61 protein-coding genes and 1 pseudogene (1 of these 62 running past the window's edge) are annotated in these 55,140 nt (G+C 65.5%); 28 read left to right on the forward strand and 34 right to left on the reverse strand.

Annotation, left to right across the window (positions count from 1 at the left end; genetic code table 11):
• Positions 1-484: 484 nt before the first annotated feature.
• On the reverse strand, positions 485-1,708 hold the full coding sequence (locus Atro_RS12735; RefSeq protein ID WP_497922771.1) for a CaiB/BaiF CoA transferase family protein: 1,224 nt from the start codon (positions 1,706-1,708) through the stop codon (positions 485-487).
• A gap of 368 nt (positions 1,709-2,076) precedes the next feature.
• Between Atro_RS12735 and Atro_RS12740 the strand changes: the two genes are divergently transcribed.
• The 12 genes and pseudogenes from Atro_RS12740 to Atro_RS12795 all read left to right on the forward strand — a co-directional run bounded on the left by Atro_RS12740 (position 2,077) and on the right by Atro_RS12795 (position 13,784).
• Positions 2,077-3,249, forward strand: coding sequence for a Re/Si-specific NAD(P)(+) transhydrogenase subunit alpha (locus Atro_RS12740; protein ID WP_497922773.1), 1,173 nt, complete (start codon positions 2,077-2,079; stop codon positions 3,247-3,249).
• A gap of 10 nt (positions 3,250-3,259) precedes the next feature.
• Positions 3,260-3,568, forward strand: a complete 309-nt coding sequence (locus tag Atro_RS12745) for an NAD(P) transhydrogenase subunit alpha part 2 (protein WP_039800922.1) — start codon at positions 3,260-3,262, stop codon at positions 3,566-3,568.
• Between the two features lies 1 nt (position 3,569).
• Positions 3,570-5,002, forward strand: a pseudogene (locus Atro_RS12750) (NAD(P)(+) transhydrogenase (Re/Si-specific) subunit beta).
• A gap of 233 nt (positions 5,003-5,235) precedes the next feature.
• A complete protein-coding gene (locus Atro_RS12755) occupies positions 5,236-5,556 on the forward strand; it encodes a DUF2388 domain-containing protein (protein WP_497922775.1) in 321 nt (106 codons plus the stop codon).
• Between the two features lie 255 nt (positions 5,557-5,811).
• On the forward strand, positions 5,812-6,126 hold the full coding sequence (locus Atro_RS12760; RefSeq protein ID WP_497922777.1) for a DUF2388 domain-containing protein: 315 nt from the start codon (positions 5,812-5,814) through the stop codon (positions 6,124-6,126).
• Positions 6,123-8,117: a DUF7844 domain-containing protein gene (locus tag Atro_RS12765; RefSeq protein WP_497922778.1), complete on the forward strand. Its 1,995-nt coding sequence runs from the start codon at positions 6,123-6,125 to the stop codon at positions 8,115-8,117. Before Atro_RS12760 ends, Atro_RS12765 begins: the two co-directional genes overlap by 4 nt.
• Before the next feature lie 30 nt (positions 8,118-8,147).
• Complete coding sequence (locus Atro_RS12770; protein ID WP_497922779.1) at positions 8,148-8,573, forward strand: OsmC family protein; 426 nt, start codon at positions 8,148-8,150, stop codon at positions 8,571-8,573.
• A gap of 176 nt (positions 8,574-8,749) precedes the next feature.
• Positions 8,750-9,652 carry an AEC family transporter gene (locus Atro_RS12775; protein WP_497922780.1) on the forward strand — a complete coding sequence of 301 codons (903 nt, stop codon included), beginning with the start codon at positions 8,750-8,752 and terminating at the stop codon, positions 9,650-9,652.
• Between the two features lie 181 nt (positions 9,653-9,833).
• Positions 9,834-11,546, forward strand: coding sequence for a Na/Pi cotransporter family protein (locus Atro_RS12780; protein ID WP_497922781.1), 1,713 nt, complete (start codon positions 9,834-9,836; stop codon positions 11,544-11,546).
• Between the two features lie 88 nt (positions 11,547-11,634).
• Positions 11,635-12,657, forward strand: a complete 1,023-nt coding sequence (locus Atro_RS12785) for a DUF5924 family protein (protein ID WP_497927677.1) — start codon at positions 11,635-11,637, stop codon at positions 12,655-12,657.
• A 148-nt stretch (positions 12,658-12,805) separates the two neighbouring features.
• Positions 12,806-13,291, forward strand: coding sequence for an acyl-CoA thioesterase (locus Atro_RS12790; protein ID WP_497922783.1), 486 nt, complete (start codon positions 12,806-12,808; stop codon positions 13,289-13,291).
• A gap of 79 nt (positions 13,292-13,370) precedes the next feature.
• Positions 13,371-13,784 (forward strand): DUF3301 domain-containing protein, encoded by a 414-nt coding sequence (locus Atro_RS12795; RefSeq protein ID WP_497922785.1) that lies wholly within the window; start codon positions 13,371-13,373, stop codon positions 13,782-13,784.
• A gap of 57 nt (positions 13,785-13,841) precedes the next feature.
• On the opposite strand, the gene Atro_RS12800 is transcribed toward Atro_RS12795, so the two are convergent.
• Together Atro_RS12800 and Atro_RS12805 are read right to left on the reverse strand one after the other, a co-directional pair.
• A complete protein-coding gene (locus Atro_RS12800) occupies positions 13,842-14,723 on the reverse strand; it encodes an alpha/beta fold hydrolase (RefSeq protein WP_497922787.1) in 882 nt (293 codons plus the stop codon).
• Between the two features lie 71 nt (positions 14,724-14,794).
• A complete protein-coding gene (locus Atro_RS12805) occupies positions 14,795-15,769 on the reverse strand; it encodes a CobW family GTP-binding protein (RefSeq protein WP_497922789.1) in 975 nt (324 codons plus the stop codon).
• 111 nt (positions 15,770-15,880) lie between these two features.
• Between Atro_RS12805 and Atro_RS12810 the strand changes: the two genes are divergently transcribed.
• From Atro_RS12810 to Atro_RS12820, 3 genes are all read left to right on the forward strand, one after another.
• Entirely contained in the window at positions 15,881-16,234 is a 354-nt protein-coding gene (locus Atro_RS12810; RefSeq protein WP_497922791.1) for an NADH:ubiquinone oxidoreductase, read from the forward strand.
• Positions 16,235-16,455: 221 nt separating this feature from the next.
• A complete protein-coding gene (locus Atro_RS12815; RefSeq protein WP_497922793.1) occupies positions 16,456-16,809 on the forward strand; it encodes a hypothetical protein in 354 nt (117 codons plus the stop codon).
• Positions 16,810-17,287: 478 nt separating this feature from the next.
• Positions 17,288-17,668, forward strand: a complete 381-nt coding sequence (locus Atro_RS12820) for a hypothetical protein (RefSeq protein WP_497922795.1) — start codon at positions 17,288-17,290, stop codon at positions 17,666-17,668.
• 335 nt (positions 17,669-18,003) lie between these two features.
• Here the strand turns inward: Atro_RS12820 and Atro_RS12825 are convergent, their stop codons facing one another.
• From Atro_RS12825 to Atro_RS12880, 12 genes are all read right to left on the reverse strand, one after another.
• Entirely contained in the window at positions 18,004-18,546 is a 543-nt protein-coding gene (locus Atro_RS12825; RefSeq protein WP_497922797.1) for a flavodoxin, read from the reverse strand.
• 233 nt (positions 18,547-18,779) lie between these two features.
• The gene (gene clpX / locus Atro_RS12830; RefSeq protein WP_497922799.1) at positions 18,780-20,102 is read right to left on the reverse strand and encodes an ATP-dependent Clp protease ATP-binding subunit ClpX; all 1,323 of its coding nucleotides are present in this window, start codon (positions 20,100-20,102) and stop codon (positions 18,780-18,782) included.
• Positions 20,095-20,970, reverse strand: a complete 876-nt coding sequence (gene nifM, locus Atro_RS12835; RefSeq protein ID WP_497922801.1) for a nitrogen fixation protein NifM — start codon at positions 20,968-20,970, stop codon at positions 20,095-20,097. Before nifM ends, clpX begins: the two co-directional genes overlap by 8 nt.
• Positions 20,960-21,436 (reverse strand): nitrogen fixation protein NifZ, encoded by a 477-nt coding sequence (locus Atro_RS12840; RefSeq protein WP_497922803.1) that lies wholly within the window; start codon positions 21,434-21,436, stop codon positions 20,960-20,962. Before Atro_RS12840 ends, nifM begins: the two co-directional genes overlap by 11 nt.
• Before the next feature lie 19 nt (positions 21,437-21,455).
• Positions 21,456-21,803, reverse strand: a complete 348-nt coding sequence (nifW, locus tag Atro_RS12845; RefSeq protein WP_497922805.1) for a nitrogenase-stabilizing/protective protein NifW — start codon at positions 21,801-21,803, stop codon at positions 21,456-21,458.
• Positions 21,800-22,339, reverse strand: coding sequence for a hypothetical protein (locus Atro_RS12850; protein ID WP_497922807.1), 540 nt, complete (start codon positions 22,337-22,339; stop codon positions 21,800-21,802). The genes nifW and Atro_RS12850 overlap by 4 nt, the downstream gene beginning before the upstream one ends.
• A gap of 28 nt (positions 22,340-22,367) precedes the next feature.
• On the reverse strand, positions 22,368-23,162 hold the full coding sequence (gene cysE, locus Atro_RS12855; RefSeq protein WP_497922808.1) for a serine O-acetyltransferase: 795 nt from the start codon (positions 23,160-23,162) through the stop codon (positions 22,368-22,370).
• The gene (gene nifV / locus Atro_RS12860; protein ID WP_497922810.1) at positions 23,159-24,313 is read right to left on the reverse strand and encodes a homocitrate synthase; all 1,155 of its coding nucleotides are present in this window, start codon (positions 24,311-24,313) and stop codon (positions 23,159-23,161) included. The genes cysE and nifV overlap by 4 nt, the downstream gene beginning before the upstream one ends.
• A gap of 67 nt (positions 24,314-24,380) precedes the next feature.
• Positions 24,381-25,589 (reverse strand): cysteine desulfurase NifS, encoded by a 1,209-nt coding sequence (nifS, locus tag Atro_RS12865; RefSeq protein ID WP_497922812.1) that lies wholly within the window; start codon positions 25,587-25,589, stop codon positions 24,381-24,383.
• Between the two features lies 1 nt (position 25,590).
• On the reverse strand, positions 25,591-26,532 hold the full coding sequence (nifU, locus tag Atro_RS12870; protein ID WP_497922814.1) for a Fe-S cluster assembly protein NifU: 942 nt from the start codon (positions 26,530-26,532) through the stop codon (positions 25,591-25,593).
• Positions 26,533-26,596: 64 nt separating this feature from the next.
• The gene (locus tag Atro_RS12875) at positions 26,597-26,920 is read right to left on the reverse strand and encodes a HesB/IscA family protein (protein WP_039800873.1); all 324 of its coding nucleotides are present in this window, start codon (positions 26,918-26,920) and stop codon (positions 26,597-26,599) included.
• A gap of 241 nt (positions 26,921-27,161) precedes the next feature.
• Positions 27,162-27,923 carry a hypothetical protein gene (locus Atro_RS12880; RefSeq protein ID WP_497922816.1) on the reverse strand — a complete coding sequence of 254 codons (762 nt, stop codon included), beginning with the start codon at positions 27,921-27,923 and terminating at the stop codon, positions 27,162-27,164.
• Positions 27,924-28,289: 366 nt separating this feature from the next.
• Here Atro_RS12880 and modC point away from each other — a divergent pair, with 366 nt between their 5' ends.
• Both modC and Atro_RS12890 read left to right on the forward strand, forming a co-directional pair.
• On the forward strand, positions 28,290-29,366 hold the full coding sequence (modC, locus tag Atro_RS12885) for a molybdenum ABC transporter ATP-binding protein (RefSeq protein ID WP_497922818.1): 1,077 nt from the start codon (positions 28,290-28,292) through the stop codon (positions 29,364-29,366).
• Between the two features lie 179 nt (positions 29,367-29,545).
• Complete coding sequence (locus Atro_RS12890) at positions 29,546-29,764, forward strand: Nif11-like leader peptide family natural product precursor (protein ID WP_497922820.1); 219 nt, start codon at positions 29,546-29,548, stop codon at positions 29,762-29,764.
• A gap of 48 nt (positions 29,765-29,812) precedes the next feature.
• On the opposite strand, the gene Atro_RS12895 is transcribed toward Atro_RS12890, so the two are convergent.
• The 18 genes from Atro_RS12895 to nifH form a co-directional block, all read right to left on the reverse strand.
• Positions 29,813-30,247 (reverse strand): hypothetical protein, encoded by a 435-nt coding sequence (locus Atro_RS12895; RefSeq protein ID WP_497922822.1) that lies wholly within the window; start codon positions 30,245-30,247, stop codon positions 29,813-29,815.
• Entirely contained in the window at positions 30,244-31,002 is a 759-nt protein-coding gene (locus Atro_RS12900) for a Rossmann-like domain-containing protein (RefSeq protein ID WP_497922824.1), read from the reverse strand. The genes Atro_RS12895 and Atro_RS12900 overlap by 4 nt, the downstream gene beginning before the upstream one ends.
• Positions 30,999-31,373 (reverse strand): hypothetical protein, encoded by a 375-nt coding sequence (locus Atro_RS12905; RefSeq protein ID WP_497922826.1) that lies wholly within the window; start codon positions 31,371-31,373, stop codon positions 30,999-31,001. The genes Atro_RS12900 and Atro_RS12905 overlap by 4 nt, the downstream gene beginning before the upstream one ends.
• Positions 31,373-31,873 carry a hypothetical protein gene (locus tag Atro_RS12910; RefSeq protein WP_497922828.1) on the reverse strand — a complete coding sequence of 167 codons (501 nt, stop codon included), beginning with the start codon at positions 31,871-31,873 and terminating at the stop codon, positions 31,373-31,375. Before Atro_RS12910 ends, Atro_RS12905 begins: the two co-directional genes overlap by 1 nt.
• Positions 31,874-31,878: 5 nt before the next feature.
• On the reverse strand, positions 31,879-32,202 hold the full coding sequence (locus Atro_RS12915) for a 2Fe-2S ferredoxin (protein WP_349572204.1): 324 nt from the start codon (positions 32,200-32,202) through the stop codon (positions 31,879-31,881).
• Between the two features lie 12 nt (positions 32,203-32,214).
• Positions 32,215-32,505: a ferredoxin III, nif-specific gene (gene fdxB / locus Atro_RS12920; RefSeq protein ID WP_131339942.1), complete on the reverse strand. Its 291-nt coding sequence runs from the start codon at positions 32,503-32,505 to the stop codon at positions 32,215-32,217.
• A 261-nt stretch (positions 32,506-32,766) separates the two neighbouring features.
• Positions 32,767-32,976 (reverse strand): CCE_0567 family metalloprotein, encoded by a 210-nt coding sequence (locus Atro_RS12925; protein WP_497922830.1) that lies wholly within the window; start codon positions 32,974-32,976, stop codon positions 32,767-32,769.
• A gap of 19 nt (positions 32,977-32,995) precedes the next feature.
• A complete protein-coding gene (locus Atro_RS12930) occupies positions 32,996-33,478 on the reverse strand; it encodes a NifX-associated nitrogen fixation protein (protein WP_497922832.1) in 483 nt (160 codons plus the stop codon).
• 31 nt (positions 33,479-33,509) lie between these two features.
• Positions 33,510-33,986 (reverse strand): NifB/NifX family molybdenum-iron cluster-binding protein, encoded by a 477-nt coding sequence (locus Atro_RS12935; RefSeq protein WP_497922834.1) that lies wholly within the window; start codon positions 33,984-33,986, stop codon positions 33,510-33,512.
• Between the two features lie 3 nt (positions 33,987-33,989).
• Positions 33,990-35,366 (reverse strand): nitrogenase iron-molybdenum cofactor biosynthesis protein NifN, encoded by a 1,377-nt coding sequence (gene nifN, locus Atro_RS12940; RefSeq protein ID WP_497922836.1) that lies wholly within the window; start codon positions 35,364-35,366, stop codon positions 33,990-33,992.
• Positions 35,367-35,376: 10 nt separating this feature from the next.
• On the reverse strand, positions 35,377-36,786 hold the full coding sequence (nifE, locus tag Atro_RS12945) for a nitrogenase iron-molybdenum cofactor biosynthesis protein NifE (protein ID WP_497922837.1): 1,410 nt from the start codon (positions 36,784-36,786) through the stop codon (positions 35,377-35,379).
• 254 nt (positions 36,787-37,040) lie between these two features.
• Entirely contained in the window at positions 37,041-37,781 is a 741-nt protein-coding gene (locus Atro_RS12950) for a 4Fe4S-binding leucine-rich repeat protein (RefSeq protein ID WP_497922839.1), read from the reverse strand.
• Between the two features lie 8 nt (positions 37,782-37,789).
• Positions 37,790-38,059: a DUF6129 family protein gene (locus Atro_RS12955; protein WP_497922841.1), complete on the reverse strand. Its 270-nt coding sequence runs from the start codon at positions 38,057-38,059 to the stop codon at positions 37,790-37,792.
• Positions 38,060-38,082: 23 nt separating this feature from the next.
• Complete coding sequence (locus Atro_RS12960; protein ID WP_497922843.1) at positions 38,083-38,811, reverse strand: dinitrogenase iron-molybdenum cofactor biosynthesis protein; 729 nt, start codon at positions 38,809-38,811, stop codon at positions 38,083-38,085.
• A gap of 4 nt (positions 38,812-38,815) precedes the next feature.
• Positions 38,816-39,034: a putative nitrogen fixation protein NifT gene (gene nifT / locus Atro_RS12965; RefSeq protein WP_152387825.1), complete on the reverse strand. Its 219-nt coding sequence runs from the start codon at positions 39,032-39,034 to the stop codon at positions 38,816-38,818.
• A gap of 128 nt (positions 39,035-39,162) precedes the next feature.
• Complete coding sequence (gene nifK / locus Atro_RS12970) at positions 39,163-40,734, reverse strand: nitrogenase molybdenum-iron protein subunit beta (RefSeq protein WP_497922845.1); 1,572 nt, start codon at positions 40,732-40,734, stop codon at positions 39,163-39,165.
• Between the two features lie 98 nt (positions 40,735-40,832).
• On the reverse strand, positions 40,833-42,311 hold the full coding sequence (gene nifD, locus Atro_RS12975; protein ID WP_497922847.1) for a nitrogenase molybdenum-iron protein alpha chain: 1,479 nt from the start codon (positions 42,309-42,311) through the stop codon (positions 40,833-40,835).
• 123 nt (positions 42,312-42,434) lie between these two features.
• The gene (gene nifH, locus Atro_RS12980; RefSeq protein WP_497922848.1) at positions 42,435-43,307 is read right to left on the reverse strand and encodes a nitrogenase iron protein; all 873 of its coding nucleotides are present in this window, start codon (positions 43,305-43,307) and stop codon (positions 42,435-42,437) included.
• A gap of 448 nt (positions 43,308-43,755) precedes the next feature.
• On the opposite strand from nifH, the gene Atro_RS12985 reads away from it, so the two are divergent.
• Complete coding sequence (locus tag Atro_RS12985; protein WP_497922850.1) at positions 43,756-44,619, forward strand: SIR2 family protein; 864 nt, start codon at positions 43,756-43,758, stop codon at positions 44,617-44,619.
• Between the two features lie 33 nt (positions 44,620-44,652).
• Positions 44,653-45,216: a hypothetical protein gene (locus Atro_RS12990; RefSeq protein WP_497922852.1), complete on the forward strand. Its 564-nt coding sequence runs from the start codon at positions 44,653-44,655 to the stop codon at positions 45,214-45,216.
• 116 nt (positions 45,217-45,332) lie between these two features.
• On the opposite strand, the gene Atro_RS12995 is transcribed toward Atro_RS12990, so the two are convergent.
• Positions 45,333-46,070: a helix-turn-helix domain-containing protein gene (locus tag Atro_RS12995; RefSeq protein ID WP_497922854.1), complete on the reverse strand. Its 738-nt coding sequence runs from the start codon at positions 46,068-46,070 to the stop codon at positions 45,333-45,335.
• Between the two features lie 119 nt (positions 46,071-46,189).
• Here Atro_RS12995 and aas point away from each other — a divergent pair, with 119 nt between their 5' ends.
• From aas to Atro_RS13040, 9 genes are all read left to right on the forward strand, one after another.
• Positions 46,190-48,322, forward strand: coding sequence for a bifunctional acyl-ACP--phospholipid O-acyltransferase/long-chain-fatty-acid--ACP ligase (gene aas, locus Atro_RS13000; protein ID WP_497922856.1), 2,133 nt, complete (start codon positions 46,190-46,192; stop codon positions 48,320-48,322).
• Complete coding sequence (locus Atro_RS13005) at positions 48,319-49,695, forward strand: MFS transporter (RefSeq protein ID WP_497922858.1); 1,377 nt, start codon at positions 48,319-48,321, stop codon at positions 49,693-49,695. Before aas ends, Atro_RS13005 begins: the two co-directional genes overlap by 4 nt.
• Positions 49,692-50,060, forward strand: a complete 369-nt coding sequence (locus Atro_RS13010; RefSeq protein ID WP_497922860.1) for a cupin domain-containing protein — start codon at positions 49,692-49,694, stop codon at positions 50,058-50,060. The genes Atro_RS13005 and Atro_RS13010 overlap by 4 nt, the downstream gene beginning before the upstream one ends.
• Before the next feature lie 415 nt (positions 50,061-50,475).
• Positions 50,476-52,038, forward strand: a complete 1,563-nt coding sequence (gene tssA / locus Atro_RS13015) for a type VI secretion system protein TssA (protein ID WP_497922862.1) — start codon at positions 50,476-50,478, stop codon at positions 52,036-52,038.
• Positions 52,039-52,057: 19 nt separating this feature from the next.
• Positions 52,058-52,564 (forward strand): type VI secretion system contractile sheath small subunit, encoded by a 507-nt coding sequence (tssB, locus tag Atro_RS13020; RefSeq protein ID WP_497922864.1) that lies wholly within the window; start codon positions 52,058-52,060, stop codon positions 52,562-52,564.
• Positions 52,565-52,590: 26 nt separating this feature from the next.
• On the forward strand, positions 52,591-54,069 hold the full coding sequence (tssC, locus tag Atro_RS13025) for a type VI secretion system contractile sheath large subunit (protein ID WP_497922866.1): 1,479 nt from the start codon (positions 52,591-52,593) through the stop codon (positions 54,067-54,069).
• Between the two features lie 5 nt (positions 54,070-54,074).
• The gene (tssE, locus tag Atro_RS13030; protein WP_497922868.1) at positions 54,075-54,479 is read left to right on the forward strand and encodes a type VI secretion system baseplate subunit TssE; all 405 of its coding nucleotides are present in this window, start codon (positions 54,075-54,077) and stop codon (positions 54,477-54,479) included.
• Positions 54,480-54,490: 11 nt separating this feature from the next.
• A complete protein-coding gene (locus Atro_RS13035; RefSeq protein ID WP_497922869.1) occupies positions 54,491-55,024 on the forward strand; it encodes a PAAR domain-containing protein in 534 nt (177 codons plus the stop codon).
• Positions 55,025-55,099: 75 nt separating this feature from the next.
• On the forward strand, positions 55,100-55,140 hold the beginning of the coding sequence (locus Atro_RS13040) for a DUF6402 family protein (RefSeq protein ID WP_497922871.1). Its footprint extends 868 nt past the window's final position; 41 of the gene's 909 nt are visible here — the first part of the coding sequence; the start codon lies at positions 55,100-55,102; the stop codon falls past the right edge of the window.

Genomic DNA, 55,140 nt, shown 5'->3' on the forward strand with positions numbered 1-55,140 from the left:
CGCAAATAAACTCACGAATTCACGAGTCACTTGTGTTGCTGACAATCTTTCGATCACCAGTCTTACCCACAAGCACCCACACGAATTGCTTGATTCAACTTGTTAAAGAGCGTTTCGCTTGAGCTTTCGTCTCAACCGAGGCCGCGCATTCTACAGCAGCCTTTCGTCCTGTCAAGCGCCTTGCCGAATCGTCTTGCTTTGTCGGCACCGCCTGCCTTGCCTGCCCGACACCCTTTAGCCAACCCCTTGATTTTCAAGGAATTCCGCAGCAGCTGCCCGGCAAGTGGGGCGCATTATAGGGCCTCGACGCGCAACGTCAACAGGAAAATGCATTCCTCTCAAATTGCCTCTTTATAGGAGGCAACCAAGTCAGTTGCGACTCTATCCCCCCTCCTCTGGGTAATAGAGAGACGACTTAACAGTGCAATAAGCTCTCCAGAGTCAAGGCCGTATACATAGTGGCTGAAAGAACGACTTAAACAGATCAGATCACTTTATTTCGCCTTAAAGCAGCAATCTGCTCACAGCTAAGGCCAAGGACATCAGTGAGCACCTGCTCGGTGTGCTCACCAAGCAACGGAGGTGCTTGTCGATATGAAACCGGCGTGACGGATAACCGGATCGGACTGGCTACCTGCGGCACAGCCCCAGCTATCGGATGCGGCAATTCGATTCGAAGCCCCCGGGCAACAACTTGTGGATCGGCAAACACTTGAGACAAATCGTTAATCGGTGCACATGGAACGCCTGCCATCTCCAGCACAGCCAGCCAATCGGCCGTAGTACGAAATACGGTAACTTGACGAATCAATGGGATCAGCAAGCCACGATGGATAACGCGAGCCTGATTGGTCGCAAAGCGCATATCCAGAGACCATTCCGGATGTCCAGCCACTACGCAGAAACTACGGAATTGTTCATCGTTCCCTACAGTAAGGATGAAATTTCCATCCGCCGTTGGGAAATCCTGATACGGCACTATGTTCGGATGAGCGTTACCAAGCGAGCGCGGAGGCTGTCCCGTAACCAGATAGTTCAATGCCTGATTGGCCAAGCAAGCCACCTGCACATCGAGCAGGGCCAGATCGATATATTGGCCGATACCGCTCCGCTCGCGGTAAGACAACGCCGCCAACACCGAGACAGCCGCATAGAGGCCAGTGAGGATATCGGTCAGGGCCACTCCGACCTTGAGCGGACCAGATCCCGCCTCACCCTCCGCTCGACCGGTCATGCTCATCAGACCGCCCATAGCTTGAATCATAAAATCATAGCCAGCGCGCTCTGCATAAGGTCCATTCTGTCCAAATCCTGTAATGGAGCAGTAAACCAAGCGCGGATTTATGGCTTTAAGCGAGGCGTAGTCAAGACCGTAGACTGCAAGCCTGCCAACCTTGAAATTCTCCAACACCACATCGGAGCGGGCGGCCAATTCGCGGACCAACCGCTGCCCCTCAGGCAAGCCCATATTAATGGTAATCGACCGCTTGTTGCGGTTGGCCGAAAGAAAGTAGGCAGCCTCGGAGGTGTCATTGCCTTCGGCATCCTTGAGAAAAGGCGGCCCCCAATGGCGAGTATCGTCTCCCTTACAGGGACGCTCGACCTTTATTACTTCGGCACCAAGATCAGCAAGGATTTGCGCGGCCCAAGGTCCGGCCAGCACTCGGGTAAGGTCAAGCACACGGATCGGAGAGAGAGCGCCGGACACAAAGGATTCCTTCTATAGCCTATAGCGCAACTGTATGAAGCCTGGCATATCAAAGGACTAGCAGTGGGTACGAAAACAGACAGAGCCCATGCAACCTTTGATCACCCGCCCACTCTGATAACACAGCTATTTCAGACTAAAGTAGCATGCGTTAAGTTTGTTCGCGGGATGAAGCAGTTCGCTCCAAGCTCATCCGCCAATGAGAGCGGCAGCGACATGCGACCCTGCCGAGTTTGGGAAGCACTCAACAGCAATGCTGCCCACCTCAAGCCAGGCTGCTTGATGTTTCGCTGTACCCGGCCAAGGCTTCCTCGAGTTTTGGTCCAGGGAAGGGAAGATAGTTACGAAATCAAACAAGGAGAATCAACGTGCACATTGGCGTTCCATTAGAAACCCACACCGGGGAAACAAGGGTTGCCGCTACACCGGAGACGGTGAAAAAGCTGGTCAGTCAGGGACATATTGTGACCGTGCAGAGCGGAGCCGGCCTCAGCGCCAGTCTTCCGGACAGCACCTTCGAAGCCGCCGGTGCGAAGATCGGCGACACAGGTGCCGCCTTTGGTGCAGACATCGTGCTCAAGGTCGTCGCCCCCAGTCCGGCCGAACTGGCACAAATGAAGACGGGTACCGTGCTGATCGGCATGCTCAACCCCTTCGACGACGACAACATCGCACGCATGGCCGAGCGCGGCATCACCGCCTTTGCCTTGGAGGCGGCACCACGTACCTCACGGGCGCAGAGCCTCGATGTGCTGTCCTCGCAGGCCAACATCGCCGGCTATAAGGCAGTGATCCTCGCGGCTAACCATTATCCGCGCTTCATGCCGATGCTGATGACTGCCGCCGGCACGGTGAAAGCCGCCCGCGTGCTGGTCCTTGGAGCCGGTGTCGCCGGTCTGCAGGCGATTGCCACGGCAAAACGCCTGGGTGCGGTGATCGAGGCTTCCGATGTACGCCCGGCAGTGAAGGAGCAGATCGAATCCCTTGGCGCCAAGTTCGTCGATGTTCCCTTCGAGACCGATGAGGAACGTCAGTGTGCCGAAGGTGTCGGCGGCTATGCCCGACCGATGCCGGCATCCTGGATGGAGCGCCAGGCCAAAGCAGTGCATGAACGTGCCAAACAGGCCGACATCATCATCACCACTGCGCTGATTCCCGGCCGCAAGGCACCGACGCTACTGCAGGAAGCCACCGTACAGGAAATGAAACCCGGCTCGGTGGTCGTCGATCTCGCCGCCGCGCAGGGCGGCAACTGCCCATTGACGGAGGCCGACGCGGTGGTGGTCCGCCACGGCGTAACCATCGTCGGCCACAGCAACCTGCCTGCACTGGTGCCGGCCGATGCCTCCGCCCTCTACGCACGCAACCTGCTGGACTTTCTCAAATTGGTGATCGACAAGGAGGGTCAGTTCCGTCTCGACCTGGAAGACGACATCGTCAAGGCCTGCCTGATGTGCGAAGGCGGCCGGGTCGTGCGGATCAACGGCGGCAGCTCGAATACCGCCACCACAGCGCCACGGGCCACCAAAGAAAACGCGTAAGGACAATAAAATGGACCTGATTTCCGACGGGCTTTACAACCTGATTATCTTCGTGCTGGCGATTTATGTCGGCTATCACGTGGTATGGAACGTAACACCTGCCCTGCATACGCCGCTGATGGCGGTGACCAATGCGATTTCCGCGATTGTCATCGTCGGTGCCATGCTCGCTGCGGCGCTCACCGAAACCGGCCTGGGCAAGCTGATGGGCACCCTTGCCGTGGCCCTGGCCGCCGTCAACGTGTTCGGCGGTTTCCTGGTCACCCGGCGCATGCTGGAAATGTTCAAGAAGAAAGCGGCGAAGGCGGAGGCCAAATAAGATGAGCATGAACCAGATCACCCTGCTCTACCTCATCGCCTCGGTGTGCTTCATCCAGGCGCTGAAGGGCCTGTCGCACCCGACCAGTTCGCAGCGCGGCAACCTGTTCGGCATGGCCGGCATGGCCGTTGCCGTGCTCACCACGCTGGCCCTGGTGTTCAAGCTGAATGCCGAAGTCGCCGGCAGCGGCATCGCCTTCGTCATCCTCGGCCTGCTGGTCGGCGGAGCTGTCGGCACCCTGATGGCCAGGCGCGTCGAGATGACCAAGATGCCCGAGCTGGTTGCCTTCATGCACAGCATGATCGGCCTGGCCGCCGTCTTCATCGCCATCGCCGCGGTGCTGGAGCCGCAGTCGCTGGGCATCGTGCAGTCCATCGATACGCCGATTCCGGCCGGTAATCGCCTGGAACTGTTCCTCGGCGCGGCGATCGGCGCCATCACCTTCTCCGGATCGGTGATCGCCTTCGGCAAGCTCTCCGGCAAGTACAAGTTCCGCCTGTTCCAGGGCACGCCGGTACGCTTCCAGGGCCAGCATCTGATCAACCTGCTGGTCGGCCTGCTCATTCTCGGCCTCGGCCTGGCCTTCACCCTCAACGGTAGCACCGGCGCCTTCGCCCTGCTGCTGCTGCTGGCCTTCGCCATCGGTGTGCTGCTGATCATCCCCATCGGCGGCGCCGACATGCCGGTGGTGGTCTCGATGCTCAACAGCTACTCGGGCTGGGCCGCTGCCGGTATCGGTTTCTCGCTGAACAACTCGATGCTGATCGTCGCCGGCTCGCTGGTCGGCTCGAGCGGCGCGATTCTCTCCTACATCATGTGCAAGGCGATGAACCGCTCGTTCGTCAACGTGCTGCTCGGCGGCTTCGGTGCCGATGCCAGCGCCGGCGGCGAAACTGCCAGGAACAACGCAGCGTCAAGTCCGGTTCGGCGGACGACGCCACCTTCCTGCTCTCCAATGCCGACAGCGTGATCATCGTCCCCGGCTACGGCCTGGCGGTGGCTCGCGCCCAGCATGCCCTGAAGGAACTGGCGGAAAAGCTCACCGAGCACGGCGTCGACGTGAAGTTCGCCATCCACCCGGTCGCCGGCCGCATGCCCGGGCACATGAACGTGCTGCTGGCCGAAGCCGAGCTGCCCTACGAGCAGGTCTACGAGATGGAGGACATCAACTCCGAGTTCGGCCAGACCGACGTGGTGCTGGTGCTTGGCGCCAACGACGTGGTCAACCCAGCGGCGAAGAACGATCCCAAGTCGCCGATCGCCGGCATGCCGATCCTGGAAGCCTTCAAGGCCAAGACCATCATCGTCAACAAGCGCTCCATGGCCAGCGGCTATGCGGGCCTCGACAACGAACTGTTCTACTTGGACAAGACCATGATGGTGTTCGGCGACGCCAAGAAGGTCCTCGAGGACATGGTCAAGGCCGTCGCTTGATACCTTGACGCTTCCCCGAAGCGGCCCGTGACAGCGGCCGGTAAACGCCCCGACTTGTTCGGGGCGTTTGCTTTTGTAGCGCCGCATGAGAATCAATCGACTCGGGATCGGCGGCGCTGCCGGACTGGCTGATCCCAAAGGGGTTGAACTAAACTGCGCCAACCAGCGATGGAGCTTTCGTAAGCAGTGCTCTGCAATGCGCTCTCTCTTGGCAAGTCGAAAGGAGTTTTCCCATGTCTCGTCTGCACCTGTTCAGCGCTGCGGCACTACTACTCACGGTCACCAGCGCCTCAGCCACCAGCCTTATCGTCACCACCGATGCGGTCGGCCGCGCTACCGTCGGCACCAGCGATGCCAGCTCCGATGCGTCCTCTTCCGACGACGACGATGACAAACTGCTGCTGGAAGCCCGCGACGATGCCGCCAGCTTCGTCGCCAGTGAAGGCGTCATTCGTGGCGCGCACCTGGAAGCCGCGATCGAGCATATCCGCAGCAAGTTCCCGCAGCTGCCCGCCAGCGACCTGCAGCTGGCTCAAGCCATCCTCGCCCGCTGAGCGACCGCCTTCCGTCTCTCGCTGCCGCCCGCACAGACCGGCGGCAGGCTTGAACGGTCCGGCAAATCCATCTCCACACGGGTTCACATTCGCCTCACCCGCCTGTCCCGGGCACTGGTCCGACGAGATGGATTCCGTTACTTTTCCGCCCCGCGGCCAGCGGCTGTCGCCCAGGCGCACCTGCCGTCGGCCCATGGGCATCGCCCCGGCCAACCAGCCCATCGAACGTCTCCTGCCGTAACCGAGATATCCGCCATGCGCCATTCCCTGCTCACCATCACCCTGTTGCTGCTCAGCGCCGCCAGCCAGGCCCAGACCCTGAAGGCCACCAGCAACATCGTGGTGCGCGCCCTCGACCGCACCGTCGACTTCACCTCCGACACCACCACTTCGATCCGCGACATGAAGGTGGTGATCGATGCCCGCGAAGATGCCGCCAGCTTCGTTGCCAGCGACGGCATGATCCGCGGCGCGCAGTTGGAGGCCGCCCTCGGCGCGATCCGCGAACGCCTGCCGGAGGCCCGCGAGGCCAGCGACCAGGCCCTGGCCGAAGCCATTCTCGCCCGGTGAGCCGGCTTGGCGTCGGGCTGCTCGGCACAGCCCTGCTGCTGGCCAGTGCCGGCGTGCAGGCTGAATTGCGCCTGGCTCTGCACAGCGAGGGGCTGAGCGAGCCCCAGCGCCAGGCCAGCCAAGCTCTGCTCGACGAAGCCCAGACCGCCCTGCCGCCCCGCTTGCGCGAGCAGTTGGATCGCACCGTGGAAGTGCACTGGAGTCGGCATCTTCCCGACAACGGCTACGGCCGCGCCAGTCTCCCCGAAAGGCTCGAACTCAACGCCCGCCTGCTGCCGGGGCTGGCCGACGGCTCGGCGGCCAGTGCCCGGACCGGCCGCCCTCACGGCACGGTACGCCGCGAACTGCTGGCCACGGTGCTGCATGAACTGGCCCATCTCTACGACCGCAGCCGCGCCTGGGCCGCGGAGGATCGCTTGCAGCTGCAGCGCTGCCGCCAGCAGGCCGGCAGCCTTGGTCCGGTCGGGCTGGCAGAGCGCTGCCGCGGCCAGACCGATCGCCGCTTCACCCTCTCCGACGACCCGCGCCTGCTGGACCTGGCCGGCTGGCAGCAGGCCGTCGGCCGCCGTGGCGAACGCGAGCGGGACAACGGCCAGGTCGCGCGCAGCCCGGACCCCTACGAATTAAGCAATCCCCGCGAATTCGTTGCGGTGAACCTCGAATATTTCCTGCTCGACCCCGCCTATGCCTGCCGGCGTCCGTCGCTGTATCGCTACTTCCAGAAGCATTTCGGCTGGGCGCCGGCGGCACGCGCCGACTGTCCGCCGAGTTATCCCTACCTCAACGCCGGCCGCGACTTCGCCCGCCAGCCCCTCGGCCAGCTCGACCCCGAACGGGTCTACGAAGTCGACTACCTGTTCGCCGAGGCCAACGACAACTGGGTCAGCCGTTGGGGCCACAGCATGCTGCGTCTGGTGATTTGTGCCCCCGGCCGGCCGCGCGGACCGGCCTGCCGGCTGGATCTGGACCAGCATCTGGTGCTTTCCTACCGCGCCTTCGTCGGCGACGTGCAGCTCTCCAGCTGGGACGGCCTGACCGGCAGCTACCCTTCGCGACTGTTCGTCCTGCCGCTCAACCAGGTGATCGACGAATACACCAAGGTCGAGCTGCGCAGCCTGGCCTCGGTACCGCTCAGACTCAGCGCCGAGGAGCGTCGCGAACTGGTCGAGCGGGCCGCCGAACAGCACTGGAGCTACGACGGCGACTACTGGTTCCTGTCCAACAACTGCGCGGTGGAAACCCTCAAGCTGTTGCGCACTGGTACCGCCCGCACCGAGCTGGAAACCCTCGACAGCATCATGCCCAACGGCCTGCTCGACCTGCTGGTCGGCCGCGGCCTGGCCGACCGCAGCCGACTGGACGATCCGCAGGAGGCGCTGCGCCTGGGCTACCGCTTCGACTCCTTTCGCGAACGCTACCAGGCGATGTTCGCGATCCTGCGCCAGCGGCTGAGCGTGTCCCAGGAGGGCGTCGAAGACTGGCTGGTCCTGCCCGCCGCCGAGCGCCGCCCCTGGCTCGACCGCGCCGATCTGCGCGCCAGCGCCGCCTTGCTGCTGCTCGAGCAGGCGGCCATGCGGCGCCAGCTGCTGCTCGCCCAAGAGGAGCTCAAGCAGCGCTACCTGAGCAGGCGCGAAGAAGACCACCGCGATCCCAACCTGGCGCGGGCTGGCGCCATCCTGGACAAGATCCTCGCCAACAGCGGCTTCCTGAGCCGTCCGGCGGAGCTGCTCGATGGCGGCTATGGCCTGCCACAGGCCGGCGAATGGCCGCGTCTGGAAGCCCAGAGCGCCGCTCGCCATCAGAACCTGCGCCAGCTCAACGACGAGCTCGACCAGGAGCTGCGCACCCTCCTGCAGCCCGAGCGCCTGACCGAGCTGCAGGCCGTCGAAGCCAACCTCCGCCATTTGGGCGAGCGCCTGCGCGCTCTGCACAAGGCCGCCGACGGCCTGCAACTGCCCGGAACCGAACTTGTCCGCCCCGCGCCCCTCTGATGAAGAGGCTCACTCAATGGAGGACATACCATGAAAAGGACCGGATCGGCCGTCTGGCAGGGCAACCTGAAGGAAGGCAAAGGCAGCGTCAGTACCCAGAGCGGCGCGCTCGAGGAACAACCCTATGGCTTCAGCAGCCGTTTCGAGGACCAGCCCGGCACCAATCCCGAGGAGCTGATCGGCGCGGCCCATGCCGGCTGCTTCTCCATGGCGCTGGCCAAGATGTTAGGCGATGCGGGCCTCCCCCCGGAGCGGCTGGAGACCCAGGCCGACGTCACCTTAGAGAAACAGGGCGAGGGCTTTGCCATCACGACCATCGACCTGACCCTCAAGGCCCGGGTGCCGGGCGCCACGCCCGAGCGGTTCAATGAACTCGCCAACCGGGCGAAAGAAGGCTGTCCGGTCTCCAAGCTGCTGAATGCCCGGATCAACCTGAAAGCCAGCCTGGAGAGCTGACGCCGAGGCGGGCTTGACCGCACGGCGCCCCGACAGGGGCTTCGCGGGCAAGTCCGCGCCCGGGGTTGGGTTGCCCGCGTGCTCCCAAGCAAGGCCGTGCCGGCGCACGCCAGACGCTTGCCTCCCATGTCACCTCCCGCCCAAGATGGCCGGTCTTTGGCAATCCGGGGATTTTCATGTCTGCCCTGCTGCTGGCCCTCTGGCCACTGTTCGCCCTGATCGTCGGCGGCTACCTGCTGCGCCGTCGGGACTTCCTCGGCGAAGGCTTCTGGCCCGGTGCCGAGCGCTTGAACTATTTCATCCTGTTCCCCGCCCTGCTGTTCCAGAGCCTGGCCGGCGCACCGCTGGACAATCCGGCCCTGCCGCGCCTGGCGGCAGCCGTGCTGCTGGGGCTCGCCCTGGCCTGGGCCGTCCTGCTGCTGGGGCGACGACTGCACGGCTGGCCGGCCGCGCGCTTCGGCGCCCTCGCCCAGGGTCTGCTGCGTTTCAATACCTATCTGGGCCTGGCCGCGATCGGCAGCCTGTTCGGCCCACCGGGCCTGGCCCTGGCCGCGCTGATGCTGGCACTGCTGGTGCCGGCGGTGAACCTGCTGTCGGTCTGGGCCCTGACCGCCGAGCGCGGCGTCAACGCCCGTCTTCTCTTGCCGATCCTGAAAAATCCGCTGATCCTCGCCTGCCTGGCCGGAGCACTGGCCAATCTGACGGGACTGGTGCTGCCCGCCGGCAGCGACCGCTTGCTGTCACTGCTCGCCGTGGCCAGCCTGCCGCTCGGCCTGCTCTGCGTGGGTGCCGCCCTGCAGCCGCGGGAGCTCGCCGGAGAGTTGCCGGCCCTGTCCTGGAACTGCGCCCTGCGCCTGCTGGCCATGCCGCTACTGGCCTGGGCAGTGGCCCGCCTGCTCGTCCTGCCGCCCTTGGAAAGCAGCGTGCTGGTACTGTTCTTCGCCCTGCCGACCGCCCCCACCGCCTACGTGCTGACCCGCCAACTGGGCGGTGACGGCCACCTGATGGCCGGCCTGATCACCCTGCAGACCCTGCTGGCAGCCGCCAGCCTGCCACTGATGCTGGCCCTGCTGCCCTGAGCTGGGCAGACGCCGATTACCGGCCCCTCATGCCCGCCAGTGCCCCGTCTTTCGGCGAATCAGGGCACTTTTATGACGGAAATATGATATGAATCAAGAAAAAGACGCCCTCGGCGTGTTCAGCACCTATCAGTGAGCACCTTGGCGTCCCTCATTGTCCTACTGTCGAGGGGGCCTCAGCATGTTAACGCTGCTTCATCTGCTGTCTGCCATCGCCCTGCTCGTATGGGGCACCCATATCGTCCGTACCGGCATCCTGCGCGTCTACGGCACGCGGTTGCGTCACCTGCTCGGCCACAGCATGCGCCGGACGCCCCAGGCCTTCCTCGCCGGCCTGGGCATCACCGCCCTGGTGCAAAGCAGCAACGCCACCGCCCTGCTGACCAGCGCCTTCGTCGCCGAGGGGCTGATGGCCCTGGCTCCGGCACTGGCGGCCATGCTCGGCGCGGACGTCGGCACGGCCGTGATGGCGCGGGTACTGACCCTCGACCTGTCCTGGCTGTCGCCGCTGCTGCTGCTGTGTGGCGTGAGCCTGTTCCTTGCGCAACGACACAATCCCGCCGGCCAGCTCGGCCGGGTGGCGATCGGCCTCGGCCTGATCATGCTCGCCCTCGAGCTGATCGTCGCAGCCAGCGAGCCCATCACCCACGCCCAGGGGCTGGGGCTGCTGTTCGCCTCGCTGACCGGCGACCGCCTGCTCGCCGCCGTGATCGGCGCCCTGTTCGCCATGCTCACCTACTCCAGCCTGGCCACGGTACTGCTCACCGCCACCCTGGCCGGTGCCGGACTGATCGATTTGCCGCTGGCCATCGCCCTGGTGATCGGCGCCAACATCGGCAGCGGCGTGCTGGCCTACCTCAACAGCAGCCTGCAGGTCGCTGCCGGACGGCGGGTCGCCCTCGGCAACCTGCTCTACAAGCTGCTTGGACTGCTGGTGCTACCGCTGCTCGATCCCCTGGCGGCATGGATGCGGCAGTTGCCGCTCAGCCTGCAGGACCAGGTGATCGGCTTCCACCTGGCCTACAACAGCCTGCGTTGCCTGCTGCTGCTGCCCAGCGTCACCCCGATGGCGCACTTGTGCACCCGCCTACTGCCGGAGCGCACGACAGAGAAGAACGGCACGGTCCGGCCACGCTATCTCGATCCGGACGCCCTGCCCACGCCGACCCTGGCGCTCGCCAATGCGGTGCGCGAAACCTTGCGCATCGGCGATCTGGTCGAGCAGATGCTCGGCCATCTGCGCGCCGTGCTGCAGGATCAGCGCGCCGAAACGGATCGCGAGCTACGCCGCCTCGAGGACGAGCTGGACACCCTCTACGGGGCGGTGAAGCTGTATCTGGCCAGACTGCCGCGCCAAGCGCTGGGCGAGGCGGAAGACCGCCGCTGGGCGGAAATCATCGAACTGTCGGTCAACCTGCGGCAGGCCGGCTACATTCTCGCCAAGATGCAGCGCCGGGCCGAACGACGGAGCGTCACCCGCATCGACCTGGAGGAGTTGGCCGAGCTGCATACCGAACTGCTCGCCAACCTGCGCCTGGGGCTGAGCGTGTTCCTCTCCGGCGATCCGCGCAGCGCACGCCAGCTGTTGCGCCAGAAACGCCGGTTCCGTGCCCTCGAGCGGCGTCTGGCGCACGCCCATGTCGACCGCCTGCACTGCCTGGTCCAGCACACCCCCGAAACCGGCTCGGCCCATCTGGAGCTGCTGGAAGACATGAAGCGCCTCAACTCGCTGTTCTGCTGCAGCGCCTACGTCGTGCTGGAGGCCGAAGCCGAAGCCCAGGCTAGCGAGAGCCCGGACGAGAGAGCCGAGCGCGACCGGCTGGACGGCGAGCTGCGCCGCCTGCTGCTCGACGACACGACTACCCGGGCGGCCGGAGGGCGGGCGGCGGGCTGAAGCCGGCGCCCGCCGGAAGGCGGGCCGGCGAGCCGGCCTCGCGGCTAGAATTCGCCCTCCGCTCGCCACAGACTCCGCCATGCGCCCCATGCCGTCCCTGCAACCCTGGAAAACCCGCCTCCAGAACCTGATCGCCCTGGCCAGCCGCTATCCGCGTCTGCTGGCCCTGTTCGGCTTCGTCTCCGGCCTCGCCAGTTTCTTCCTGGTCGAGCGCAAGGAAAGCCTGGCCGGCCTCATCGCCGTGGTGATGCTGGCGAGCTGGGCCTGGCTGCTGCTGGAAAACCTGCTGACCCGCGGCCTGCGTCACTGGTTCGGGCTGCAGTTGCCGCCGCCGCTGCTGCGCTACGCGACGCAGATGATCCACCAGGAAAGCCTGTTCTTCGTCCTGCCGTTCTTCTTCACCACCACGACCTGGAACAGCGGCCAGGCGGCCTTCACCAGCCTGCTCGGCCTGGCCGCGCTGGTATCGATCATCGATCCGCTGTACTACCGTTGGCTGACGCCGCGGCGCTGGGCATTCATGGCCTTCCACGGCCTGACCCTGTTCGCCGTGCTGCTCACCACCTTGCCGCTGATCTATCAGCTGGCGACACCGCAAAGCTACCGGCTGGCGCTGGGCAGCGCCGTGCTGCTGGCCTTTCCCAGCCTGCTCGGCGCGCTGCAGGGGCAGAACTGGTGGCGCCGACTGGCCCTGCTCGGCCTGCTCGCCGCCCTCGGCGGCGCCGGCTGGTGGGCGCGAACCTGGGTGCCACCTGCGACCCTGTGGCTGAATGCGGTGGCGGTGACCCAGGAAATGGACGGGCGCAACCGCGCGCCGGGTGCCAGCATAAAGCGCATCGGCCTGGCCCAGTTGCGGGCCCGGGGCCTCTACGCCTATACGGCGATCCACGCCCCGCGCGGCCTGAACGAGCGCATTTACCACGTCTGGCGACACGCCGGCCAGGAGGTGGACCGCATTCCTCTGGAGATCCACGGCGGCCGCCAGGAGGGCTACCGCGCCTGGAGCCGCAAGCAGCGCTTTCCCACAAACGCCCTCGGCCGCTGGGAAGTCCGCGTGCAGACCGAGGCCGGCCAACTGATCGGCGTGCTGCGCTTTCGGATCGTCGAATAGTCCCTAAAGACTTGAAACAGCCGTCCTAGACAGCAAAATGACTTCTTTCGCCGTCCACATGGCAATTAGCTGCAGGCAAATCCGTTCAATTCGGTTATCGTTGCGGCATTCCGTCCCACCCCACCATTAGGCTACTAGGAGCCCTCCTATGGAATATGGTAACGCCCAGCTGACGATGACCGTGCTGATGACGCCGGATATGGCCAACTTCTCCGGCAACGTGCATGGCGGTACGCTGCTCAAGCTGCTCGACGAAGTCGCCTACGCTTGTGCCAGCCGCTACGCCGGTCGCTATGCCGTGACGCTCTCGGTGGACCAGGTGACCTTCCGTCAGCCGGTCCACGTCGGCGAGTTGGTGACCTTCCTCGCCTCGGTCAACTATACTGGCAGCTCATCGATGGAAATCGGTATTCGGGTCGTCACCGAGAATATCCGCGAGCGCACCGTACGCCACACCAACAGCTGTTTCTTCACCATGGTGGCCCTCGACGAGAACCGCAAGCCTACCCAGGTACCGCCGCTGCAGCCCACCACGGAACAGGAAAAACGCCGCTATGAACAGGCCAAGCGGCGCCGCGAGCTGCGTCAGGAGCTGGAAAGCCGCTACCAGCAGATCAAGAACAAGGCCTCCTAATCCAGACGACGAATGCACAGGCGTCGACCGGCGGATCGACTAAGCTGGGCTCGACGTCACAGGTAAAACAACAACAATCATGCTGACTCTCGCCAACCTGTTCATTCTGTTGCTGCTGGCCGGCATCGGTGCCTGGCTGTGGCATACCCATGGTCTGCGCGAGCGGGCCTTGGCCGCGGTCAGGCAGCACTGCGCGAAGACGGGCGTCGAACTGCTCGACGACAACGTCGCCCTGCGCAGTTTCGGCCTGCACCCCGACGCCCGCGGCCGTCGGCGTATGGCACGGATCTACGACTTCGAATTCACCGTCACCGGCGAACAGCGTTACAACGGCAGCATCGTCATGTTCGGCCGCTATGTCGCCGGCATCGAGCTGGGCGCCCACCCGTTTCCCGCCTCATCCCAGCCACAGCCGCCCCATCAGTCCGCCGAGGTGATCCAGCTCGACCAATGGCGCCGCAAGCATCCCATGCACAAGCAGCATCAGCACTGAAGCAGCGCCCGACACGATGCCTGCACGCGGGCAGACATCCCGCTCCAGCCTTTCGCCTCATCCTCGCCGCAACAGAAAGGCGGCTACCCGCTCGGCACACGCCTCGGGCCGCTCCTGCATGAAACAGTGCCCGCCGGGCAGCGTATGGGCAGTGACATGGGGATTCATGGCGCACCAGCGCGCCGTCGAACGGGCGATGAAGGGAAAGCTGTGCTGGCCGTTGAGCAGCAGGGTCGGCGTGCGCACCCCGGCGAGCGCCGACCAGAAGCGCCGCGGGCAAGAATTGAAGATCTCGACCTCCCGGCTCGGCCGGCATTTCAGCTCGACGCCACCATCCGCCGCCTCCTTCAAGGCGTGCTGGACGTAGGCACGCAGCGCCGCATCGCTCCAATCCCTGAAGACACCGCGCCCGTGCAGGCAGGCGTAGGCGGTGGCGCGATCCGGCCAGTGCCGGCGGCGGCTCGCCGACTGGCGGGCCAGGGCGTTGAAGCGCTCCAGTCCGAAAAACTCGGAGAACCCCAGCACACCGATCATCGTCCGACCGAACAGCACCGGGTCGAGCAGCACCGCACGCTGGAACAGCGCCGGCTCGCCGGCCAGCATCAGGCAACTCAACACCCCGCCGAAACTGTGCCCGCAGGCGTGGTACGGCACTTTGCCGAAACGCCCGCGGCCGGCCTGAAAGGCCTCCAGCGCCAGCTCGGCGGTGCGGTTCCAGCCCAGGAAGCGGCCGCCGTGATCGCTGTCGCCATGCCCCTGGACATCGCACAGCCAGAGGTCGAAGTCCGCGGCCAGCACACGCAGCAGCGGCTCGTAGGTTCTGCCGCAGAAGCCGTTGCCGTGCAGGAAGTGCAGCAGCGGTCTACCGCCCGGTGCAGTGTGCCAACCGCGCAGGGTGAAGCCGGCCGAGCTGGCGTGGGACCAGGGATGCAGGATCATGGGCACCCTCCACGGGCAAAAGGATGCTCAGTGTAGCCGTTCCGTCACGCCACGCGCCGCGCCCAGGAAACTCAGCCGGGCAGGCGACAGGCCGCCATGGCGGCCTTGAGCGCGGCCTCGTCGTGCGCCTCGGCGAAGATCAGCTCCAGTCGCGAATCCCGGCGCCATTCGCTGGGCTGCCAGCGGATCGGTGCACCGTCCAGGGCATTGCCGGACACCCAGCCGGCCTCGGTGTGCAGGACCAGCTTGGCACGCCGCCAGGGCAATCCGGCCAACCAGCGCTGCACACGCGACAGCTCGAAACACTGGCTGGCGTGCCAGCGCCAGCCGATGCTCCAGCCCTCAGCCCGGGCCTGGCTGGCGCAGAACGGGCGACGCGGATCGAGCCAGACCTCCGCCGACAGCGGCGTCCCGGCCGGCAATTCGGCGTCCGACGGCCCGGCGTCCAGCCCGGCAGCGGCACTCAAGCCCGGCAGCAGCGCCAGCGGCAGAGCACCCCGGCTGGTCCAGTACAGCGAACGCGGCGGCAATCGCTCCGCCACTCGCGCACGCGCCGCCTCATCCAGCGACTCCGCCTTGTTCAAGACCAGCAGCTCGGCCATCGCCAGCGCTTCCGCCTGGCTCGGTGGCAGCGTCTCGCCGGCGGCCAGCGCCGCGGCATCCAGCACCAGCACGACAGGTTGCAACGCCAGCACGCCGCTCCAGGGCGGCGTACCGAGCTGGCGCCACAGCGCGGCGGGATGGCCGAGCCCGGAGGGTTCGATCAGCAAGCGGTCGGGACGCGCCTTGCGCAGCAGACGCACCAGGCCGACCTGGAAGGGCGCGCCGTTGACGCAGCACAGGCAGCCGCCGGCGATTTCGGCGAAGGCAACGCCATCCGCGCCGTTATCCAGCAGGGCGGCATCCAGGCCGATCCGGCCGAATTCGTTGATCAGCACTGCCCAGCGCTCGGCGACCGGCCGCTGCGCCAGCAACTGGCGGATCAGGCTGGTCTTGCCCGCGCCGAGGGGGCCGCCGATCAGGTGAGTGGGAATATTCTTCAGCATCCGCACATGGTGGGGCTTTTTGCACGGAGCGGGAAGTCCGTCGCGGCGCAGCCATCCGGGGGGCCATGGCGGCGTGCTAGAGTCGCGCGCCCGTCCCGGAGGAGTTTCCCCATGCGCCTGCCCCTGCTGTTCCTGTCGCTCGCCTTGCCTGGCCAGCTGCTGGCCGATGCCTGCACGGTGCACAGTCGCAGCGAACGGGTCGAGGTACGGGTCTGCCAGGAGAACCGCAGCATTCCGGCCAAGCTGTTCCGCGAGGGTTTCTGCCAGCCGCAGCTGACCGGCCAGCAGGTCGAAGTGAGCTTCGCCGAGCACTGCCCGCAGGGCAGCTTCGGCGTCTGCCGCGAGGCCCGGATCGAAGGCACCCCGTATCGTCAGGATATCCATTATTACGGCGTCTCCGGCGATGCCCGCTATCTCAAACCATCCTGCGAAGGCCGGAGTGGCGGCCAGTGGATCACGCCCTGAACGCTTCCAATACACACTCCGAAGCAGACCTCCCTGACCTCGATCAATGAAACCACACTTTCCTGAAGGATAAGCGACAAATCCCTGTTGCAATCGCGACAGCCTGTCGCGGCGCTGGCTCCATCGTCGTGGCCAAGTGATTGATTTTCAGAGCTCGACCGCCTGGCATGATTCATGGAAGAGCCTTCGAAAGCCCTGAACCCTTGCGCGGAGGAAACGCCATGAAAATGTTCGCCACCCTGGCCCTGAGCCTCGGCCTGCTGAGCGCCGGTAGCGTCAATGCAGCCGAGACTTTTGAGGAAACCCGGCAGGAGGGCTCCGACAAGGCGTCGAGCGGCATGCTGCTCGCCGCCCTCGGCAGCCCGGCCGGGACCGTAGCCGGCGCGTTGGTCGGCAGCGGCGAGCGCACCTCTCAGCGTACCGGCAGTAGCAAGGTGAAGACCGTGCGCTCCCCCAACCGCCGCTTCGTCGCCGGCGATCAGGTCGAAATCCGCGGCAACCGCCTGCACCCCAAGTCGACTGACCACAGTGCCGCCCTAGCCGATGCCAACGACGGCGCATGCAGCCTGCGTTGAGCCTGGGCATCCCGAGCCCGCAGCTGGCCGCCCAAAAGCTAACGACGAAACCAAGACAGCGCTCGGAGCCGAATGCCAGGATACGCGAGCGCCAACTTTCCGCCCTTGCGATCAACCCCGCCAAGCCCGGTAGCCAGCCCACACCTTTCCTCCCACCCGCCAATCCCGCACCCCGCGCCAAGCCCGAACGCTGCCCCCTTCGGCCGCTGCCCGCTGGCGATCGGTGTCGTCTAGTCGCCCCAGCGATCGGCCCGACCACCGCAAGCACAGAACCGCTCAGGATTTCTTGATTCAGATCAACAAAAGCGCTGATTCTTGTGAGAAATCAGACAAACTTTTGTCGTCATCGCCACACTTTGTCGTGCCAAGCCCCCAGCGTTTCTCCCTAACTATCTGATTAATAAGAGATTAATTAGATGGCACGCTTTATGGATATCTAAATACCAAAGGCTGTTGCAACCTTCTCGGAGGCCACGACATGAACAAGCTCGGCACCCTGACCCTGACCTTCGCCCTGCTGACCGCAGGCGGTGCGCATGCCGCCGAAGTCCTCGAGGAAACCCGGGACCAGAGCGCCGGCAAATCGGTCGGCGGCATGAGCGGCATGATGATCGGCGCCATCGCCGGCCCGCTCGGCATGCTGGTCGGTGCCGGTGTCGGCGCGCTGGTCGGCGGCGAAACCCAGGACGTCTCCGGGCTCAGCGAGCGCGCCTACAAGGTCCGTACCGCGGACGGCGAGGAGAACGTGCTGCGCTCGCCGAACGACGAAGTGGCTATCGGCGAACAGGTCGAGACCCGCGGCAACCGCCTGTATCGGGAGGCCAACACCCTGGCCGATGCCAGCGACAGCTATCGCTGAGTTCTCGTTCGTATCCCTTTAAGTCGTCGGGCCTGTTCGTACTCCCATCCGGGCAGGCCTGACGCATTTCTACCCCTGGCCTCGCCTCCTGCGGGACGAGGCCTCGCGACAGGCAGCGGCGCTGTCCGGCAGGTGCGGCTGTAGCGGTCAAGCGCTCATATCGCGCTGACATCACGATTCAACAAGAGATGGTAAACCAAAGCGCAGGAGCAGCATTCGGCCGACAGAGCCGGGCGCCTTGCGGCGAGACAGCATGCGCCGAGCAGCGCATACAGCAGGGAGGAAACACGCCGGGTACCCGGTCATGCAGCAAGGCTGCATGACCGGATCGACCCTTACAGGGACAGACCGAACTCGGGAGCGATCTGTGCCAGCCAGGCAGCCACACGCTCGTCAGTCTTGCCGCTCTGGTTGTCCAGATCCAGCGCCAGGCCGACGAACTTGCCGTCGACCACAGCAGCGGAGCTTTCGAACTCGTAGCCGTCGGTCGGCCAGGCGCCTACGATCTTGGCGCCGCGCGAGGAGAAGAACTCGCTCAGCTCGCCCATGGCATCGAGGTAATTCTCGGGATAGCCGACCTGGTCGCCCAGACCGAACAGAGCCACGGTCTTGCCGCTGAAGTCCAGGCCTTCGATCTTCGGCAGGAACTCTTCCCAGCTCTCGCTCTCGCAGTCGGTGGACAGGCCGGGGAGTTCGCCATCGCCGAGGGTCGGGGTACCCAGGATCAGGAACTGGTACTGAGCGAAGTCTTCCGCGGAAACACGGTTGACGTTCACTGCATCGGACATGGTTTCGTCGTCGAAACGCTTCTTGATCGACTTGGCAACCTTGCGGGTCTTACCAGTGTTGCTACCGAAGAAAAGTCCAATCTTGGCCATAACTTAAACCTCTGGCTGCGTGCGTGGGATTCGTGGTCGGGGCGCCAGTCTCCGGGCTTGCACACCTGGCTGGCCGGTGAGTGGTAGCAAGAAGCAGACCACCCTCCAAAGCCCGACCAATAATTAACAACTTATTGATTTATAACAACTTTTTCTGAAAGCAAAAAACTCTGTCGCAAATGCGACGATATCGGTGCGGCAGGCAGGCAGGCCTTGTCGGTTTTGCAACACCTTTAAAGATCGGCTGACAGTATGGATTTCTCCTCCACCGGGGCGGCCGGACAGACCTGGATCGGCTCGCTGCCCTCCTCGGCCAGCCGGGTCAGCACCTGCAACGCACTGCTGCCGTCCTCGCGCGCGATCAGATCCAGCGTGCAACCCCGCAGCTGCGGCTGCGAAGGCATATTGAACATGGTCTGCTGCAGAGCCGCTTCCAGCACCGCACGCAGGCCGCGGGCGCCGGTCTTGCGGGTCAGCGCCTGGTCGGCGATGTGGCTGAGGGCCGCATCGGTGATCACCAGCTCGACCCCCTGATAGGCGAACAGCTGCTTGTACTGCTTGACCAGCGCGTTGCGCGGCTCGGTGAGGATGCGCAGCAGGGTGGCGTGGTCGAGCTCCTGCAGGAAGGTGATGATCGGGAAGCGACCGATGAATTCGGGAATCAGGCCGAACTCGTGCAGATCGTCCGGCAGCAGCGAGGCCATCAGCTCGTTGATCGACGGCGTTTCCCGGCGCGGCTGAGCATGGAAACCGATGCCGGTATTCTTCGGCTGGATGCGGCTGGAAACCATCGCTTCCAGGCCCGGGAAAGCGCCGCCGGCGATGAACAGGATGTTGCGGGTGTCGACCACCTGCTCTTCGCTGTGCTCGTTACGCCGTCCGGACTTGCTGATGCGTACCTCGGTGCCCTCGACCATCTTCAGCAGGGCCTGCTGCACGCCTTCGCCGGAGATGTCGCGCACCGCCGTGCCGCCGCCGCTGCGCTTGGCCAGCTTGTCTACCTCGTCGATGTAGACGATGCCCCACTGCGCCTGCTGCACATCGCCGCCGGCCGCATCGAGCAGGCGGGTGATGATGCTGTCGACGTCATCGCCGACATAGCCGGCCTGGGTCAGCGTGGTGGCGTCGGCCATCGCGAAAGGTACCCCGAGGATGCGCGCCAGGGTGCGCACCAGCAGGGTCTTGCCGGTGCCCGAGGGACCGGCCATGAGGATGTTCGACTTCTCCAGCTCGACCTGCTCGCCGAGCTGGCAGACCGGCTCGCGGTCGCAGTTGAGCAGCCGCAGGTAATGGTTGTAGACCGCGACGGCCAGGGTCTCCTTGGCCGCCTCCTGGCCGATCACCGACTCGTCCAGGTGCTTCTTGTATTCCGCGGGGGTGCGCAGCTGCGGGGCCAGTTGCTGGTTCTTGCGCCGCTGCCCCCAGCTGCTGACCACCTGATGGGCCAGCTTGACGCAGGCTTCGCAGATCCGCCCGTCATTGCCGGCGATCAGCGGAACGGTCGGGCTCTTTTCCGCGCCGCAGAACGAGCAGCAGGGTTTGTCCGTTTTATCCATGGGCGAGGTTCTCCAAAGTGGCGTTTTGTTGGAGCAGGCTTTCCAGCCATTTGCGCTGATACGCCTTGCGCTGCCGGAGCTGCAGCCTGTCGCGCAGACGCGGCAGGATCTCCTCGAGGGTGAGCTGCCGGGCGGGGCTCACTTCTTCGCAGAACAGCACGTGAAAACCGATCGGCGACTCGAGCACCGGACTCAGCTCCCCCCGGGCCATCTGGAACAGGCAGGCATCCAGTTCGGGATAGAGAGTGCCCGGGACCACCTCGCCGAGCAGCCCGCCCTGCATCGCGGTGGGGCACTCGGAGTGCTTCATGGCCTGCTCGGCGAAGCGCTCGGGCTTGCCGCGCAGACGCTTGAGGATGCCCTCGATGCGCGTCCGGGCAGCTTCGCGGGTGTTCTCCGGGTACTCCTCGTTGATGGTGACCAGGATGTGCCGGGCCTTGTGCCGGGCAGGAACCTTGAACTGCTCGGCATGGTTGAAGTAGTAGAGGCTCACGTCGGTGTCGCTGACGTCCGGCAGGCCGGCACAGATGCAGTCGAGGACGGCCTGGACCTTGAGCTCCCGGGCCAGCATGGCACGCATGCCGACGGCATCCAGGCCTTGGGCGTCGAGGGCTTGCTGCAGCGCCTCGGCGGAATCGTAGCGGTCGGCGATCTGCGTCCAGGCCTCCTCGACCTGCGACGCCGGAATCACCACGCCGGCCGCGTCCGGGCTGCGCAGCACCGCGTTCTCGATGTGCTTCTGCCGGCCGATGATGCGCTCGGCCTGCTCGAGCTGCTCCTCGCTGAGCTCACCGGGCGCGCAGCCGAACTGCTCGTGGGCGATCTTCAACAGGTAGTAGCGGCTATCGTCGAAACGCTCAGAACCCATCCAGCACCTCCACAGCGGCCTCGGTCTCGGCCATCACCAAGCTCTGCTCGGGCACCTGCAACACCAGGCCTTCGCCAAAATGCACGTGGTACTGGATGCCATCCTCGGGCTGATCGCGCAGCACCTTCATGATGCTGCCGAGCTGGCCGCGCTTCACCAGCACCTGACCGCGCACGGCCAGGCTGCGGGTGGCGATCACGTTGTCGCGGAACTCGAACAGGTTGGGAATCCAGGGGGCCGAGGCGAGAATCAGCTCCTCCTCGCGACAACCGACGGTGCGTCCCTCGTTGAGGAAATGCACGCGATAGATCAGCTGGTCCTGCAGGTAGGTGCCGACGTCGTACACGCAGCCCACCGCACCGCGGCGCATGAGCAGGGCGCCGGTATCCATGCCCGGATAGGTGCCGTCGTTACGCACGTTGCGGATCAGGCGTACTTCATCACCATATTCAAACTGCGGCAGCATGGCGCCTCCCCCTCTACTCTCAGCTCAACAGCTGGTCGATGGAAACGAAGGTCTTCTGCGGCTCGTGCATGCGGAAGACCTTGAACACCTTCTCGGTCAGGGCGTCGGACTCGACGAAGTCCAGGTAGGCGCGCGCCAGCAGCTGCTGGAACACCGCATAGCGGGCCTGCTCGTCGTGCTCGCCCAGGTCGCCGGCCTTGGTCAGGTAGTCGTGGTAACGCTGCATGATGTGCAGTCGGTTGACGTGCACGACCGTCTGATCGAAGGGCACGCCGAAAAACTCCAGGAAGTCTTCGGCCGAGACCAGCTCGTCCATGGCCTCGTCCAGGGTCAGGTCGGAATCCGGGGAAAAGGGTTGCACGGTCATGGTCGTATCTCCGCGTTGGCCGCAGTGGGGAAAATCAGGATTTCAGCGCTGTGCTCGGCCAGCACGTCCAACAGCAGCCTGGCGCCCAGGCGGTTGTCCGTGTCCAGCTCGACGACCTTGACGAGCATGGCCTTGCCCTGCTCGAACCGGCCCAGACGCAGGCTCAGATAGCCGGCGCCCTTGAGCGCCAGCAAGTAGAAACGCAGGAGCGCGATGCCCCGCTCGGCCGCCACGGCGAGGTGGTCGGCGCCGATCGCGCGCCAGTCCGCCGGCAGCAGCAGCCGGGGACCGACCACCTCCAGGGCTCGCCAGGCGATCTGCAGGGCGTCCTGGTAGCGATGCTGGTAGTAGTAGAAGCGGTACAGGCCGACCAACACCATCAGGTCGCCCGGGGCGAGAGCCTGCGCCTCGAGCAGCGGCTGCTCGGCGGTGCCCTCGCTGTACTGCTCGGCGGCCGCGGCCAGGCAGGCCGCCACTTCCGGGGCGAGCGGCTCGTCGAAATACAGGCTGTCGCTGTCGAAGTCCTGCAGATCCATGGTCAGTCGCTCCCCGTAGCCCTGCCGCTCACTCGGTCACCGGCGAGGGCGCGACCCGCCGGCGGCCGGCCGGCTGGACCAGAGCGGTGGCGCCGCCGGCACAATCGCTCTCGCAGATGCTGTTGTCGGAATTGCAGCCCTCGTAGAAGTGTTGCTGGCTGCCGGCAGCGACCAGCCCGCCCGCCTCGACTTTCTTCTCCAGCGAATCGATGCGCTCCAGCAGGCAGGCGATGGCCTTGCCGACCGGGTCGGGAATCAGGTGATGGTCGAGGTCGATGCCGTAGGGGTTGAGCTGGCCGGCTTCGCGCAGCTTGACCACCTTGCCGGGAATGCCGACCACCGTGCAGCCGTCCGGCACGTCCTGGACCACCACCGAGTTGGCACCGACCCGGGCGTTGGCGCCGATGGTGATCGGGCCGAGGATCTTCGCTCCGGCGCCGACCAGCACGCCGTCGCCCAGGGTCGGATGGCGCTTGCCCTTGCGCCAGCTGGTGCCGCCCAGGGTGACGCCGTGGTAGAGGGTCACGTCCTGGCCGATCTCGGCAGTCTCGCCGATCACCACACAGGCACCGTGGTCGATGAAGAAGCGCTGGCCGATGACCGCGCCCGGATGGATGTCGACGTTGCTCACCAGGCGCGCGACGAACGACAGCAGCCGGGCGAGGTAACGCCATTCGGCACGCCACAGGCGATGGGCGAGCCGGTAGAGCATGATCGCGTGCACACCCGGATAGGTGGTGAGCACCTCGAAGGTGGTACGTGCCGCCGGGTCGCGCTCGAAGACGCAGCGAATGTCCTCACGCCATTGCGAAAGCAGGCTCATGCCATTCCTCCTGCAGCCAGTTCGACGCTGCCCTGCTCGCACAGCTGGCGATAGAAGTCTTCCAATTCGGCAGCCTGCGGGCTGCGCTTGGTACGCGTGGAAAAGGCGCGGATGCGGCCGAGCAGCGCCTGGCTCTGCCAGTCGGCCAGCTCGATGCCCAGCTCGCGGTAGCTGTTGCGCACCATGTGCGCGCCGGAGTGCTTGCCCAGCACCAGGCTGTGGCTGCGGCCCAGCTCATCGGGGTTGAGTCCTTCGTAGTTGCGCCGGTGCTTGAGCAACCCGTCGACGTGGATGCCGGCCTCGTGGGTGAACACCCCGGCGCCGACCACGCTCTTCTGCCAGGCGACCTGGCGCCCCGAAGCCCGCTCGACCAGCGCGGAGATGGCCGGGATGCCGCGGGTGTCGATGCCGGTGTCGATGCCGTGGAGGTTCTTCAGCGCCAGCGCGCACTCTTCCAGCGCGGCGTTGCCGGCACGCTCGCCGAGCCCGTTGACCGTGGTGTTGATGTGGGTCGCCCCGCCCATTACCGCCGCCAGGGTATTGGCGGTGGCCAGGCCGAAATCGTCGTGGGCGTGCACCTCCAGCTCCATGTCCAGGCGCTGGCGGAGGAAGCGGAAGCGGTCGAGCATGCCGAACGGCTCCATCACCCCGACGGTATCGGCGAAGCGCAGGCGGCGGGCGCCGGCGGCCTGCGCCACCGCCCCCACCCGCACGATGAATTCCTGATCCGCCCGCGAGGCGTCCTCGCAGCCGAGGCACACCTCGAGCCCGGCCATGCGCGCCTCGCTGACCAGCCGGGACACTTCGCGCAGGGCCCAGTCGCGATCGCGGTTGAGCTTGTGGCGCAGCATCAGGTCGGAGATCGGCAGCGAAAGATCGACCATGGTCACCCCGGTGGAGCGCGCCGCCGAGAGGTCGACGTCGCACAGCCGGCACCAGGCGAGCAGGCGCGACGGCAGACCGAGGCCGGCGATGGCGCGCATCACCTCGCGCTCCTCCTCGCCCATGCTGGGGATGCCGATCTCCAGCTCCGGCACGCCCAGCTCGGCGAGCGCGCGCGCGATGGCGATCTTCTCGTCGGCATTGAAGGCGACGCCGGCGCTCTGTTCGCCGTCACGCAAGGTGGTGTCGTCGATGATCACGCTAGCCATGGCTTACTCCAACAACTCAGGCGGTGGGGGCGGTTTCCTGCGGGATGCGCTCCCGCAGGGCGGCGGCTCAGCCGTAGACCGGCGCGAAGGCCTTGCCCGGATCCTCCACCGGACCGTTGCCGCTCCAGTAGGGCGACAGCTTGCGCAGCTGGGCCACGATCGGCGGCACCTCGCGGATCACCCGGTCGATCTCCTCCTCGGTGGTGTAGCGCGACAGGGAGAAACGCACGGTGCCGTGGGCAGCGGTGTAGGGGATATCCATGGCGCGCATCACGTGGGAGGGCTCCAGGGAGCCGGAGGTGCAGGCCGAGCCGCTGGAGGCGGCGATGCCGACCTTGTTCAGCAGCAGCAGGATGGCCTCGCCCTCGATGTACTCGAACGCGATGTTGGCGGTGTTGGGCAGGCGGTTGTCCGGGTCGCCGGTGACGAAGGCATGCGGCACGGCGGCGAGGATGCCGGCCTCCAGCTTGTCGCGCAGACGCTTGACCTCGGTGTTCTCGTGCGCCATGAACTCGAGCGCGCGCTCGGCGGCGACGCCCATGCCGATGATCGAGGCGGCGTTCTCGGTGCCGGCCCGCCGGCCGCGCTCCTGGTGGCCGCCGCGCAGCAGCGGACGGAAGCGGGTGCCGCGGCGCAGGTAGAGCACGCCGACGCCTTTGGGCGCATGCAGCTTGTGGCCCGACAGCGAGAGCATGTGGATCGCCGAGTTCTTCAGGTCGACCGGCACCTTGCCGACAGCCTGCACGGCATCGGTGTGGAACATGACGCCGGCATCATCGGCCATGCGCGCCATTTCCTCGACCGGGAACAGGGTGCCGGTCTCGTTGTTGGCCCACATCACCGACACTACGGCGACGTCGTCGCTCAGCAGGCTGGCGTAGTGCTCCAGATCCAGGCGGCCCTTCTTGTCCACCGGCAGCTTGTGCACGGTGTAGCCCTCGCTGGCGAGGTAGTCGCACAGGCTCAGCACCGCCGGGTGCTCGACCACGGTGGTGATCACGGTCTTGCGCTCGGGCTGCGCCTTGAGCGCCGAGAGGATCGCGGTGGAGTCCGACTCGGTGCCGCAGGAGGTGAAGATGATTTCCGAGTCGTGCTCGGCGCCGAGCAGCTTCTGCACGCTCTGCCGGGCCTTCTTCAGCGCCATGCCGACCTGGTTGCCGAAGCTGTGCAGCGACGAGGGGTTGCCGAACTGCTCGGTGAAGAACGGCAGCATGGCCTGGACGACTTCGTCGTCCACGCGGGTGGTGGCGTTGTTGTCGAGATAGACGTCAGCCATGTCAGACCTCCATCTGCGCGTGGGCCGCGGCGCTGACCGGAATCACCTTGACGAACTCGCCGAGCTCCTCGATCAGGCGCTGCTGGATGCCGCCGAGGGTCATGGAGGCCATCTGGCAACCGGTGCAGGCGCCGGTGAGCTTGACGTAGACGTTCTTGCCGTCGACATCGATCAGCTCGACGTCGCCCTTGTCGCGCTGCAGGGTCGGACGGATCGCCGCCAGCACGGTCTCGATGCGGCGGATGCGCTGCAGATTGCTCATCTTCGGCGGAGCAGCCGGAGCCTCCTCGACCGCCGGGGCGGGAGCCGGCTCGGGGGCGAGCACCTTGACCTTCTTCTTGGCCTTGGTCGGCGCGGCGACGAAGACTTCACCGCGAGCGGCCAGCTCTTCGGTCAGCACGCGCTCGATGCCCTCGTGGCAGGCCGAGCAGCCGCCGCCGGCCTTGGTGTAGTTGGTCACGTCCTCGACGGTGGACAGCTTGTTGGCACGGATGGTGTCGCGGACCATCACCTCGTCGATGGCGAAGCACTTGCAGATCAGCGCGCCTTCTTCGTGGTCGTCCTCGAGCTCTTCGCCGCGGTAGTTGGCCACGGCGGCCTGCAGGGCTTCGCGGCCCATCACCGAGCAGTGCATCTTCTCCGGCGGCAGGCCGTCGAGGAAATCGGCGATGTCCTGGTTGCTGATCTTCAGCGCGTCGTCCAGGGTCAGCCCCTTGACCATCTCGGTCAGCGCCGAGGAGGAGGCGATGGCGGAGCCGCAGCCGAAGGTCTGGAAGCCGGCATCCAGGATCACGTCGGTTTCCGGATCCACCTTCAGGGTCAGACGCAGCGCGTCACCGCAGCTCAGCGAGCCGACGTCGCCGATGGCGTTGGCGCCTTCCACGGCTCCGGCATTCTTGGGGTTGTAGAAATGCTCTTTGACTTTTTCCGAATAATCCCACATGTCGGCTTCATCTCCCGGTGAGTCTTTGGGGGCCGGCCCAGCCGGCGACCTCAGGGTTGCCTAATCAGCAAGCAAAAGACTTGCCACAACCACAGCTGTTGCTGGCATTCGGATTGACGAAGGTGAAACCGCTACCTTCCATGCTTTCCACAAAGTCCATGGTCACGCCATTGAGCAGAGGGGCGCTGGCATCGTCGACCAGCAGGGTGATGCCGTCGCAGTCGATCAGCTGATCGCCTTCCGCGCCCGCCTCTTCCAGCTTCAGGCTGTATTTCAGACCGGAGCAGCCGCCACCCTCGACCCGGATGCGCAAACCGGCGACCGGCTTGCCAGTGCTGCTGATGAAGCGGGTAACCGCGCTCTTGGCGCTTTCTGTCAGGGTAATCATCGGCTTGTCTCCTCAAAACTTGGCGGTTGCATGCTCAACCTGTCGCAGTTCATCGCTGCAACCGGCATGCCACGCCACACGAGTTAAATATATTCTTTAAAATCAATAGCTTGCCTTTTCACAAGACAGCCCTTGGCTGTAGCGAACAATACCTGTGGCAATGAATGTCTGATTTCCGACAAGGCTTGTCGGTTGGTCCCGGGACGGCACGCCGGACAGCCCGCCGCCGCCTCCGGAGCGCTCAGTCGCCGCTCAGGGCCGTCTCGCTGAAATAGGGGTTGCGATGCAGTTGCGCCGCCCCATAACGAACCACTAGGCAGCTGTTGCACTCCACTCGCTCGGCCGCACCGAGCAGACCCTGCTGGCGGATCAGCACGTCGCCCTTGCGCAGCGCCAAGAGGCGCATCGCCTGGCCGCCCGACGGTTCCTGGACGCGCGCGCGCAGCAGGCGCACCTCGAGCTGGCGCCACTGCTCCAGGCTCGCACCCTCCTCGTGCATCCGCTGCAGCTGCGTGGCCAGCGTCGGATTGCCGGCCAACAGGCGTCGCAGGGAGCGACGACCGTCCAGGTGACTGCCCGGCCGAACCTTGAGCCCGGCCTCGAGAGGAATCGGCCGCAGGGCGATGAGAACGCTCAGGTGCGGTGCGCTGCCCGCCCAGGCATTGCAGGCGAGCAGCCCCTGGGCTGCGTCCAGGGCGTCGATGCCGAGCAGATAGCTCCTCTCGCCGGCCAGCATGTTCAGCGGCGCGAGCAGTCGCTCGTGCAGCACCAGACCGAGGATGCCGGCTGCCGGCAGCTGCAAGGCACCACGCTGGTGCAGCGCCTGCGGACGGACCTGGCGCGCCCCGTGAGCCGGCTCGCAGCGCAGGCGATAGGCCGCCACCGCGGCAGCGTGGCGGTCGACCAGACTCTCGGAGAGGCAACCGCGCAGCAGGACGAAGCCGTCGCGGGCGAAGGCGAAACTGTCGATCAGCGGTGCGATGGCGGAGCTTGCTTCCAGCATGATCCTGGACCTCCTGCGGCAGCGGCATGACGGCTCGACATCGGAGAGGCCGGGCACGAACAGGCATTAACTATATATTCACATATATCGATAATAGCTGACGATCATCAGTGCAAGGGCTTTGCCAATACGCTAAATTACGGAAATTCAGCAGGTTGCGCTGTCTACGGCTTGTCTGGTTATACACAAAACTACACATATAAATCGGCCTTGTACCCTAGCCGACAAGCCTTTCGGGCAGACCCGCGCCAGCAGAGCCCCACGGGGCGGCCGGCGCATCTGCGCCGCGCCCAACCAGCCGCGCGCCCCGGCAACCAACCTGCTGCTCTTGGCTTTTCCGCCCCCCCTGGACACGGGAGACTTCAGATGCCAGAACAGGGCATAGAGGCGCAGTTGCACCTGCAACAGGGCGCCTTCCGGCTCGATGCCCACCTGCGCCTGCCGGGCAACGGCATCAGCGTGCTGCTCGGCCGCTCCGGCAGCGGCAAGACTCTCCTGCTGCGCGCCATCGCCGGGCTGGAACGGGCCGAAGGCTTCCTGCGCGTCGGCGGACAGCTCTGGCAGGACATCACCAGCTTCCGCCCCAGCCACCTGCGCCCGCTGGGCTACGTCAGCCAAACCAGCGAGCTGCTCCCGCACCTGAACGTGCGAGCCAACCTCGAATTCGGCTACCGGCGCGTGCCCCGCGCCCGGCGCCGCCTCGGCCTCGACGAGGTGGTCGCCCTGTTCGATCTGCAAACACTGCTCGATCAGCGCGCCGAGCGGCTTGCCAACGGCCAGCGCCAGCGCGTCGCCATTGCCCGCGCACTGCTGACCAGCCCCGACCTGCTGCTGCTGGATGCCCCGCTCGCCTGCCTGGACCGCCACAGCCGTGCGGAGATCCTCCCGCCGCTCGCACAACTGCGCGAGCGGCTGCAGATCCCGCTGCTCTACGTCACCGACCGGCAGGACGATCTCACCCGCCTGGCCGACCATCTGGTTTTGCTGGACAAGGGGCAGACCCTCGCCAGCGGCCCGCCGGAACGGCTGCTGAGCGATCCGCGCCTGCCGCTCGGCCACCCCGACGAAGCCGCGGTGGTGCTCATCGGTCAGGTGGAAAGCCATGATCCTCGCTACCAGCTGAGCAGCATCCGGGTACCCGGCGGTACCCTCAGCGTCACCCTCAGCCGCCTGCCGCCGGGCACGGAAACGCGAGTGCGCATCTTCGCCCGCGACGTGAGCCTTTCCCTCGACCCGCCGCACAACAGCAGCATCCTCAACACCCTCCAGGCACGCATCGTCGACCTGTTCCACGAGCACGACTCGGCGCGGGTCATGGTGCGCCTGGACCTGGGCAGCGCCTGCATCCTCGCGCGGATCACCCGCCTGTCCGCCGATCGACTGGGACTGGCGCCGGAGCGGCGGGTTTACGCGCAGATCAAGTCGGTGGCGCTGATGGATTGAGCAAAAATCTGTCGCGATTGCGCCAAGAGGCCGTGGCGATTGTCGCCAACACGACAAAGATAACAAGACAACTCATTGATTAGTAAGGAATATTCTGCGAAGGCACTGTGGTTGCATAAGGCCGACACCCCGGGTCGGACGGCCTGGGGCCTTTGTAACCACAGAAAAGAGAAACCTGCATGTCCATCAAGGAAATCAAGGCCTTCGCCGAGAAGGCCAAAACGGATCCGGCCCTGGCCGAGAAGCTGAAAGCCTGCGAAAAGGTCCGCGACATCCTCGTCCTGATCAAGGAGTCCGGCTTCAACGTCATCGAGGATGCGCTGTATCCGCCGAACGAACCGCAGTTCAGCAAGGACCAGCTGTCGCCGAAGATGGCCAAGGCCCTGTTGCCCGCCTGAGTCCGTCCGCCGGGGCGACATGCCCCGGCACCTGCTTCGGCCCGGCGATCAGCCGAAGCCGATCAGCGACTCGTAGACGCGCCGCAGCAGTTCGCGATCGAGCCAGGGCATGCCGATGCTCTGCGTCAGCTCGATCCAGCGGGTGCCCTCCGGCGGCGGCGGAAGCTCGTGCCCGGCCAGGGCGGCCAGATAGATCGGCAGGATCTGCCCCGGCACCTCCATGTTCAGGTGGAACTCGCCGATCAGCTCCAGTTGCCAGTCGAGCGCCATCGTCTCCTGCAGGCTGCGCAGCGCACTGGCCGGATGGCACTGCACGGGCGCCTCTTGATCCTCGGCGATCACCGCCAGCTGGGGCAGGGCCTGCGGCAGTACCACGCCGCCGCGGTCGGTCGGGATCAGAAAGCGCAGACGCGCGCTCACCGGGTGCTTGTGGCAGAGCAGAATCCGCCACGCCAAATCTTCAGGGGTTTGCTGTTCGTTCATAAGTCCAGACCCAACACGGCATATTCCACCGGCCCGGCGAACAGCCGGGTACCGCCTCCTTCGGCGACCACCTGACGCGCGGCACAGGCATCCTGCACCCGTACGCCCGCCAGGTAGTTCACCCCGAACCGTCGCCAGTCGTAGATCCACGGCAGACTCGGCCCCATCAGCACCACCTGGGCGCGCGACGACAGCTCCAGCAGGCGCGGCAGGGTCTTGTTGGCCAGGCTGCTGGCGGTGATGAACACCCAGTCGGCTTCCGGAAGCAGCTGCTCGACAGCCGTATCAGGCAGGTCGCCGTCCTGCGGTTCGCGCTCGAAGCAGCGGTACGGCAGGTCCTGCCAGAGCTGTGCGAGCCCCGGATAGTGGCCGATCACCGCGACCTTCTGCCCGTCCAGACGCGGCCGGAAGTGCTCGAACACGCTCAGGTTGCCGGGCGCCTCGCCGCGCAGCGGCTGGGCCTGGCGCAGACAGGGCGAGGCGCGGTTGATCACCGCATTGACCACCGCCAGTCCGACCGCCGCCTCGGCGCTGTTCCAGGAACGCAGCCAGGGATAGAGGCGCTCTGCCGCCTGGCCGCCCAGGGTGCCGGCCCAGCCCAGGGTGCGCGGCACCTGGCGCGGGCCGAAGGCGAAACCGAGGCCGTCGCCGACCTCCGCCAAGGTCCAGCTGAGACCGAGACAGACCCGCTCGACGGGCTCGTCGCGGCTGATGCCGGTGGCATGCTCGAGCAGCCAGTCGTACAGGCCGTTCATGAGTCGAGCGCCGGCAGCAGGCGGAGTTCGCTCTTCAGCGCCCCGCGATAGCCCCAAGCCGTGGCGGCCTCGATCACCCATTTCGGCTTGCGTGGGTGCGGCAGCAACACGTCGAACTCGGCGAAGGCCTGGCCGTCGCCGTGCACCAGCACGCTGCCCAGGTAGCCGCCAGCCGGCGTGCGCCATTCGGCGTACAGGCTCTGGCTGTGGTCGTAGGCATCCTCGCGCAGTTCGACGCGGCTATGCGGCGTGCCGGACACCGCCAGCCCCTGATCGATACCGGCGGCACTCAGGCTGTCGGCCAGCGCCTGCCAGATTTCCGCGAACAGCGGTCGGGCGTCTTCCAGACGCCCCTCAAGAGTCGCACTCATCAAGCAGCATCCTCATCGAAGGAGCGGGCGATATGCAGGAAGGCGCCGCCGCCGATCTCGTCGCCGGGGTCGAGTTCCAGCAGCTTCTCCAGCACCTGGCGGGCCATCGCCACCTTGGCGCGGCGCAGGCGGATCACCCCCAATGCCTTGAGGCTGAACAGGTACAGCCGCTCGGCGCCCTGGTGCCGGCTCCAGTCGGCACTGCCCGGATGCAGACGGCGGTAGTTGCGGTCGAAGCCGGCCACCCGGGCGGCGGCGCGCAGCGCCGCCCAGACGGCCGCCTCGGCCTCTTCGTAGCGCTTGCTGACGAAGTAGAATTTGTACAGGCCGATGTGCGCGTCCGGCTCTTCCGGCCAGCGACTGCGCGCCTCCAGCAACAGCGCCTCGACGGCGTCGGGCGTCCCGGCGCAGAGGGCGTTGTTGAGCAGGTAGCGCAGCGGCATGGGCGTGCTGTCGGAAAAGAACGCACGCTCGCCGGCGAACAGCAGCACATCGGCCATGTCGGTTACCAGATCTCGGCAGGGGTGAGCTTGTCCGCGTAGGGCTCGCCGCCCAGCAGATGCTGCTCGACGATGATCGCGGCGTCGGCGGGTTCCACCCAGCTGTACATGACCGCACCGGGGTAGATCAGCACGTTGGCGCCGGCCTGGCACGGGCCGAGGCAGCCGGTGGTGGTCAGGGCGATGCGATTGGTCAGGTTCTTCTGGATCAGCACCTGGGCGAAAGCGTTGTAGACCCCTTCGGCGCCCTTGGCACCGCAGCTGCCGCGCGGATGCCCGGCGGGACGGTTCTGACCGCAGATGAAGATGTGGAACTCAGGCTTGGCCATGATCGTGTCTCCTCAAGCCGCCGCGGCTTCGTGGCTGTGGCACTGCTTGGGGCAGACCTTGGCGCACGAGGTGCAGCCGATGCAGTCCATGCCGTCCTTGACGGCCATGACCATCATCTCGTCGTCGTCGTCATGATCGTCGTCGGCTTCCAGGACGTCGGCACGGTCGACCAGTTCGAACACGTCGCGCGGACAGACCTTGTAGCAGCGGCCGCAACCGATGCAGGTCTGCGGATTCACTGCGATGATGAACTGCGGAACCCACTCGGAGCCGCCACGGGTACGCCCGGTAATCATAGCCATCTACTTTTTTCTCCTGCCCGCCCCTTGCGGAGGCGGAGGCCAAACGGTTGTCGAAATCGATAAAGGCGGTTCGAGGCCGCTCTCAATGCTTGTGTTCGTGCCGCCCGGCTTCGTGGGCACGGGCGGAGCGGCCCGCGCCAGGGCGGGCTGCCAGGATCGGGCCTTGCGGCCCCGGTGTAGAGGACCCGAGCCTCGTGAGCCAGGGTCCGGGCACGCCCCTCGGAAGGCGCATGCCGTGTCGCGGCGCAAGCCGCCGCCCGGCTAGGCGGCGCCGGTCGCGTCGAGACGCGCCTTGGCCTCGGCCCATTCGAGGCAGGCCTGGTGGGCCTGGCGGGCCAGTTCCGGCAGCGAATCGTAGTCGTTGAACAGGCGATCCTCGACCAGGTCGTGGATCTGCGAGGCCCACTCGGTCGCGATGCGCTTCTTCTGGCTGACTTCTTTCTTCAGCGCCTTGATGTCGTCTTCGGTCATCGGTGTCTCTCCCGGTCGATCAGAGCTCGGCGACCGTGCGGTGCTCGCTGACCAGCGCTGCGGCCTTGCTCTTCTGCTTGTTGGCCTCGGCGACCAGCGCCTCCAGGGAGTCGAAACCGAAGCGGTGAACGTCGCGCAGGGTCTTGTCCAGGGCGACCAGCTTGCCGACCAGGATCAGGGCGCGGCCGAAGCCTTCGTGGGTGATGTTGATCACCGGCACGGCGAGCAGGCCGGTTTCGCGCTCGAGCATCTGGGCAAGGGCGTTGTAGTAGGCCTTGACCCGGGAGATGGTGGTTTCGTCCGGGTCGCCGACCACCGGAATGGCCTTGCGGCGCTCCTTGGTCAGCACCAGCGGATCGAGCACGCGGGCGTCGCTCCAGGTGTCGTAGGTGCCGTAGCTGTCCACGGCGCGCAGCTGCACCACCATCTGGCGGATGATCGGATCCTGCAGGAACTTGTCGTCTTCCTGCACCACGAGTTCTTGTTGCTCGTCGTAATACATGTACGCTTCCTCGCTGAAAAAGTGATCGGGCCTATTCGTCCCAGCCCTCGGCGGCCATGGCGTCGAAGCGCTTCATGTCCGGGCCGCGGGTGCGCTGGATGGCCTTGGCCAGCCAGGCCGAAGGACCTTCGCGCAGTTCGGCCTGGAGAATTTCGATGAGCTCGGCGATACGCGCGCCCTCGCTCACCTTGACCGGCTGCACGCCGATGCTCATCAGCTGGCGCACCGCCGAGGCGCCGCAGGCGCAGCAGTACACGGCGACGCAGCCGTCGAGCAGCTCGATCTTCCTGACCAGCTTGTCCTCGTTGCCGTCCTGCTCCAGCTCGCCGAACTCGACGACCGAGAGCAGCTGGGAACGCTCGGGATTGACCCCGAAGATGGCGAAGGAACGCGACGAGCCGAAGTGCTGGTCGACCAGTTCGCGATCGGACGAGGCGAAGGCGACCTTCAGCAAGGTGCCGTCGTCCTCACCATCCAGTACCTGCAATTGTCGGGTCGGGCTGGACATTGCTCAGTGCCTCCATTGCGGCTGTTCGGTTGCGGGTTTCTGCGCATAGATCGAGTGATGGGGTTGGATACCCTGGTGGTTTTCGACCAGCAGGTTGGCCATGTCGAACAGGGCCTGGGTGGTGCCGCGATAGCCGCACCAGCAACGCTGGAAGCCGCCGATCAGGTCGTACTGCGGGAAGCCGACACGCAGCAGCGGCACGCCCAGACGCTTGGCCGGCTGCAGTGCATGGCTGTTGCCCAGCAGCAGCTCGGCACCCTCGGCGCGAGCGCTGTTTTCCAGGTCTTCCAGATCGCCGATCTGGATGGCGGCCAGCGGCGAGTCTTCCAGCGCGGCGGCACGAGCCGGCACCACCGCCGTCACGGTGCGCGAGCCGACGCTGCGCAGCAGGCGGTCGTAGGCCAGCAGCAGGTCGGGGTCTGCGGCGATGGCCACCCGGCTGTCACCGAGCATGAAGTGGGTATCCAGCATGGCGTCCTGCAGCTGCTGACGCTGGCGCTGCAGACGCGGCGGCACCGGGTTGCCGCTCAGGTTCGACAGCGTGACCAGCCACTGGTCCACGGCTTCCAGCCCCATCAGCAGGCCGAAGCGGTGATCCGGCACCCCGGTGCGCTCCTTCAGCAGGTCGGCGGCAGGGAACAGGCTCTCGCCCACCACCAGGGTGGCGATGCTCTGGTTGCTGCTCTTCAGCTCGTCCACGGTCAGGCCGCCGGTGGTCAGCGAGTTGAGGCGCGACTCTTCCAGGTGGCCGTCCAGCGAGCCGGACAGGTCCGGGATCAACACCGGGCGCAGGCCGAAGCCCTCGATGCTCTCGCTGATGAACTCCAGGTCACCGGGCGTCAGGCTGGAGGAGCACAGCACGTTGACCTGGCGCTGACGCTGGCCGACCTTGCTGCGGTCTTCCGGCACCAGGGTGTCGATGATCGCCGTCACCGTGAGGGCGTAGCCGCTCTCGAAGCTGCCGGAGAAGTCCGGGGTATTGACGGCCACCACCGGCACGTTGTCGAACTGCGGGAACTTGCTGCGGAACTCGTGCAGCGCCGAGTGCAGGTCACAGCCCTGGGTTTCCGACAGGCCGGTGGTGACCAGGCCGATCAGGCCGGGCTTGTTCTTTTCGCTGATGACCTTCAGCGCTTCGACGATGTTGTCGTCGGCGCCCATGATCGAGGTCACCTGATCCATCGCGGTGGTCTGCAGCGGAATCGGCTCGCGGAAGTGACGGACGAAAAACACCTTGGCAAAGGCGGTGCAGCCCTGGGAACCATGCATGACAGGCATGCTGCGTGCCATGCCGAGGATGGCGAGCACGCCACCCATGGTCTGGCTGGCCTTCAGCGGACTGACGGCCAGTGCCTTCTTGCGATTGATGATCTCGGCCATGTCTCTCTCCTCAGGCGCCAGCCTTAACCGGCTGCGGGTAACCGTTGCTGTCCCAGGGTGCCGGGCTGCGGGTAGCCGCCCAGACCGGGCTCTCGATGGTCAGGCACAGCTGACGCACCAGTTCGATCATGCCGTCGTAGCCGGCATAGCCGAATTCACGCTCTTGGTTGATGTCGAGGAAGGGCACGCGCCCCTTGAGCGAGGTGTACAGGTTGCGGCCGCCGGCGATCAGGATGTCGGCCTTGTAGTCCTCGACGGTCTGCAGCAGGATCTTCGGGCTGCCCTCGTCCAGCATGCGGACGTCATCGCCCATCAGCTCGCGGATGCGCGCCTTGTCCTCCTCGGTGGACTTGCGGGTGCCGGTGGCCACCACCTTCATGCCCAGATCCTGCAGGGCGGAGATCACCGACCAGGACTTCACGCCGCCGGTGTACAGCAGCACGCGCTTGCCGCTCAGGCGCTCGCGCCACGGCTCCAGCGCGGCACGCACCTTGGCCTCTTCGCGCGCGATCAGCGCTTCGGTGCGGGCAATCAGGTCTTCGTCACCGATCAGGCGGGCGAAGTCGCGCAGGGCCTGGGAGGTGTCGGTGATGCCATAGAAGCTGCCCTCGAACCACGGCGTGCCGTAGCGCTCCTGCAGCTTGCGGGCGACGTTGAGCATGGCCTTGGAACAGACCATCATGTTCACTTCGGCGCGGTGCATGGTCTGCACCTCGCGGTAGCGGGCGTCGCCGGCCAGGGTGCAGAGCACGCGGATGCCCAGCTCGTCGAGCAGCGGCAGGACATGCCAGAACTCGCCGGCGATGTTGTATTCGCCGATCAGGTTGACGTCGTGCACCTTGATGCCGGGACGCTCGCTGCCTTCCGGCAGCGGATCGGGCTCGCGGGTGCCGATCACGTGCTTGAGCATGGCCTCGCCGGCGATGCGGTTGCCGAGGTTCTTGGTGCCATAGAAGCCGGCACAGTCCACCGGAACCACCGGGGTGTCGAAGCGCTCGGCAGCGGCCTTGCACACCGCGTCGAGGTCGTCACCGATCAGTGCCGGTACGCAGGTGTTGTAGACGAACACCGCCGGCGGCGCGTAGGTCTCCACGGCCTGCCGGATCGAATGGAACAGGCGCTTCTCGGCACGCCCCATGATCACGTCGTTCTCGGTGAGATCGGTGGTCATGCCGATGCGGTACAGGTCCGGCCCGCTGGAGCGGGTACCACGGTTGTCCCAGGAGCTGCCGGCACAGGCGATCGGGCCGTGCACGATATGCGCGACATCCACGATCGGCAGCAGCGCGATCTGTGCACCGTCGAAGGCACAGCCACCGGCAGTCGCACCGGGCTTGGGCTTGGAACAGCCGGACTTTTCCTTCTTGTTGTGCTCGCAGGCAGGCTCGTCGAGCAGCTCGGCAATGTCCTTGGCTTTCATCGCTTACCCCTCTGGTCGTTGATGCAGCGTGTGCAATGAATCATTGCAATGCCCGTACCACAACCCAACCAATTGATTTACAAGGATTTCTAGCGAAAGACCTTTGTCACAAACGCGCCTTCCTGTCGGTTTTGCAACAAGCGGACAACCGGCAACGGGCATTCCCGCCAACGCCGGGCGAAAAGCGACAAGAGTACGGAAAGCCGGCGCGAGGCCGCCCCGGCCGCACGGTTCGTTCCGGGGCGGCGGCGGGATCAGGAGAGGGTGGTGCCGAGCCGCTCGGCGATCGCCAGGCGGACCTCCGGATCGGGTTCGTCGAGCTTGCGCAGGGCGGCCAGCGGCGCGTGCTCCACCGCGGCCAGACGCACCGTCCAGTCCGGGTCGTGGAGCAGTTCCAGGAGGTCGTCGCCGCGCAGGCGAGAGGCGACGATGCGCCGGACTTCGGGCTCCGGGTCCTGGGTCATCAGCCCCAGGCTCTCCTCGGGCAGGCGCTTGGCCACCAGTTTGCGCACCTGGCGGTCCTCGTCGCGCATGAAGCGGAACAGCCGGCCCTGGGGGATGCGCTGCACCACGTAGGCGCGCACCAGGTAGTCCTTGTCGGCGGCCATCTGCTCCAGTTGCTCCAGCGGCAGGCGGTCGGCCACGGTGATGCGCACCTCGCGGTCCTCGTCGTGCATCAGCGCGCCGAGCTGCTCGCGCGGCAAGCGGTAGGCGACGGCGCGGCGGACCACCTCGTCGCTGTCGCGGATCAGCGAGGTCAGCGCCTCCACCGGCGAATAGCGTACGGCGATGGCGCGACGCTCCCAGAAGGGGTCGGCCAGGTACTGCACGGCCAGGTGCGGATTGTTACGGAAGAAGCGATCGATCTGCCGTCCGCTGTCCACCGCCACGCAGGCATCACCCGGGGTGCAGCGACCGGTCAGCAGCAGATTCATGCGAAAGCTGCAGGCCCGGCAGTCGCCGATGGGGGTGATGTCGCCTTGATCGTCAGCCATGCCTCACCTCAATCCTCGATGATTTCCGCCAGGACGATGCCGGAGGCGGAGCCCAGATCGTTGCTCAGCACCGAACAGTGGTCGCTGGAGTTGACCAGGTAGACGTTGAAACCCGGGCGCTCGGCGACCGGCTTGGCGTTGACCGCGATGTCGTCGTCCATGCAGCAGGTGAAGTGCACACCCGGATGGGCAGCGCGCAGACTGGCGAGCAAGCTCTCGCCCAGCGCCCCCTGTTCGGCCTGGCGGATGACATCGTCGAGAAGTGTTTGGCTGATCATGGCTATGTCCTCATCCGGAGCAGTTACTGGGTGAAACGTACGCGCTGGTCGGGCCCGGCACCCATGACCTTGGCCAGCCAGGGGGGCGGCGCGGTGGCCAGCACCCGCTGCAGTTCCTCGACGATCTCGCGGGCCGGCTGGGCACGGGCCAGACGCACCGGATGGATGCCGGCACGCACCACCTTGGCCGCCGCCGGACCGCCGATGCTCAGGGTGTAGAGCAGCTGGCAGTCGCCGAGCAATTCTGCCCGACGCGCATGACGGTCTTCATCCTCGCGACAGGGGCCGGGCTCGCGCAGGTCGATCAGGCGGGTCTCGCGGGGCGAGATCTGGTAGATGAGGAAGCGTGCACAGTTGCTGAAGATGCCGTCCAGACGCTCGCCGCTGTCGGAAGCGCAGGCGATGCGCACCGAGTCCTGGAATTCGCCGTCGCGATAGGGTTCGGGGACCGGCAGGGGGTCTTCCGGCATGCGCACGCCGCGGCCCTTGAGCAGGCCGAGCGCACTGTGCAGCTGGCGGTCGGTCAGGACCAGCTGCACCTCGTTCCCGCACGCTTCGAGCAGACGGGCACGCAGGCGGGAAGCACGCAGTTTGCGCAGACGCGCTTCGGTGATGGGTTCTCCAACGGCGGCAATCAGGGCGCGCAGCAGGTGGGCGGTATCCACCCCCTTGAGCGAGCGTGCCGCCAGGGCGATGCGCAGGGCCAGATGGGCCGGCAGGGGGGCCTGGCCGTACGGCGGTTGCGCACTCATGGAATCAGGCCTCGCCGGCTCGCTTGGCGCGCACGGTGATCGGCAGCTTGGGTTGCGGGATCGGCTCGATGTAGTAGCTCGAACCGTCGCCGAGGGTGACCTCGCCGCCCCACTGCTCGGGGCTGTCATGCTCCAAGGACACCACGATTTCTTCCTGGTCTTTCTTGGCGATGTAGAAGGTCAGCTGACCTGCGTCGTTGCGGCGAATCATGACACTGGGCATGGGCTTGCTCCTTAGACAGATTTGGCGGTTGCCGCAGGCCGGACGCCGAAGGCCCGAACCCGCAGCCGCCGCCAAGGAAGAGCCGGAGCGGCTTGCGCCGCCCCGGCCGGGACCACTGAACCGACGACTTAGCGAACCAGGTCGTGGTTGTAGTCGGTGGCCTGCATACCGCGGGTTTCCTCGTCCAGACGCTCTAGGATCGAGTTCACCAGGGTGGTCAGGATCTGCATGGCACCCTCGTAACCCAGGGTGGTGGAACGATGCAGGTGGTGACGGTCGAAGATCGGGAAGCCGATGCGGATCAGCGGAACTTCGAACTCTTTGCCCTTGTGCAGGGTGTCGCGCTGGATGAACTTGCCGTAGCTGTTGCCGATCATGAAGTCCGGCTTGTTGGTGAAGACCAGGGAACGCATGTGCCACAGGTCACGACCAACGTGAACTTCACAGTCCTTGCCATACGGGGAAGCGGCCAGGATGGCGTCGACCGCCTTCTTCCAGCGCTTGCTGCCGTTGTTGCACAGGATGTGGGTCGGCTCGCAGCCCAGCTCCAGCAGGAACTTGACCATGCCCATCACGAAGTCCGGATCACCCCACAGGGCGAACTTCTTGCCGTGCAGCCAGGTGTGGGAGTCGGTCATCATGTCGACCAGACGGCCACGCTCCTTGGTCAGGCTTGCCGGAATCGGCTGACCGCTGACTTCGCTGACTTTCATCAGGAATTCGTCGGTCCAGTCCAGACCCATCGGGATGTTCAGCTTCGGAACTTCGTGCTTCCAGGTACCTTCGACGAACTTCTTGGTCTTCTCCAGCTGCCAGGGTTGCAGCAGCAGGGTGTTGATGGCGTTCGGCGCGTCCTTCATGTCTTCCTGGGTGGTGCCGCCCGCGTACATGCGGAACTGACCGTCAGCCGGGGTGTCCAGCACTTCTTCCGGATCGGAGAGCAGGCTGTAGCCTACGCCCATTTCCGAGAGCATGCGCTTGATCACGCGGAAGTTGCCCAGGTAGGTTTCGAAGCCGGGGACGACGTTGATCTTGCCGTTGCTGCCAACCACCTTGTCGTCCATGGACTTCGCAGTGAAGTAGCGGGCAATGCCTTCGAACATGTTGTCCCAGCCGGTCACGTGGCTGCCCACGAAGCTCGGGGTGTGGGCGAACGGAACCGGGAACTCGTCAGGAATGAAACCTTCCTTCTTCGAGTTGTTGATGAAGGCGTTGAGGTCGTCACCGATGACCTCGGCCATGCAGGTGGTGGACACTGCGATCATGTCGGGCTTGTAGGTAGCCTTACAGTTCTGCAGACCGTCCTTCATGTTCTGCTGGCCGCCGAACACCGCCGCGTCTTCGGTCATGGAGTCGGAAACGCAGGAAACCGGCTCACGGAAGTGACGGTTGAAGTAGGAACGGAAGTAAGCCACGCAACCCTGAGAGCCGTGCACATAGGGCATGGTCTTCTCGAAGCCCAGCGCGCACAGAACAGCGCCCAGCGGCTGGCAAGCCTTGGCCGGGTTGATGGTCAGGGCTTCGCGCTGGAAGTTCAGTTCCTTGTATTCTTCAGTGGTGGTCCACTGGAACACTTCGTCGATTTTCTCTTGCGGATGCTTTTCCTCGAAGCCGTCGCGCTTCTTGGCAAGCATGTCCTTGTAGTCTTGATCGAGGAACAGCGGGTAGCTGGCTTTGATGTTATCGACTTGCTGGCTCATGACTCTCTCCTACGCCCCACTCATCTGTGGACGGCGATAGCGGATGTCGGCTGCGGGCAGACCCGCCCGCAGCGGACGTTGCGTACGATTACGGACTATCAGGCGCTGGCGGCGACTTTCTCGGCAGCTTCGGAAGCTTCCCAAGGAGCCTGCAGCTTCTTCCAGCACGGATTGTTCAGGGTCATGTCCATGTCGCGGGCGAAGATGGCGAAGCCGTCGAAGCCATGGTACGGGCCGGAATAATCCCAGGAGTGCATCTGACGGAAGGGGACGCCCATCTTCTGGAAGATGAACTTTTCCTTGATGCCGGAGCCGATCAGGTCGGGCTTGACCTTCTTGACGAACTCTTCGAATTCGTAGCCGGTCACGTCATCGTACAGCAGGGTGGAGTCACCCATTTCCTTGATGGTACGGTCGTAGTCGTCGTTGTGAGCGAACTCGTAACCGGTACCCACCACTTCCATGCCCAGATCTTCGTAGGCGCCGATCACGTGACGCGGACGCAGGCCACCGATGTAGAGCATGACGCGCTTGCCTTCCAGGCGCGGGCGGTACTTAGCCACGATGGCTTCCCACTCCGGCTTGTACTTGGCGATCACTTCCTCACACTTCTTCTGGATCGACTCGTCGAACTTGGCGGCGATGGCGCGCAGGGATTCGATGGTCTTGGTCGGGCCGAAGAAGTTGTACTCCATCCATGGGATACCGTACTTCTCTTCCATGTGACGGGAGATGTAGTTCATCGAGCGGTAGCAGTGAACCAGGTTCAGCTTGACCTTCGGGGTCAGCTCGATTTCGGCGATGGAGCCGTCGCCGGACCACTGAGCCACGCAGCGCAGGCCCATTTCTTCCAGCAGGATGCGCGAGGACCAGGCGTCGCCACCGATGTTGTAGTCACCGATGATGGCTACGTCGTAGGGGGTGGTTTCGAAGCTGTTGTCGTCGTCGCGGGCACCCAGGACCCAGTCGCGGACTGCGTCGTTGGCGATGTGGTGACCCAGGGACTGGGAAACGCCGCGGAAGCCTTCGCAACGCACCGGAACCACGGTGGTGCTGTGCTCGGCGCCCTTGACCTTGGCCACGGACTCGATGTCGTCACCGATCAGGCCGATCGGGCACTCGGACTGGATGGAGATGCCCTTGTTCAGCGGGAACAGGGTTTCCACTTCGTCGATCAGCTTGGCGAGCTTCTTGTCGCCGCCGAACACGATGTCCTTCTCCTGGAAGTCCGAGGTGAAGTTCATGGTGACGAAAGCGTTCACACCGGTGGTGCCGATGTAGTAGTTACGACGGCCGGCACGCGAATACTGGCCGCAGCCTACCGGGCCGTGGGAGATGTGGATCATGTCCTTGATCGGACCCCAGACCACGCCCTTGGAGCCGGCGTAGGCACAGCCGCGGATGGTCATCAGACCGGGCTGGGACTTCTTGTTGGAAGTGATGCACTTCTTCGACTGGGTAACCGACTGGTCGTTGACGGCCAGGTGCTTGGCGCGGTCTTTACGGGCTTTCTCGGGGTAAACTTCCAGGACTTCCTGGATGAGGGACTCGACCTCTTCGCGCGACATACCGGACATTGGGTATGACTCCTCTTGCCTTAGCATTCATATGCGGGTAACGGGTGGGGCGCCCGCTGCGCGGGCCGCCTCCCCGACAGAGCCAATCTGCCCTGTCCCGTCCTTCTGAAACCGAAACGGCGATCAGACTTCTTCGGCGGTCTTGCCGACGATGGATTCGTCTTCGACTTCCATGATGCCGAACTCCATCAGCAGCTCTTCGAGCTCGTCCATGGTGATCGGGTTCGGGATGACCAGCAGCTTGTTGTCGACGACCTTGCGGGCCAGAGCGCGGTATTCATCAGCCTGCTTGGCTTTCGGATCGTATTCGATCACGGTCATACGGCGGATTTCGGCGCGCTGTACGACGTTGTCGCGCGGCACGAAGTGGATCATCTGGGTGCCCAGCTTGGAGGCCAGAGCGATGATCAGCTCGTCTTCGCGGTCGGTGTTACGGCTGTTGCAGATCAGGCCGCCCAGACGCACGCTACCGGAGTTGGCGTACTTCACGATGCCCTTGGAGATGTTGTTGGCGGCGTACATGGCCATCATCTCGCCGGAGCAAACGATGTAGATTTCCTGAGCCTTGTTCTCGCGGATCGGCATGGCGAAGCCACCGCACACCACGTCGCCCAGTACGTCGTAGAATACGAAGTCCAGATCGTCTTCGTAGGCGCCTTCCTCTTCCAGGAAGTTGATCGCGGTGATAACACCACGGCCAGCGCAGCCAACGCCCGGCTCCGGACCACCGGACTCAACGCACTTGACGCCGCCGTAGCCGACCTTCAGCACGTCTTCCAGCTCCAGATCTTCCACGGTGCCGGCTTCGGCAGCCATTTCCATGATGGTGTTCTGGGCCTTGGAGTGCAGGATCAGGCGAGTGGAGTCAGCTTTCGGGTCACAACCAACGATCATGACCTTCTTGCCCATCTCGGCCAGGGCCGCCACGAGGTTCTGAGTGGTGGTGGATTTACCGATACCGCCCTTGCCGTAGATGGCGCATTGACGCATAGCCATAGTTAAGTTCCTCAGGTTGCATTTCCACTTGAAAGTTCGGCTTGTCAGCCTGAACAAGTCCGCGCACTGAACCTAATGCAGCGTCTGTGCCAGCACCTGCCACTCACACTTAACTAATTGATTTATAAGAATTTAACATACAAGGACAGATCTGCCGGGCGGTTTGATACATAACAATCCCCCTACAATCCCCCTACTTCGACTGTTGTAATTGCTACAACCGAACAATGCCCCGACATCCTCCCCGGATCCGACCACCCACCCACGCCTGTGACAAAACTGACAATTGTCGCGAAGCTGCGCCCTATCCTGGCTCACGGACACGACAAGCCATCCTGTGCCTTATAATAAAATCCTTTAATTTCATGAAGTTAGTTTCAAAACGCCATCCGGCTCGGATATTGCAAAGGGTTGTCGATTCTTGCCCTTCTTTCAGCAGGAGAGTCCAGTGACCAACAGCTTATTAAAGGAAATCCTCGCCCAGCTCGGCTCGGGCGACATCGTTCCCTACCTGGGCCCGGGCGTCCTGCGCGGAGTCGTCGATCGCGACACGGGCAAGCCGATTCCCGCCGACAGCGACAGCCTGATCCTCGCCATGACCGGCGGACAGCCGATGTCGCCCCGTCTTATGTATGAGTTCTCCCGGGCCGCCATGCATGTGGAGAACAAGAAGGGCCGCAGCTTCATCGAACGTTTCCTGACCCAGGTCTACGGTGGCGACAACTGGACTCCGTCGCCGGTCCACCAGTGGCTGGCCGACCTCGAGCTGCCCTACATCATCGACTGCAACCGCGACACCCAGCTGCAGCACTGCTATATCGCTGCCGGACGCAAGCACACCCTGGTGGTTGGCGCCGCGCGCCTCGCCGCAACCCCTTACCGCTTCGACCTCTACCACTTCGCGGACGGCAAGTACCGCAAGATCGTTCTGGAAGAGGTCGACACCGCCCTTCCGGTGATCTTCAAGCCGCACGGCACGCCGCTGCCCAAGCCCGGCTACGTGGCCTCGGACGCCGACTTCGTCGACTACATCACCGAGCTGATGGGCGGCTTCGCCATTCCCGACTGGGTCAAGCTGCGCCGCAAGAACAAGCGCTACCTGTTCCTCGGCCAGCACTTCAACCGCGACACCGAGCGCATGGTGATGAGCGACATGATCTACGACGCCGCCGAGCCGGCCGGCTGGGTCCTGATCGATCAGCCGAGCGCCAAAGAACGCAAGGTCTGCGAGCGCAAGAACCTGCAACTGATCGAGGCCGACTGGAGCAGTCTCCTCGCCCTCGCCAACCCCAGTGCCACGGAAGTGGCCTGACTCCTCTTCCTTCATCTAGACGAGAAGCCAACCATGCTGTTGAAAAGCTACGAAGACCAATCCCTGCTGTGCAACCTCAGCGTCAAGGGCGCAACCACCGAAGCCGGCGTCGAAGCCTTCCGTGGCGACCTGGTCGTGATCGAAGGCGAAATCGCCGACGACGCCGGCCGCCGTCTGCCGCCGAAAGCCGTGCTCAAGCAAGCCGGCCTGCTGTTCAAGAACGACAAGCTGAGCATGGTTTCCGGTGGCCTGGACCAACTGGCCCAGATCCAGCCCTTCTTCGACCGCTACAAGGGCGACCTGGCTGCCGACGTACAGGTGATCTTCTACGTGAGCAACCTGAGCAAGCCGGTCTACACCGAGCTCGACGGCGTCAAGATGATCCTTCAGCCGCACGAAGAAGGCGCCATCTGGAACACCATGATGGACGACCTGCGCCTCGACAAAGAAGACTTCAAAGGCCAGAGCGCCGAAGACAAGGTCATCACCATGGCCCAGGGTCTGGCCGACTACAAGCCGAAGTACGAGACCGTCTCCTTCGCCGACGCCCTGACCTTCGTCTCCACCGTCGTGCGCGAGCACCGCGGTCCGGTTTAATCGACCGCACGGTTTTACCCCTTTCTTTTGGCAAGGACGCTCCACTAGGCCTTGTTCGCCACTCCCCCTCCTCGCAGGGGGAGTTTTCTTTTCGGGCCCCGCTTTTCCCCAACCGCTCAAACCTCGCGCCGCAGCCGGGTGAAGGCGCCCAGTTCCCACTCGCGCAAGGCCAGCAGCATCCCGGTGCCATGCCGCTTCGCCAGCGGTGCGGCCAGACTTTCCTCGTGCAGTTCGGCGAAGCGCCGGCGCAACGTGCGGATCTCCGCCTGCAACTTGGCCAGTGCCGACTCGGTGAGCATGCCGTGGGCGAAGCCCAGCACCTCGTCGCCGCCGGCAAAGTCGCTGGTCAGGAACTCGCCTAGGCCCTGGCGCAGAAAGAAGCGGTGGATCGGCCCGTTGGGGCGCCAGTCGAAATCCCGCGCCACGTTGAGGCGCACGCGATTGCCCGGCAGCAGGTCGAGCAGGCGCAGGCGGTCGAGCCGGGCCAGGCGCTGGATGCATTCCGCCTCGCCAAGCCGGTAGACGGCGAGGATCTCGTCGAACGTCCAGTGATTCAGCACGCAGACCGCCACCAGCAGCAGCCTCTCGTCGGAGACCAGTTCGCGCTCCTGGCCCTCGCTCAGGGTATGCAGGCGGGTGCCGCTCAGCGCCGCCTCCTGGGCCAGTTCGGCGAGGCTGAAGCCGAGCAGGTGGCTGATCTCGAGCAGCCGGTCGAGACTGAAACGTCGGCTTGCGAACATGCGCTTGACGCTCGCCTCGGACAGGCCGAGGCGGCTGCCCAGCTCGCGATAGGTGATGCCCTGGGCTTTCAGGCGCTGCTTGAGGGTGCCTACCAGGCGGTCGAGTTCGCTCATCGGACAAAAGTATCGTTTTCCGCTACCTACCCGGTAATTCTGCACGACTTTTTCCGACAAGGTTTCGCTTTCATCCACGAGCCGCCATGCTGGCGGCTCCTCCATGCCAGGAAACGATCATGTTCAAGCCCTTTCTGCGCCTGCTCCTCAAGACCCTGTTCCGGGTCGAGGTCGAGGGCGACCGCAACGTCTTTGGCGATCCGCGCACGCTGATCGTCGCCAACCACGAATCCTTCCTCGACGGCCTGCTGCTCGGCGTATTCCTGCCGGTGGACGCGGTCTTCGTGGTGCACACCCAGATCGCCAACCGCCCGCTGTTCCGCTTTCTGCTGCGCTTCGTGCCGCACCTCGCGATCGACTCCAGCAGTCCGCTGGCGATCAAGCAGATCGTCCGGCTGGTGGAAAGCGGAAGGCCCGTGGCGATCTTCCCGGAAGGGCGGATCACCCGCACCGGCTCGCTGATGAAGGTCTACGACGGTGCCGCCCTGGTCGCCGCCAAGACCGGCGCCACCGTCGTGCCGGTGCGCATCGACGGTGCTGCGCGCAGCTATTTCGGCCGCCTGGCCGGGGTGTTTCCCCGTCAGGCGTTCCCCAGGATGCGCATCGCGATCCGTCCGCCGCAGCGCATCCCGATGCCCGAGCGGCCCTCGGCGCGGCTGCGCCGCCGCCGTGCCGGCGAGCTGATGCGCCACATCCTGCTCGACATGCTGGTCGCCACCCGCCCGCAGCGCACCCTCTACGAGGCCTTTCTCGACGCCAAGGCGACCTTCGGCACGCATTACCGGCTGGTCGAGGACATCCGCCTGCAGGAGGAAACCTACGGCTCGCTGCTGAAGATGGCGCTGGCCCTCGCCCGCCTGACCTCGCGCCTGAGCGTGCCGGACGAAACGGTCGGGGTGCTGGTTCCCAACGCCGCGCCGGCCCTCGGCCTGCTGCTCGGCCTGTCGCTCGGCCGGCGCGTCCCCGCCCTGCTCAACTACACCGCCGGCCCCGAGGGGCTGCGTGCCGCCTGCCAGGCCGCCGACATCAAGACCATCGTCGCCTCGCGCACTTTCGTCGAGAAGGCGCACCTCGGCCCGCTGCTCGCCGCCGTGCCGGAGATCCGCGTGCACTACCTGGAGGATCTCAAGGCCGGCTTCGGCCCCGTCGACCGCCTGTGGGTCCTCTGGCATCTGGCCTTCCCGCGCCACGCGGCGCTGCCGCAGGCGCCGGAGGACGCCGCCGCGGTGCTGTTCACCTCAGGCTCGGAGGGCAAGCCCAAGGGCGTGGTCCACTCCCACACCTCGCTGCTGGCCAACGTCGCGCAGATCCGCGCGGTGGCCGACTTCACCCCGCAGGACAAGTTCATGATGGCCCTGCCGCTGTTCCACGCCTTCGGCCTGACCTGCGGCGCGCTGCTGCCGCTGGTTTCCGGCTGCCAGGTGTTCCTCTACCCCAACCCGCTGCACTACCGGGTCATTCCGGAGCTGGTCTACGACCGCAACTGCACCGTGCTGTTCGGCACCTCGACCTTCCTCGGCAACTACGCCAAGTTCGCCCATCCCTACGACTTCGGCCGCCTGCGCTACGTGGTCGCCGGCGCCGAGCGGCTGGCCGAGAGCGTGCGCGAGCAGTGGCTCGACAAGTTCGGCATCCGCATCCTCGAAGGCTACGGGGTCACCGAGTGCGCGCCGGTGGTGGCGGTCAACGTGCCGATGGCCTGCCGCAACGGCAGCGTCGGCCAGCTGCTGCCCGGCATCGACTACGAACTGGAGCCGGTGCCCGGCATCGCCGAGGGCGGCGCCCTGCACCTGAAGGGGCCGAACCTGCTCAAGGGCTACCTGCTGTTCGACCGCCCCGGCGTCATCCAGCCGCCGCCGGCGGTCCGCCCGGGCTGGTATTCCACCGGCGACATCGCCAGCATCGACGCCGACGGCTTCCTGTACATCCGCGGCCGGCTCAAGCGCTTCGCCAAGATCGCCGGCGAGATGGTCTCGCTGGAGGCGGTGGAAAGCCTCGCCGCGAGCGCCGCGCCGGACTTCGCCCATGCCGCGGCAACCCGCAGCGACGCCGCCCGCGGCGAAGCGCTGGTACTCTTCACCACCGCCCCGGAGCTCGGCCGCGAACGCCTGCTCGCCGCCGCCCGGGCGCTCGGCCTGCCGGAGCTGGCGGTGCCGCGCGTGATTCGCCGGATCGACGCACTGCCCCTGCTCGGCACCGGCAAGACCGATTACCAGAGCCTCAAGCGCATGGCCGAGGAGACCCCCGCATGAGTTCGTCCCTTTCCCTTCTGAAAGCCCGCCGCTTCGGCCCGCTGTTCGTCACCCAGTTCCTCGGTGCCTTCAACGACAACCTGTTCAAGAACGCCCTGGTGGTCCTGCTGACCTTCCAGACCACGCAGTGGACCAGCCTGTCCCCCGGCCTGCTCGCCAACCTGGCGGCCGGCCTGTTCATCCTGCCGTTCTTCCTGTTCTCGGCGAGCGCCGGGCAGCTGGCCGACAAGTACGACAAGGCCCTGCTGGCGCGCTGGACCAAGCTGCTGGAGATCCTCATCGTGCTGCTGATCGGCGCCGGCTTCTGGCTGCACAGCCTGGCGATCCTGCTCACCGGGCTGTTCCTCCTCGGCCTGCAGTCGACCCTGTTCGGCCCGGTGAAGTACGCCATCCTGCCGCAGCACCTGGGCGAGGCCGAGCTGGTCGGCGGCAACGCGCTGATCGAGGCCGGCACCTTCGTCGCCATCCTGGTCGGCACCCTGTCCGGCGGCCTGCTCGCCGGCGTCGAAGGCGGCACCCTGTGGATCACCGCCGGCTGCCTGGTCGTCGCCGTGGCCGGCTACCTCGGCAGCCGGCGCATCCCGGTGGCGCTTCCCCCGGAACCCGGCCTGCGCCTCAATCCCAACCCGATCGGCGAGACCTGGCGCAGCATCGGCCTGGCCCGCGCCGAGCGCAGCGTGTTCCTGGCGATCCTCGGCATTTCCTGGTTCTGGCTGTACGGCGCGTTGCTGCTCGCCCAGTTCCCGGCCTACACCAAGGACGTGCTCGGTGCCGCGGAAGGCGGCGTGACCCTGCTGCTCACCGTCTTCACCCTGGGCATCGGCAGCGGCTCGCTGCTCTGCGCGCGCCTTTCCAGACAGCACCTGGAGACCGGCCTGGTGCCGCTGGGCGCCCTCGGCCTCAGCCTGTTCGGTCTCGACCTGGCCCTCGCCTCGCCCGCCAGCGCGCCGGGCGCCCCGCTCGACCTCTCCGCGCTGCTGGCGGCGCCGGGTACCCTGCGCGTACTCGCCGACCTGTTCGCCCTCGGCCTGTTCGGCGGCCTGTTCATCGTCCCGCTGTACGCCCTGATGCAGCTGCGCTCGGCCCCCGCGCAGCGGGCGCGAATCGTCGCCGCCAACAACATCCTCAACGCCCTGTTCATGGTCGTGGGAGCCATCGCCGCAGCGCTCCTGCTGGCGGCGGGGCTGTCGATCCCCGCGCTGTTCGCTGCCGCAGCGCTGGCCAACGCCGCGGTGGCGCTCTACCTCTTCCGCCTGCAGCCGGAGTTCCTGCAGCGCTGCGCCGCCTGGCTGTCGAGCCTCGGCGGCCTGCTGAAGCGCGGCACGCCACAGCCGGAGACGATCGCCCCGGAAAAACCGGAGGAGCGGCCATGAAACCGACCATCGTGCGGACCGACCCCGCCCAGGCGTTCATGACCGCCGAGCGCTGCCGCATCCTCGAGTTGTGGAACCGCGCCGACGATCCGACGCTGTCCGTCGCCCTGGCCACGCTGGCACCGGGCGAGACCACCCAGCTGCACCGCCTGCACGGGGTGGACGAGCGCTACCTGATCCTCCACGGCCAGGGCCTGGTCAGCCTCGGCCGGCAGCCGCCCGAGCCGGTGGGGCCGGGCGATCTGGTGATCATCCCGGCCGGCATAACGCAGCAGATCGCCAATACCGGCGACGGCGAACTGGCCTTCTACTGCCTCTGCACGCCGCGCTTCACGCCCGGCTGCTACGAGACGCTGGGGGATTGATGCCCTGGCCGGGGCGCCACCGGCGCCCCCGATATATTCTGGAGAACATATAAGAAACGGTTACCCAGAAACTGCCGGACCGAATCCGGATATATCCCACACCAAACCGCCGATCACGCTGTATTCCCTCGAATAACTTTCCCAACGAAACTTTACATGTCGCTCGACCGACCAGAAAAGTTTTCGAAGCGCCGCAAATAATCGACAGAAAGTTTGCTACGGCAAATCTGGAACCCCCGACATGATCACGTTTTACCAAGCCTGAAAGCGTCTAGAATGCGCGCCGCATAGAAGCCTCGAAAATCAAAAGACAACTTGAAGTGCGCAAGAAGTTGCACAGCAAGTGTCTTTTAGAACGGCCATGAAGTTTTGCGACACCACCACGGATAGAACTTCGAAAGCGGGAATTCAGGGATTGAAACACGCGAGCAAGTTGGCGGCGCACTATCTGCGCCTGGCCAGATCGCCGATCGACGAAGACAACTTCGCCGGCACCGACATGCGTTATTCCCCGGAATACGAGTCGCTGGAAACCGAGCTCGGCAAGGCCACCGCGCTACACGAGTGCGGTAGTGTGGACTGGCAGAAGATCTGCGACGGCAGCGAGGCGCTGCTCGCCGGGCAGTCCAAGGATCTGCGCGTGGCCGCCTGGCTGGTCTGGGGGCTGTTCCAGCGCGAATCCTTCGCCGGCCTGCAGGCCGGGCTCGGGTTGCTGCACCACCTCTGCCGCGAGCACTGGGACGAACTGCATCCGCGCAAGCCGCGCACCCGCGGCGCCGCCATCGGCTGGCTGCTGCCGCGCGTGGAGCGCACCCTGGCCGAGCACGTGCCGGTCGGCGAGCAGCTGCCGCTGTTCCGCGCCCTCGCCGAACAGCTGCACGGCCTGGAGCGCTGCCTCTCCGCCCGGCTCGGCGCCGAGGCTCCGCTGCTGTTGCCGCTCTGCCGGCGCCTCGACGAGATGCTCGCACGCGCCGGCCAGGCCCAGCCGGAGGCCGGCCCGGTGGTCGCCGCCCTCGTCCAGGTCAGGCAGGCGGCCAGCCAGATGCTTTCCAGCGCCGCCCCGGTGGACAGCGAAAAGGAGGCCCACAAGAATCTGCGCGCTCTGCAGGAGCAAGCCCGGCCGCTGTGCGCCTGGTGGCTCCGCCAGAAGGCCAGCGACCTGCGCGCGCTGCGCCTGGCGCGCACGCTGCTCTGGCTGCCGATCGACGCCCTGCCCGAGCGCAACGCCGAGCAGCTCACCGCCCTGCGCGGCCTGCCGGCGGACCGCCTGAGCGCCTACCGCGAACGCCTGGCCCAGGGGCTGCATGCCGACCTGCTGGTCGACCTGGAAGCCAGTCTCGCCCGCTCGCCGTTCTGGCTCGACGGCCAGCGCCTGGCCTGGGAATGCCTGCAGGGCCTCAAGGACGAGCCGGCGATGCGCGAGGTGGAGATCCAGCTGGCGCTGTTCCTCCAGCGCCTGCCGGGCCTCGAGGCGCTGCGCTTCCACGACGGCACGCCCTTTGCCGACGCCGAGACCCGCGCCTGGCTCGCCGCCCGGGTCACGCCGCACCTGCAGCCGGCAAACAGCCGCCCTGCGCCCGCACCGGCCGTGCAGGGCGCCGCACCGGCCTGGGAAGAGGTGCTGGAAGAAGCCCTGCAGCTACTGCGCCACGACGGCCTGAAGAGTGCGGTGCGCCGGCTCAAGCAGGGCCTGGATGGTGCCCGCGGCGGCCGCGAGCGTTGCCACTGGCAGCTGGCCCTGGCCCGCCTGTGCCTAGCCGCCAAGAAATACGACCTGGCCAAGGTCCAGCTCGAATCCCTTGACCGGGAGTTGCAGGCCGCCGGCCTCGGCGCCTGGGAGCCCGCGCTCGTTCTGGAGGTGCTGCGCCTCTTGCACCACTGCTGCGAGCTGTTGCCGCAGAACCACGCGGTGCGCGAGCGTCGGGACGAGATCCACCGCAGGTTGTGCCACCTCGATCTCGAGGCGGCGCTGGATTAGCCCCATCACGGAGAACCCCATGGCCAAAGAAGGCTCGGTAGCCCCCAAGGAACGCATCAACGTCACCTTCAAGCCCGCCACCGGCGGCGCCCAGGAAGAGATCGAGCTGCCGCTGAAACTGCTGGTGCTCGGCGATTTCACCCAGCGCGCCGACACCCGCAAGCTCGAGGACCGCAAGCCGATCGCCATCGACAGGCACAGCTTCGACGAGGTGTTGGCCAAGCAGGAGCTGAACCTGACCTTCGCCGTACCCGACCGCCTGCAGGACGAGTCCGGCGACGAGCAGTTGCCCGTGCAGTTGCACATCGGCTCGATGAAGGATTTCAACCCGGCCAGCCTGGTCGAGCAGGTGCCGGAGCTGAAGAAGCTGATGGAGTTGCGCGACGCCCTGGTCGCCCTCAAGGGGCCGCTGGGCAACGCTCCGGCCTTTCGCAAGGCCATCGAGAGCGTGCTGGCCGACGATGCCTCCCGCGAGCGCGTGCTCGCCGAGTTGGGCCTCGCCGCCCAGGACAAGCTGAACGCCTGACCTCACCCGACAAGGACGTAAGATCGATGAGCACCCACGTAGCAACAGCAGCATCCGAGCACAGCGCCGTCGAAGCCGGCATCCTCGAACGCATCATCGCGGAAACCCGTCTGACCCCGGACGACGAGGCCTACGCCATCGCCAAGCGCGGCGTCTCCGCCTTCATCGAGGAACTGCTCAAGCCGCACAACGAGCACGAGCCGGTGAAGAAGGCCCTGGTCGACCGGATGATCGCCGAGATCGACGCCAAGCTCAGCCGGCAGATGGACGAGATCCTCCACCACCGGCAGTTCCAGGCCCTGGAATCGGCCTGGCGCGGCCTCAGGTTGCTGGTGGAGCGCACCGACTTCCGCGAGAACATCAGGCTGGAAATCCTCAACGCCTCCAAGGAGGACCTCTTGGAGGACTTCGAGGACAGCCCGGAAGTGGTCCAGTCCGGCCTCTACAAGCACGTCTATACCGCCGAGTACGGTCAGTTCGGCGGTCAGCCGGTGGGTGCGCTGATCGCCAACTACTTCTTCGAGCCGAGCGCGCCGGACGTGAAGACCCTGCAGTATGTCGCCAGCGTCGCCGGCATGGCCCACGCGCCCTTCATCGCCGCCGCCGGGCCCGGCTTCTTCGGCCTGGAAAGCTTCACCGGCCTGCCCGACCTCAAGGACCTTAAGGATCACTTCGACGGTCCGCAGTTCGCCAAATGGCAGAGCTTTCGCGAGCAGGAAGACGCCCGCTACGTCGGCCTGACCCTGCCGCGCTTTTTGCTGCGCACCCCCTACGACCCGCAAGAGAACCCGGTGAAAACCTTCGTCTACCAGGAGACCGTGGCCAACGATCACGAGCACTACCTGTGGGGCAACACCGCCTACGCCTTCGCCAGCCGCCTGACCGACAGCTTCGCGCGCTTTCGCTGGTGCCCGAACATCGTCGGTCCGCAAAGCGGCGGCGCGGTGGACGATTTGCCGCTGCACCGCTTCGAGAGCATGGGCGAGATCGAGACCAAGATTCCCACCGAAGTCCTGGTATCGGACCGCCGCGAATACGAGCTGGCGGACGAAGGCTTCATCGCCCTGACCATGCGCAAGGGCAGCGACAACGCCGCGTTCTTCTCCGCCAACTCGGTGCAGCGACCCAAGCTCTTCGGCAACAGCGAGGAAGGCCGCGCCGCCGAACTCAACTACAGGCTCGGCACCCAGCTGCCCTACCTGTTCATCGTCAACCGCCTGGCCCACTACCTGAAGGTGCTGCAGCGCGAGCAGATCGGCGCCTGGAAGGAGCGCAGCGACCTCGAGCTGGAGCTGAACAAGTGGATCCGCCAGTACGTCGCCGACCAGGACAACCCCAGCGCCGAGGTGCGCGGCCGCCGCCCGCTGCGCGCCGCCCAGATCGGCGTCAGCGAGGTGGACGGCGAGCCGGGCTGGTACCGGGTCAGCCTCAGCGTGCGCCCGCACTTCAAGTACATGGGGGCCGACTTCACCCTGTCGCTGGTCGGCAAGCTGGACAAGGAGTAGGTACGGTGAGCTACGGCAGCCTGTTCGAGCGTCTGTCCGGCGAGGCGGAGCGGCGCGCCGGCTGGGACCTCGAGGTCGCGGTCACGGCCTCGGTGGCCGCCCATCTGGCGAAGATGCTCGGCACCCGTGCAGGCAGCGTGCAGACGCGTCCCGACTACGGGCTGCCGGATCTCAACGACCGGCGCCTGTCGCTGCACGACGCACTGCAGCAGGCGCGCAACGCCATCGAACGCTTCATCGAGGCCGGCGAGCCGCGTCTGAGCCGGGTGCGGGTCACCCCCCTGCCCGGCGAACGCGACCCGCAGACCCTGGCCTTCGCCATCGAAGGCCTGCTGGAGCTGAACGGCAGCCGGCGCCAGGTCGGCTTCACCGCGCACCTGGACGGCAGCGGCCAGGTCAAGGTCCGTTAAGGAGGACGAGGATGTCCGGCAAACCCGCCGCCCGCCTGGGCGATCCCACCGACTGCCCCCTGCCCGGCCACGGCAGCAACCCGATCATGGCCGGATCGCCCGACGTGCTGTTCGACGGCCTGCCGGCGGCGCGCCAAGGCGATGCCTCGGCCTGCGGCGGCGCCATGAGCGGCAATCTGATCGCCAACGTGCTGATCAACGGCAGGCCGGCGGCCGTGCTGGGCTCGGTGGGTGATCATGGGAACGTGGTGGTGGGTGGGTCGGGGACGGTGGTGATCGGAACAAGCCATGCGCCGGCATCTTTCGCCCCGCCGGCACCGATGCCGGCCTCTGGCATGAACGAGGCATTCAACGAGCATTTCATCGTGCGGGACTCCAGTACGGGCGCCCCGGTAGCCGGGCGCGCCTACCGGCTGCAGACGGATTCCGGACAAGTCGTCACGGGGATCACTGACGAAAGCGGCAAGACCCAGCTCATCAGCGCCAACCAGGCCGAAGGCGTGGTGCTGACGCTCGAGCCGCAAACCGCGCTTGTCATCGCCTGAGGAGCCAGCATGCGAATCGAGCCCGTTCATTCCCGACTGACTCCTGCCAGCCAAACCGCCGGCAAGGAGACAGCCATGGAGAACTTCAAGCTCAGCGACATTCCTGCCGCCATGGA

It is taken from the genome of Azotobacter tropicalis, assembly GCF_059739045.1.

Coding starts and splice junctions, on each gene's coding strand:
- Atro_RS12745 (WP_039800922.1), top strand. CDS start 3,260: ATGGACCTGATTTCCGACGGGCTTTACAACCTGATTATCTTCGTGCTG.
- Atro_RS12755 (WP_497922775.1), top strand. CDS start 5,236: ATGTCTCGTCTGCACCTGTTCAGCGCTGCGGCACTACTACTCACGGTC.
- Atro_RS12760 (WP_497922777.1), top strand. CDS start 5,812: ATGCGCCATTCCCTGCTCACCATCACCCTGTTGCTGCTCAGCGCCGCC.
- Atro_RS12770 (WP_497922779.1), top strand. CDS start 8,148: ATGAAAAGGACCGGATCGGCCGTCTGGCAGGGCAACCTGAAGGAAGGC.
- Atro_RS12775 (WP_497922780.1), top strand. CDS start 8,750: ATGTCTGCCCTGCTGCTGGCCCTCTGGCCACTGTTCGCCCTGATCGTC.
- Atro_RS12780 (WP_497922781.1), top strand. CDS start 9,834: ATGTTAACGCTGCTTCATCTGCTGTCTGCCATCGCCCTGCTCGTATGG.
- Atro_RS12785 (WP_497927677.1), top strand. CDS start 11,635: ATGCCGTCCCTGCAACCCTGGAAAACCCGCCTCCAGAACCTGATCGCC.
- Atro_RS12790 (WP_497922783.1), top strand. CDS start 12,806: ATGGAATATGGTAACGCCCAGCTGACGATGACCGTGCTGATGACGCCG.
- Atro_RS12795 (WP_497922785.1), top strand. CDS start 13,371: ATGCTGACTCTCGCCAACCTGTTCATTCTGTTGCTGCTGGCCGGCATC.
- Atro_RS12800 (WP_497922787.1), bottom strand. CDS start 14,723: ATGATCCTGCATCCCTGGTCCCACGCCAGCTCGGCCGGCTTCACCCTG.
- Atro_RS12805 (WP_497922789.1), bottom strand. CDS start 15,769: ATGCTGAAGAATATTCCCACTCACCTGATCGGCGGCCCCCTCGGCGCG.
- Atro_RS12810 (WP_497922791.1), top strand. CDS start 15,881: ATGCGCCTGCCCCTGCTGTTCCTGTCGCTCGCCTTGCCTGGCCAGCTG.
- Atro_RS12815 (WP_497922793.1), top strand. CDS start 16,456: ATGAAAATGTTCGCCACCCTGGCCCTGAGCCTCGGCCTGCTGAGCGCC.
- Atro_RS12820 (WP_497922795.1), top strand. CDS start 17,288: ATGAACAAGCTCGGCACCCTGACCCTGACCTTCGCCCTGCTGACCGCA.
- Atro_RS12825 (WP_497922797.1), bottom strand. CDS start 18,546: ATGGCCAAGATTGGACTTTTCTTCGGTAGCAACACTGGTAAGACCCGC.
- clpX (WP_497922799.1), bottom strand. CDS start 20,102: ATGGATAAAACGGACAAACCCTGCTGCTCGTTCTGCGGCGCGGAAAAG.
- nifM (WP_497922801.1), bottom strand. CDS start 20,970: ATGGGTTCTGAGCGTTTCGACGATAGCCGCTACTACCTGTTGAAGATC.
- Atro_RS12840 (WP_497922803.1), bottom strand. CDS start 21,436: ATGCTGCCGCAGTTTGAATATGGTGATGAAGTACGCCTGATCCGCAAC.
- nifW (WP_497922805.1), bottom strand. CDS start 21,803: ATGACCGTGCAACCCTTTTCCCCGGATTCCGACCTGACCCTGGACGAG.
- Atro_RS12850 (WP_497922807.1), bottom strand. CDS start 22,339: ATGGATCTGCAGGACTTCGACAGCGACAGCCTGTATTTCGACGAGCCG.
- cysE (WP_497922808.1), bottom strand. CDS start 23,162: ATGAGCCTGCTTTCGCAATGGCGTGAGGACATTCGCTGCGTCTTCGAG.
- nifV (WP_497922810.1), bottom strand. CDS start 24,313: ATGGCTAGCGTGATCATCGACGACACCACCTTGCGTGACGGCGAACAG.
- nifS (WP_497922812.1), bottom strand. CDS start 25,589: ATGGCTGACGTCTATCTCGACAACAACGCCACCACCCGCGTGGACGAC.
- nifU (WP_497922814.1), bottom strand. CDS start 26,532: ATGTGGGATTATTCGGAAAAAGTCAAAGAGCATTTCTACAACCCCAAG.
- Atro_RS12875 (WP_039800873.1), bottom strand. CDS start 26,920: ATGATTACCCTGACAGAAAGCGCCAAGAGCGCGGTTACCCGCTTCATC.
- Atro_RS12880 (WP_497922816.1), bottom strand. CDS start 27,923: ATGCTGGAAGCAAGCTCCGCCATCGCACCGCTGATCGACAGTTTCGCC.
- modC (WP_497922818.1), top strand. CDS start 28,290: ATGCCAGAACAGGGCATAGAGGCGCAGTTGCACCTGCAACAGGGCGCC.
- Atro_RS12890 (WP_497922820.1), top strand. CDS start 29,546: ATGTCCATCAAGGAAATCAAGGCCTTCGCCGAGAAGGCCAAAACGGAT.
- Atro_RS12895 (WP_497922822.1), bottom strand. CDS start 30,247: ATGAACGAACAGCAAACCCCTGAAGATTTGGCGTGGCGGATTCTGCTC.
- Atro_RS12900 (WP_497922824.1), bottom strand. CDS start 31,002: ATGAACGGCCTGTACGACTGGCTGCTCGAGCATGCCACCGGCATCAGC.
- Atro_RS12905 (WP_497922826.1), bottom strand. CDS start 31,373: ATGAGTGCGACTCTTGAGGGGCGTCTGGAAGACGCCCGACCGCTGTTC.
- Atro_RS12910 (WP_497922828.1), bottom strand. CDS start 31,873: ATGGCCGATGTGCTGCTGTTCGCCGGCGAGCGTGCGTTCTTTTCCGAC.
- Atro_RS12915 (WP_349572204.1), bottom strand. CDS start 32,202: ATGGCCAAGCCTGAGTTCCACATCTTCATCTGCGGTCAGAACCGTCCC.
- fdxB (WP_131339942.1), bottom strand. CDS start 32,505: ATGGCTATGATTACCGGGCGTACCCGTGGCGGCTCCGAGTGGGTTCCG.
- Atro_RS12925 (WP_497922830.1), bottom strand. CDS start 32,976: ATGACCGAAGACGACATCAAGGCGCTGAAGAAAGAAGTCAGCCAGAAG.
- Atro_RS12930 (WP_497922832.1), bottom strand. CDS start 33,478: ATGTATTACGACGAGCAACAAGAACTCGTGGTGCAGGAAGACGACAAG.
- Atro_RS12935 (WP_497922834.1), bottom strand. CDS start 33,986: ATGTCCAGCCCGACCCGACAATTGCAGGTACTGGATGGTGAGGACGAC.
- nifN (WP_497922836.1), bottom strand. CDS start 35,366: ATGGCCGAGATCATCAATCGCAAGAAGGCACTGGCCGTCAGTCCGCTG.
- nifE (WP_497922837.1), bottom strand. CDS start 36,786: ATGAAAGCCAAGGACATTGCCGAGCTGCTCGACGAGCCTGCCTGCGAG.
- Atro_RS12950 (WP_497922839.1), bottom strand. CDS start 37,781: ATGGCTGACGATCAAGGCGACATCACCCCCATCGGCGACTGCCGGGCC.
- Atro_RS12955 (WP_497922841.1), bottom strand. CDS start 38,059: ATGATCAGCCAAACACTTCTCGACGATGTCATCCGCCAGGCCGAACAG.
- Atro_RS12960 (WP_497922843.1), bottom strand. CDS start 38,811: ATGAGTGCGCAACCGCCGTACGGCCAGGCCCCCCTGCCGGCCCATCTG.
- nifT (WP_152387825.1), bottom strand. CDS start 39,034: ATGCCCAGTGTCATGATTCGCCGCAACGACGCAGGTCAGCTGACCTTC.
- nifK (WP_497922845.1), bottom strand. CDS start 40,734: ATGAGCCAGCAAGTCGATAACATCAAAGCCAGCTACCCGCTGTTCCTC.
- nifD (WP_497922847.1), bottom strand. CDS start 42,311: ATGTCCGGTATGTCGCGCGAAGAGGTCGAGTCCCTCATCCAGGAAGTC.
- nifH (WP_497922848.1), bottom strand. CDS start 43,307: ATGGCTATGCGTCAATGCGCCATCTACGGCAAGGGCGGTATCGGTAAA.
- Atro_RS12990 (WP_497922852.1), top strand. CDS start 44,653: ATGCTGTTGAAAAGCTACGAAGACCAATCCCTGCTGTGCAACCTCAGC.
- Atro_RS12995 (WP_497922854.1), bottom strand. CDS start 46,070: ATGAGCGAACTCGACCGCCTGGTAGGCACCCTCAAGCAGCGCCTGAAA.
- aas (WP_497922856.1), top strand. CDS start 46,190: ATGTTCAAGCCCTTTCTGCGCCTGCTCCTCAAGACCCTGTTCCGGGTC.
- Atro_RS13005 (WP_497922858.1), top strand. CDS start 48,319: ATGAGTTCGTCCCTTTCCCTTCTGAAAGCCCGCCGCTTCGGCCCGCTG.
- Atro_RS13010 (WP_497922860.1), top strand. CDS start 49,692: ATGAAACCGACCATCGTGCGGACCGACCCCGCCCAGGCGTTCATGACC.
- tssB (WP_497922864.1), top strand. CDS start 52,058: ATGGCCAAAGAAGGCTCGGTAGCCCCCAAGGAACGCATCAACGTCACC.
- tssC (WP_497922866.1), top strand. CDS start 52,591: ATGAGCACCCACGTAGCAACAGCAGCATCCGAGCACAGCGCCGTCGAA.
- Atro_RS13035 (WP_497922869.1), top strand. CDS start 54,491: ATGTCCGGCAAACCCGCCGCCCGCCTGGGCGATCCCACCGACTGCCCC.